The 56486-nt window shown below is 72.4% G+C and carries 52 protein-coding genes and 1 riboswitch; of the genes, 10 read left to right on the top strand and 42 right to left on the bottom strand.

The window, feature by feature from the left end; translation table 11 throughout:
* Positions 1–62: 62 nt before the first annotated feature.
* Entirely contained in the window at positions 63–1517 is a 1455-nt protein-coding gene (locus SSP29_RS26535; protein ID WP_245883224.1) for an amino acid permease, read from the bottom strand.
* Between the two features lie 79 nt (positions 1518–1596).
* Positions 1597–2547, bottom strand: coding sequence for a hypothetical protein (locus SSP29_RS26530; RefSeq protein ID WP_089103302.1), 951 nt, complete (start codon positions 2545–2547; stop codon positions 1597–1599).
* A gap of 245 nt (positions 2548–2792) precedes the next feature.
* Between SSP29_RS26530 and SSP29_RS26525 the strand changes: the two genes are divergently transcribed.
* Entirely contained in the window at positions 2793–3413 is a 621-nt protein-coding gene (locus SSP29_RS26525) for a uridine kinase family protein (RefSeq protein WP_089103301.1), read from the top strand.
* 430 nt (positions 3414–3843) lie between these two features.
* Complete coding sequence (locus SSP29_RS26520) at positions 3844–5706, top strand: AAA family ATPase (RefSeq protein WP_089103381.1); 1863 nt, start codon at positions 3844–3846, stop codon at positions 5704–5706.
* 178 nt (positions 5707–5884) lie between these two features.
* Here the strand turns inward: SSP29_RS26520 and SSP29_RS26515 are convergent, their stop codons facing one another.
* The 10 genes from SSP29_RS26515 to SSP29_RS26470 form a co-directional block, all read right to left on the bottom strand.
* Positions 5885–6976 (bottom strand): hemolysin family protein, encoded by a 1092-nt coding sequence (locus SSP29_RS26515; protein ID WP_089103300.1) that lies wholly within the window; start codon positions 6974–6976, stop codon positions 5885–5887.
* Positions 6973–8301, bottom strand: coding sequence for a hemolysin family protein (locus SSP29_RS26510; RefSeq protein ID WP_089103299.1), 1329 nt, complete (start codon positions 8299–8301; stop codon positions 6973–6975). The genes SSP29_RS26515 and SSP29_RS26510 overlap by 4 nt, the downstream gene beginning before the upstream one ends.
* Positions 8302–8557: 256 nt before the next feature.
* Positions 8558–9013, bottom strand: coding sequence for a PH domain-containing protein (locus SSP29_RS26505; RefSeq protein WP_089103298.1), 456 nt, complete (start codon positions 9011–9013; stop codon positions 8558–8560).
* Positions 9014–9026: 13 nt separating this feature from the next.
* Positions 9027–9884 carry an ATP phosphoribosyltransferase gene (hisG, locus tag SSP29_RS26500; protein WP_089103297.1) on the bottom strand — a complete coding sequence of 286 codons (858 nt, stop codon included), beginning with the start codon at positions 9882–9884 and terminating at the stop codon, positions 9027–9029.
* A gap of 46 nt (positions 9885–9930) precedes the next feature.
* A complete protein-coding gene (locus SSP29_RS26495; protein ID WP_030946750.1) occupies positions 9931–10203 on the bottom strand; it encodes a phosphoribosyl-ATP diphosphatase in 273 nt (90 codons plus the stop codon).
* A 34-nt stretch (positions 10204–10237) separates the two neighbouring features.
* A complete protein-coding gene (gene ribH / locus SSP29_RS26490; protein ID WP_089103296.1) occupies positions 10238–10723 on the bottom strand; it encodes a 6,7-dimethyl-8-ribityllumazine synthase in 486 nt (161 codons plus the stop codon).
* A 48-nt stretch (positions 10724–10771) separates the two neighbouring features.
* The gene (locus tag SSP29_RS26485; protein ID WP_089103295.1) at positions 10772–12064 is read right to left on the bottom strand and encodes a bifunctional 3,4-dihydroxy-2-butanone-4-phosphate synthase/GTP cyclohydrolase II; all 1293 of its coding nucleotides are present in this window, start codon (positions 12062–12064) and stop codon (positions 10772–10774) included.
* Positions 12061–12711 carry a nicotinamide riboside transporter PnuC gene (pnuC, locus tag SSP29_RS26480; protein WP_089103294.1) on the bottom strand — a complete coding sequence of 217 codons (651 nt, stop codon included), beginning with the start codon at positions 12709–12711 and terminating at the stop codon, positions 12061–12063. The genes SSP29_RS26485 and pnuC overlap by 4 nt, the downstream gene beginning before the upstream one ends.
* Positions 12708–13313 (bottom strand): riboflavin synthase, encoded by a 606-nt coding sequence (locus SSP29_RS26475; protein WP_089103293.1) that lies wholly within the window; start codon positions 13311–13313, stop codon positions 12708–12710. Before SSP29_RS26475 ends, pnuC begins: the two co-directional genes overlap by 4 nt.
* A gap of 156 nt (positions 13314–13469) precedes the next feature.
* Positions 13470–13600: riboswitch (FMN riboswitch) on the bottom strand.
* 249 nt (positions 13601–13849) lie between these two features.
* Positions 13850–15133, bottom strand: coding sequence for an ROK family transcriptional regulator (locus SSP29_RS26470; RefSeq protein ID WP_089103380.1), 1284 nt, complete (start codon positions 15131–15133; stop codon positions 13850–13852).
* Between the two features lie 122 nt (positions 15134–15255).
* Between SSP29_RS26470 and SSP29_RS26465 the strand changes: the two genes are divergently transcribed.
* A complete protein-coding gene (locus tag SSP29_RS26465) occupies positions 15256–16470 on the top strand; it encodes an MFS transporter (RefSeq protein ID WP_089103292.1) in 1215 nt (404 codons plus the stop codon).
* Here SSP29_RS26465 and SSP29_RS26460 read toward each other — a convergent pair.
* Together SSP29_RS26460 and SSP29_RS26455 are read right to left on the bottom strand one after the other, a co-directional pair.
* Positions 16430–16888 carry an acyl-CoA thioesterase gene (locus tag SSP29_RS26460; RefSeq protein ID WP_089103291.1) on the bottom strand — a complete coding sequence of 153 codons (459 nt, stop codon included), beginning with the start codon at positions 16886–16888 and terminating at the stop codon, positions 16430–16432. The genes SSP29_RS26465 and SSP29_RS26460 overlap by 41 nt on opposite strands.
* 85 nt (positions 16889–16973) lie before the next feature.
* Complete coding sequence (locus SSP29_RS26455) at positions 16974–18233, bottom strand: alginate lyase family protein (RefSeq protein WP_089103290.1); 1260 nt, start codon at positions 18231–18233, stop codon at positions 16974–16976.
* A 129-nt stretch (positions 18234–18362) separates the two neighbouring features.
* Here SSP29_RS26455 and SSP29_RS26450 point away from each other — a divergent pair, with 129 nt between their 5' ends.
* From SSP29_RS26450 to SSP29_RS26440, 3 genes are all read left to right on the top strand, one after another.
* On the top strand, positions 18363–19742 hold the full coding sequence (locus SSP29_RS26450; protein ID WP_089103289.1) for a uracil-xanthine permease family protein: 1380 nt from the start codon (positions 18363–18365) through the stop codon (positions 19740–19742).
* 123 nt (positions 19743–19865) lie between these two features.
* On the top strand, positions 19866–20552 hold the full coding sequence (locus SSP29_RS26445) for a DUF5995 family protein (RefSeq protein WP_089103288.1): 687 nt from the start codon (positions 19866–19868) through the stop codon (positions 20550–20552).
* 96 nt (positions 20553–20648) lie between these two features.
* A complete protein-coding gene (locus SSP29_RS26440; RefSeq protein ID WP_089103287.1) occupies positions 20649–21578 on the top strand; it encodes an LLM class F420-dependent oxidoreductase in 930 nt (309 codons plus the stop codon).
* Positions 21579–21587: 9 nt separating this feature from the next.
* Here SSP29_RS26440 and SSP29_RS26435 read toward each other — a convergent pair whose 3' ends face one another.
* The 10 genes from SSP29_RS26435 to SSP29_RS26390 form a co-directional block, all read right to left on the bottom strand.
* Positions 21588–23300, bottom strand: a complete 1713-nt coding sequence (locus SSP29_RS26435; protein WP_089103286.1) for a flavin monoamine oxidase family protein — start codon at positions 23298–23300, stop codon at positions 21588–21590.
* 52 nt (positions 23301–23352) lie between these two features.
* Complete coding sequence (locus tag SSP29_RS26430; RefSeq protein ID WP_089103285.1) at positions 23353–24141, bottom strand: carbon-nitrogen hydrolase family protein; 789 nt, start codon at positions 24139–24141, stop codon at positions 23353–23355.
* Positions 24142–24293: 152 nt separating this feature from the next.
* Entirely contained in the window at positions 24294–24680 is a 387-nt protein-coding gene (locus tag SSP29_RS26425; protein ID WP_089103284.1) for a DUF742 domain-containing protein, read from the bottom strand.
* Positions 24681–24688: 8 nt separating this feature from the next.
* Complete coding sequence (locus SSP29_RS26420) at positions 24689–25177, bottom strand: roadblock/LC7 domain-containing protein (protein WP_089103379.1); 489 nt, start codon at positions 25175–25177, stop codon at positions 24689–24691.
* A gap of 214 nt (positions 25178–25391) precedes the next feature.
* Complete coding sequence (locus SSP29_RS26415) at positions 25392–27860, bottom strand: sensor histidine kinase (protein ID WP_089103283.1); 2469 nt, start codon at positions 27858–27860, stop codon at positions 25392–25394.
* Positions 27861–27957: 97 nt separating this feature from the next.
* Positions 27958–29409: an HAD-IA family hydrolase gene (locus SSP29_RS26410; RefSeq protein WP_089103282.1), complete on the bottom strand. Its 1452-nt coding sequence runs from the start codon at positions 29407–29409 to the stop codon at positions 27958–27960.
* A gap of 55 nt (positions 29410–29464) precedes the next feature.
* Entirely contained in the window at positions 29465–30529 is a 1065-nt protein-coding gene (locus tag SSP29_RS26405; RefSeq protein WP_089103281.1) for an ABC transporter ATP-binding protein, read from the bottom strand.
* Between the two features lie 6 nt (positions 30530–30535).
* A complete protein-coding gene (locus SSP29_RS26400; protein ID WP_089103280.1) occupies positions 30536–31354 on the bottom strand; it encodes an ABC transporter permease in 819 nt (272 codons plus the stop codon).
* Complete coding sequence (locus SSP29_RS26395) at positions 31339–32238, bottom strand: ABC transporter permease (protein ID WP_089103279.1); 900 nt, start codon at positions 32236–32238, stop codon at positions 31339–31341. The genes SSP29_RS26400 and SSP29_RS26395 overlap by 16 nt, the downstream gene beginning before the upstream one ends.
* Positions 32235–33395, bottom strand: a complete 1161-nt coding sequence (locus SSP29_RS26390) for an ABC transporter substrate-binding protein (RefSeq protein WP_089103278.1) — start codon at positions 33393–33395, stop codon at positions 32235–32237. The genes SSP29_RS26395 and SSP29_RS26390 overlap by 4 nt, the downstream gene beginning before the upstream one ends.
* A 236-nt stretch (positions 33396–33631) precedes the next feature.
* On the opposite strand from SSP29_RS26390, the gene SSP29_RS26385 reads away from it, so the two are divergent.
* Positions 33632–34372, top strand: coding sequence for a GntR family transcriptional regulator (locus SSP29_RS26385; protein ID WP_089103277.1), 741 nt, complete (start codon positions 33632–33634; stop codon positions 34370–34372).
* 188 nt (positions 34373–34560) lie between these two features.
* Here the strand turns inward: SSP29_RS26385 and SSP29_RS26380 are convergent, their stop codons facing one another.
* The 12 genes from SSP29_RS26380 to SSP29_RS26330 form a co-directional block, all read right to left on the bottom strand.
* Positions 34561–35811 (bottom strand): cytochrome P450, encoded by a 1251-nt coding sequence (locus SSP29_RS26380; protein ID WP_089103378.1) that lies wholly within the window; start codon positions 35809–35811, stop codon positions 34561–34563.
* A complete protein-coding gene (locus tag SSP29_RS58625; RefSeq protein WP_089103276.1) occupies positions 35811–37157 on the bottom strand; it encodes a hypothetical protein in 1347 nt (448 codons plus the stop codon). Before SSP29_RS58625 ends, SSP29_RS26380 begins: the two co-directional genes overlap by 1 nt.
* Positions 37154–38455 carry a glutamine synthetase family protein gene (locus SSP29_RS26370; protein ID WP_089103275.1) on the bottom strand — a complete coding sequence of 434 codons (1302 nt, stop codon included), beginning with the start codon at positions 38453–38455 and terminating at the stop codon, positions 37154–37156. The genes SSP29_RS58625 and SSP29_RS26370 overlap by 4 nt, the downstream gene beginning before the upstream one ends.
* Positions 38452–39918, bottom strand: coding sequence for an APC family permease (locus SSP29_RS26365; RefSeq protein WP_089103274.1), 1467 nt, complete (start codon positions 39916–39918; stop codon positions 38452–38454). The genes SSP29_RS26370 and SSP29_RS26365 overlap by 4 nt, the downstream gene beginning before the upstream one ends.
* A gap of 215 nt (positions 39919–40133) precedes the next feature.
* Complete coding sequence (locus SSP29_RS61275) at positions 40134–40262, bottom strand: putative leader peptide (RefSeq protein WP_368669255.1); 129 nt, start codon at positions 40260–40262, stop codon at positions 40134–40136.
* A 35-nt stretch (positions 40263–40297) separates the two neighbouring features.
* Positions 40298–41311 carry an Lrp/AsnC family transcriptional regulator gene (locus tag SSP29_RS26360; RefSeq protein WP_150134943.1) on the bottom strand — a complete coding sequence of 338 codons (1014 nt, stop codon included), beginning with the start codon at positions 41309–41311 and terminating at the stop codon, positions 40298–40300.
* A gap of 70 nt (positions 41312–41381) precedes the next feature.
* Entirely contained in the window at positions 41382–41834 is a 453-nt protein-coding gene (locus SSP29_RS26355; protein ID WP_046726552.1) for an Lrp/AsnC family transcriptional regulator, read from the bottom strand.
* 107 nt (positions 41835–41941) lie between these two features.
* Positions 41942–43384: a GuaB1 family IMP dehydrogenase-related protein gene (locus SSP29_RS26350; RefSeq protein ID WP_167450006.1), complete on the bottom strand. Its 1443-nt coding sequence runs from the start codon at positions 43382–43384 to the stop codon at positions 41942–41944.
* 155 nt (positions 43385–43539) lie between these two features.
* Complete coding sequence (locus SSP29_RS26345; RefSeq protein ID WP_089103272.1) at positions 43540–43851, bottom strand: barstar family protein; 312 nt, start codon at positions 43849–43851, stop codon at positions 43540–43542.
* Position 43852: 1 nt separating this feature from the next.
* Positions 43853–44521 (bottom strand): alpha/beta hydrolase, encoded by a 669-nt coding sequence (locus SSP29_RS26340; RefSeq protein ID WP_089103271.1) that lies wholly within the window; start codon positions 44519–44521, stop codon positions 43853–43855.
* Positions 44522–44528: 7 nt separating this feature from the next.
* The gene (locus SSP29_RS26335) at positions 44529–45494 is read right to left on the bottom strand and encodes a Dyp-type peroxidase (RefSeq protein WP_245883209.1); all 966 of its coding nucleotides are present in this window, start codon (positions 45492–45494) and stop codon (positions 44529–44531) included.
* A 61-nt stretch (positions 45495–45555) separates the two neighbouring features.
* Entirely contained in the window at positions 45556–45813 is a 258-nt protein-coding gene (locus tag SSP29_RS26330) for a hypothetical protein (RefSeq protein WP_150134940.1), read from the bottom strand.
* 317 nt (positions 45814–46130) lie between these two features.
* On the opposite strand from SSP29_RS26330, the gene SSP29_RS26325 reads away from it, so the two are divergent.
* Both SSP29_RS26325 and SSP29_RS26320 read left to right on the top strand, forming a co-directional pair.
* On the top strand, positions 46131–47450 hold the full coding sequence (locus SSP29_RS26325; RefSeq protein WP_089103270.1) for an MFS transporter: 1320 nt from the start codon (positions 46131–46133) through the stop codon (positions 47448–47450).
* 63 nt (positions 47451–47513) lie between these two features.
* Positions 47514–48104 (top strand): TetR/AcrR family transcriptional regulator, encoded by a 591-nt coding sequence (locus tag SSP29_RS26320; RefSeq protein WP_089103269.1) that lies wholly within the window; start codon positions 47514–47516, stop codon positions 48102–48104.
* A 77-nt stretch (positions 48105–48181) separates the two neighbouring features.
* Here the strand turns inward: SSP29_RS26320 and SSP29_RS26315 are convergent, their stop codons facing one another.
* From SSP29_RS26315 to fmt, 4 genes are all read right to left on the bottom strand, one after another.
* Positions 48182–49225, bottom strand: coding sequence for a sugar-binding transcriptional regulator (locus tag SSP29_RS26315; protein ID WP_150134939.1), 1044 nt, complete (start codon positions 49223–49225; stop codon positions 48182–48184).
* Between the two features lie 78 nt (positions 49226–49303).
* Positions 49304–49990 carry a ribulose-phosphate 3-epimerase gene (gene rpe / locus SSP29_RS26310; RefSeq protein ID WP_089103267.1) on the bottom strand — a complete coding sequence of 229 codons (687 nt, stop codon included), beginning with the start codon at positions 49988–49990 and terminating at the stop codon, positions 49304–49306.
* A 245-nt stretch (positions 49991–50235) separates the two neighbouring features.
* Complete coding sequence (locus SSP29_RS26305) at positions 50236–51663, bottom strand: RsmB/NOP family class I SAM-dependent RNA methyltransferase (RefSeq protein WP_089103266.1); 1428 nt, start codon at positions 51661–51663, stop codon at positions 50236–50238.
* A gap of 83 nt (positions 51664–51746) precedes the next feature.
* The gene (gene fmt, locus SSP29_RS26300) at positions 51747–52679 is read right to left on the bottom strand and encodes a methionyl-tRNA formyltransferase (RefSeq protein WP_089103265.1); all 933 of its coding nucleotides are present in this window, start codon (positions 52677–52679) and stop codon (positions 51747–51749) included.
* Between the two features lie 468 nt (positions 52680–53147).
* On the opposite strand from fmt, the gene SSP29_RS26295 reads away from it, so the two are divergent.
* Positions 53148–53702, top strand: coding sequence for a hypothetical protein (locus tag SSP29_RS26295; protein ID WP_089103264.1), 555 nt, complete (start codon positions 53148–53150; stop codon positions 53700–53702).
* A gap of 110 nt (positions 53703–53812) precedes the next feature.
* Here the strand turns inward: SSP29_RS26295 and SSP29_RS56375 are convergent, their stop codons facing one another.
* The gene (locus SSP29_RS56375; protein WP_089103263.1) at positions 53813–55978 is read right to left on the bottom strand and encodes a primosomal protein N'; all 2166 of its coding nucleotides are present in this window, start codon (positions 55976–55978) and stop codon (positions 53813–53815) included.
* A gap of 145 nt (positions 55979–56123) precedes the next feature.
* Positions 56124–56486, bottom strand: a 363-nt coding sequence (locus SSP29_RS59970) for a methionine adenosyltransferase domain-containing protein (RefSeq protein ID WP_245883207.1), incomplete at its 5' end; no start/stop codon positions are given.

Genomic DNA, 56486 nt, shown 5'->3' with positions numbered 1-56486 from the left:
GGGCCCCGGCGCGGTCGCCGGGGCCTCCTTCGGACCGTTCGGACCGGATCCGTCCGGACTGCTCAGATGAGGTCCATCGCGGCGACCTCGTCGGGGCGGCCGTAGCTGACCGGGCCCTGGAAGCGGCGGCGGGCGGTGGCGAACCACCAGACCGTGGCCACGACCAGGACCGCGGCCAGCGCGATCGGCGCGTAGTTGAACGAGTCGACGGTGATCGGCGAGGCCTGCGGCAGCATGAACAGGACGCTGCTGAGCAGGATCCAGGTCACCGCCAGCCAGCCGACCGGCCTGCTCCAGCGGCCCAGGTTCCACGGCCCCGGCTGGAAGTCGTCGCCCAGGCGCAGCCGCAGGAACACCGGCACGGCATAGGCGAGGAACAGGCCGACGACGTTGACGCTGACGATCGCGGTGAACGCCGTGTGCGACCACCAGCCCGGCACCACCAGGGCGACCGAGCAGGCCACCGCGAGCCAGACGGCCTTGACGGGGGTCCGGGTGCGGGGCGAGACCGAGTGCCACAGACGGGAGCCGGGCATGGCGCCGTCCCGGGAGAAGGCGAAGATCTGCCGGGTGTTGCTGGTGAGGTTGGCGAGGCCGCAGAAGAGCATGGCGCCGATGACGACGAGCAGCATCGCCTTGGCCCAGCCCATGCCCAGTCCGTCGATGAGGATCTGGACGGGCGGCGCGGAGGAGCTCGCCACCTTGGCGTAGTCGCCGATGCTGTAGACCAGCGCGAGCATCAGGACCAGGCCGGTGATCGCCGAATAGCCGATGGACCGGATGATCCCTCTGGGGGCGTTGACGGTCGCCTGGACGGTTTCCTCGGACATGTGGAAGCTGCCGTCGAAGCCGGTGAAGGTCCAGCTGGTGACCAGGAGCCCGAGCAGGCCGCCGTAAAGGCCGTTGGTGAAGCCGGTGTTGTTCACGAAATGCGTCACGAAGGACGCGGACTGGTGGTGGCCCGGCATCACGATCAGTGTGCTCACGATCACCACGAGTCCGATCAGCAGCCACCAGACGGAAATCCGGTTCAGTACGGCGACGAGCTGCACGGTGTAGGTGTTGGCGAGGCCCTGGACGACGATGATCAGGGCCGTGATCAGGACCGTCTGGTGAGTGGTCGGCGTGTACGAGGGCCACTGGAGGGCGACGAAGGCCTGGATGAAGGTGGCGGCCGCGTAGCCGGTGGCCGCGGTGCCGCCGATCTGGCCCACGAAGTTCAGCCAGCCCGTGTACCAGGACCAGGCACCCTTGTGCCGTTTGGCGAGTTTGCCGGCGGAGAAATACAGGGCGCCGCTCGTCGGATATGCGGAGGCCACTTCCGCCATGGCGGCGCCGATGCACAGCACCATCACGCAGACGCCGATCCAGCCGAACACGAGAATGCGGGGGCCGCCCGCGTTCATACCGAATCCGAAGGACGAGAAAATTCCGGAGAGGATATTGATGATGGTGAAGGAGATGGCGAAATTGTCGAACGCCTGGAATCGGCGGGTGAGTTTCCGCGGATAACCCATCGCGTGCAGGGTCGCGTCGTCGTCGAGCGGGACGGGGTCCGCTGTGCGTTCTGACACGTGCCAGCCTTTCTCTAGGACTCTAGGAGGGGATGGGCAGGCCGCAGGCGCGGCGGGCCCGGGAGAGCTGGTCGGCCGGTTCGCCGAAGACGCTCCAGGGCATGCGTGAGGCGTACGGCCCCATGGCCGTGAAGACCGCCCGGGCCTCGAACTCGCACCGGGCCATGACCAGCGCGTGCGCGAGGTAGGCCAGGTCGAGCACCGGGGTGAAGCGGTATCCGGCCACCGTGGGCAGCCAGTTGTGGTAGATCGACAACGCGGTGCTGCGCCACTGCGGCTGTTCCCAGACCCGCTCGGCGAGCAGCTGGGTGGGGTTGTGGCTCTCCACCAGCGCGACCAGTGGCAGCAGTCGCAGCGCCGAGCCGGCGGGGGCCCGCTGGGCGAGGAAGGCGGCGACGTCCCAGGCCGCGTTGACCGAGCCGCCGTACCGGGTGAAGAAGAAGGACAGGAAGCGGTGGTGGGCCTCGCGGTGCCAGGGGTCGAGGGCGAGGGTGTGCGCGAACAGCCGCCAGGGGCCTGGCGGGGAGGTCAGCAGGCCGCCGGGGGCGGGGTCGTGCGGGCGGTGCAGCCGGGCCATGGCCAGCTTGGCGGCCCAGGGCGTGGGGTCGGCGGGGTTCATGGCACTGGCCCGGTCGCAGGCGGCGAGGGCGATCCGCTCCAGCGCCTCGGCCCGCTCGTCACGGGCGTCGGCCGCCCGGATCGCCCGCTGCACGGCCACCCGGGCCCACATCAGCGTGGACTCGGGGCCCGGTTCCTCGGCCAGCCACCGCTCCACCAGGTCGGTGCCGGCCGCCTCGGAGGCGAGGACCAGGCAGCGGTGGGCGCGCAGGGCGAAGTCGGCGCGCGTCTCGGCCAGCGCCTCACGGGCACTCAGATATCTTCCGGCGCGCACGTCCACGTATACGCTCGCGAGCAAGCGGTCGTCGGCCGCCGGATGCCATACGTACTGCCCCTCGAATAACTCCGCGGCCATCTTCCCCTGTCCGTCCCCGTTCGACGCGTGTGCGCTGAAGGCACCCTACTCAGGGGCGGGCGCGCCGGAAACACGCGAGGTCGACATATCGGTCAGCCGGTCGGAAATATTAATGGGGGCGGTGGAGAACGGCCAGAAATTAGTTCAAGCCGCGACTTCCTCTGGGCCGCGGACGCCCGCTATGCGCCGCACTACTAGAATGTTTCCGGAAAACACCCCACACCACAGCTCACCCGGGAACGGCCATTCACCACCTCGCCTCAGCACTCCGGGCCCTGCCGCCCTCCTGCGGCCCGGTCCGCCTCGTCGGCGTCGACGGGCACGCCGGGTCCGGGAAGACCACGTTCGCCGGACAGTTGGCCACCGCCCTGGGCGGAGCGCCGGTGCTGCACCTCGACGACATCGCCAGCCACGAGGAGCTCTTCGCCTGGACCGGCCGTCTGCTGACCCAGGTGATCGAACCGCTCGGCCACGGCGGGACCGCGCACTACTCCCCCTACGACTGGCGCACCCGCAGCTTCGGCCCGCCCCGCCCGCTGCCACCGGCCCCGGTGATCCTCGTCGAGGGCGTCGGTGCCGGCCGCCGGGCACTGCGCCCCTTTCTGGCGCGGCTGCTGTGGATGGAGCTGCCGCACGAGGAGTCCTGGACGCGGGGCAGGGCACGGGACGGCGAGGAACAGCGGGACTTCTGGGCCGAGTGGGTCAGGGCGGAACGCGAACACTTTTCCGAGGACCCCTCAAGGCCGTACGCCGACCTTCTGGTGACACAGTCACAGAAGGGATATGAGGTGCTGCCGGGGCTGGTGAAGACGGTTGGACCGGACCAGGTCGTCACCCACCGTGATGGACCGTCCGCTGTGTGCTGAACTTGTGAAGAAGCGCCTCCAGGAAGTTGCCCGAGTACCTCAACTCGGCTTGACCCGGGGGCCGTACAGGACTTACGTTCTGAATGTGCGGCCATTGAGGGCCGCCCTGCAGACGCGAAGCCCCCGGTTGTTCCCCCGTGATCGGGGGCTTCGTTCTGCCCTTTACCCCTTTTGTGTGCGCCGCGTGCGCCCTTCTGCTCACCCTCGGTCACCATGCCGTGTGCGCCCTGTCTGCCCCCACCTCGCCAAACGGCCTGTGCGGCACCCTTCGGCGGGCGGTGGAACCGCAGGTACGATGCCCTCGGTGCGACCTTCGAACGGCTGCTTCGCGCACCTGCAACTCCGGTCCGCGGCACAGCGGTTCGACCAACGGCGGCCATCGGGGGGAGCCCGGGGGCCAACCACGGGGGCACGGTTTGTGGGGGACGTGATGGATTTCGGCACGCAGGGCCCCGAGGCCCCGGCCGACCTCGCCTGGCTGCGAGGCGTGGACGCCTACACGATGGGCGCCTATCCGCAGGCCGAGGAGGAGTTCCGCACCGCGGTGCGGATGGATCCCGGGATGGCCGACGGCTGGCTCGGGCTGCACGCGTTGCGCGTCGACACGACGACCGCACTGCTGCGGATGTTCCGGCACCGGGACCGTTTCGGCGAACAGCGCGGCCGGCATCGCCGCACGCTCAACTCCTGGTACTGGCTGGGCTGGTGGGTGCAGCCGGTGCTCGAGAGCCCGCGCGACCTCCTGCTCGCCCACGCCTCGCACTGGCTGGACGGCCGGCACGTCCCGGAGCTCGACCGGGCCCTCGCCGGGCTCCCGCCGGTGGACGCCGACCCCCAGGTCCGCTTCCTGCACGCCTGCCGGGCCTACCTGGTCAAGGACTGGGAGCAGCTGATACGGCACACCGACCCGCTCCTCGACGACCCCATGCTCGGCATCGAGGCGGGCCTGTTCGGCGGCATGGCCCGGGTCCGCCTCGAAATGTACGGCCAGGCCGAACCGCTGCTCTCCGCGGCGCTGATGCGGTGCCGCAGCGAGCAGCCGCAGCGCAAGGAGCTGCGCTACTGGCTGGCGCGGGCGCACGAGGGCACCGGCCGCAGCGCCGCCGCGCTCCCCCTCTACCGGGCCGTGCACCGCGTCGACCCCGCCTTCATGGACACCTCCGCGCGCCTGGCCGCGATAGCCGAGGGCGACGGGTACGACGACACGGCCGACTTCGCGGCGATCACCCTCACCGGCGCCGGGCAGGACGTCGTGGACGGGCCCGACATGCTCGACCCGCTCTTCGGCACCGAGGGGCGGGATCTGCGGTTCGGGGAACCGGAGCCGCCGGCCGGGGCGATGCCGTCGGTGATCGACCCGGCGGTGCGCGAGAAGGTCGTGCCGTCGCCTCCGCTGCCGGCCGGGCCGACCGACCCCGCGTTACTTGAGGAGGCGCTCGCCGAGCTGGAGCGCATGGTCGGTCTTGAGCCCGTGAAGCGGCAGGTCAAGGCGCTGTCCGCGCAGTTGAACATGGCCCGGTTGCGGGCCGGGCAGGGGCTGCCGGTACAGCCGCCGAAACGCCACTTCGTCTTCTCCGGGCCGTCGGGCACCGGGAAGACCACCGTCGCCCGCATCCTGGGCCGGGTGTTCTACGCGCTGGGGCTGCTGGGCGGCGACCACCTGGTGGAGGCCCAGCGCGCCGACCTGGTCGGTGAGTACCTGGGCCAGACCGCCGTGAAGGCGAACGAGCTGATCGACTCCGCGATCGGCGGGGTGCTGTTCGTCGACGAGGCCTACTCACTCTCCAACTCCGGCTACGGAAAGGGGGACGCGTACGGCGACGAGGCGCTGCAGGTGCTGCTGAAGCGGGCCGAGGACAACCGCGACCACCTGGTGGTGATCCTGGCCGGCTACCCCGAGGGCATGGACCGCCTGCTGGCCGCCAACCCTGGGCTGTCCTCCCGCTTCACGACCCGCGTGGACTTTCCCTCCTACCGCCCCCTCGAACTGACCTCGATCGGCGAGGTGCTGGCCGCCGAGAACGGGGACGCGTGGGACGAGGAGGCGCTGGAGGAGCTGCGGTCGATCGCCGGGCACGTGGTGGACCAGGGCTGGATCGACGAGCTGGGCAACGGGCGGTTTCTGCGGACGCTGTACGAGAAGAGCTGTGCGTACCGGGATCTGCGGTTGTCCGCGTATCCGGGGGTGCTGTCGCGGGACGACCTGGCGACGTTGCGACTGCCGGACCTGATGCAGGCGTACGGGGAGGTGCTGTCGGGGCGGGGGCCGCAGGATCCGGCAGCCGGGATGTAGCTGGGGGCGGGGGGACGCTTACCGGCGCTGGCAGGGTGCCGCTGCGCCCACCCGTGCCGCCCTGCGGCACGCCTGCCCGCAGCTGGGTGGCTGTGAGAGGAGCGGCTGGGCAGCGCCCCGTAAGGGGCGCGGGGAACTGCGCGGCCAGCCCCCACCCGCCCGCAGCTCCCCGCAACGCTCAGCCCACCGTCACTTCCTCCGGCTCCCCGCTCGCCCTCGGCTCCGGAGTTCTCGGCGGTGTTGTCGGCTGATCCCGGTGTGCCGGGTCCGTCACCTCGCCGACCAGCAGCTCCAGGACGTCCTCCAGCGCCGCCAGGCCCAGCACCCTGCCGTTCGCGTCGGCCACCTGGGCCAGGTGGGTCGCCGCCCGGCGCATCACCGTCAGCGCGTCGTCCAGGGGCAGCTCGGCCCGCAACGTCGTCATCGGCCGCCATATCTGCTGCGGCACCGCCCGGTCCGAGTCCTCCAGGTCGAGTACGTCCTTCACGTGCACGTAGCCCATGAAGGCGCCGGACTCGGCCGCGACCGGGAAGCGGGAGTAGCCGGTGCGCGCGGTGAGCTCGACGATCTGGCCCGGGGTGACCGACGGCGGGACCGTGATCAGGGACTCGCGGCGCAGAAGCACGTCCGTCACCGGGCGGGAGCCCAGTTCCAGCGCGTCCTCCAGGCGCTCCTGCTCCTCGGGGTCGAGGAGACCCGCCTGGCCGGAGTCCTCCAGGAGCCGGTTGAGCTGCTCGCTGGTGACGACGGCCTCGACCTCGTCCTTCGGCTCCACCCGGAAGAGCTTCAGGATGCCCTGGGCGCAGGCGCCGAGGGCGACCGTGATCGGCCGGCACACACGGGCGAACGCCACCAGGCCGGGGCTCAGCCACAGCGCCGCCTTCTCCGGCGCCGCCATCGCGAGATTCTTCGGCACCATCTCGCCGATGACCAGGTGGAAGAAGACGACCGCGGCGAGCGCGATCACATAGCCCAGCGGGTGGATCATGTCGTCGGGCAGGTGGACGGCCTCGAACAGCGGCTCCAGCAGGTGGGCCACCGTGGGTTCGGCCACCGCGCCCAGCGTCAGCGAGCAGACGGTGATGCCGAACTGGGCCGCGGCCATCATCTGCGGGAGGCGTTCCAGGCCGTAGAGGACCTGGCGGGCCCGGGCCGTGCCCAGGGGCTCGATCTGGCTGCGGCGGACGGAGACGAGGGCGAACTCGGCGCCGACGAAGAAGCCGTTGGCCAGGACCAGCAGCCCGGCGAAGACCAGTTGGAGGACGCTCATCGGGTGGCCTCCGCGACGGCGGGGGCGGTGCGGACCAGGCGGACCCGTTCCGCGCGGTAGTGGCCGACCCTGCGGACCGACAGCCGCCAGCCGGGCAGCTCCGCCCGGTCGCCCGGCGCCGGGATGCGGCCGAGCAGGTCGGCGACCAGGCCGGCGACCGTCTCGTACGGGCCCTCGGGCACGTCGAGGCCTATCCGCTGGAGGATGTCGACACGGACGCTGCCGTCGACGTCCCAGGCGGGCTTGCCGTCCTGGGCGGGGGCGGCGGCGAGTTCCGGTGCGTCCGGGCTGTCGTGCTCGTCGCGGACCTCGCCGACGAGCTCCTCGACGATGTCCTCCAGGGTGACCACTCCGGCCGTGCCGCCGTACTCGTCGACGACGACCGCGATGGGCTGCTCGGAGCGCAGCCGGGCGAGGAGCGGCTGGACCGGGAGGGTCTCGGGGACCAGCAGGGCCTTGCGGGCGATGCGGCCGACCGGGGTGCGCAGCCGGTCGTGGACCGAAACGGCCAGCGCGTCCTTGAGGTGGGCCATGCCGACGATCTCGTCGATCTTCTCCCGGTAGACCGGGAAGCGGGACAGTCCGGTGGCCCGGGTGAGGTTGACGACGTCCTCGGCGGTCGCCGTGTCCTGGAGGGCGCTGACCTTCACCCGGGGGGTCATGACGTGCTGGGCGGTCAGCTCGCCCAGGGACAGGGTGCGGACGAACAGGTCGGCCGTGTCCTGTTCCAGGGCGCCGGCCTGGGCGGAGTGCCGGGCCAGGGAGACCAGTTCGCCGGGGGTGCGGGCGGAGGCCAGCTCCTCGGCGGGTTCGACGCCGAGGGCGCGGACGAGCCGGTTGGCGACCGTGTTCAGCGCGGCGATGACCGGCCGGAACAGGCGGGAGAAGCGGGCCTGCGGGCCGGCGACGACGCGCGCGACCTGGAGGGGCTTGGAGACCGCCCAGTTCTTGGGCACGAGTTCGCCGATCACCATCTGGATCGCCGAGGCGAGCAGCATGCCGACCACGACGGCGATGCCGGAGACGGCGCCGTCGGGGAGGCCGGTCGCGGTGAGCGGGCCGCGCAGCAGCTCGGCCAGCGCCGGTTCGGCGAGCATGCCGACGACCAGGGAGGTGATGGTGATGCCGAGCTGGGTGCCGGAGAGCTGGAAGGAGAGCTCCTTCAGCGACTCGACGACCGTACGGGCGCGCTTGTCGCCGTCGGCGGCGGCCTTCTCGGCCTCGGGTCGCTCCACGGTCACGAGGCCGAACTCGGCGGCGACGAAGAAGCCGTTGGCGAGGATGAGCAGGAACGCGGCTGCCAGGAGCAGCAGGGGGGTGGTCATGATGCCGCCGCCTCCGAGGCTTCGCGGACTCCGGAAAGGCGGTCCGCGGTATGTCGGGAGGGGGCGGCGCAGGTACTACAGGACGATCCGTCCATCGCCGGAGAGGGTCACTCCTCGGGTAGCAGGAACCCCTGTGCGCCGGGCGCGCGACAGGGGTGGAGGCGGGACGTGAAAAGCCTCCGCCAACAGATTAATCAAGACATGGGCCGGTGCGGCAGGGGCGGCGGCCCGGAGACGGCCCCGAAGTTGCGTGATTTCAGCCCTGATGCTGTTCGGGGTCGTGGCTCGTGTGGGCCTCGGCGAGGGCGCGCAGGGCCCTGGCGTCGGCGATGGCGCGCTGCTTGGCGATGCCCGGCTGGATGCCGAGGGCGGGCAGGCTGGTGCCGTCGCTGAGGTCGAGGAACACCCACGGGTCACCCGGGCGGAGGTTCACCTGGAGGATCTCCGCCCACTCCAGGCGCCGTTTGCCGGCGATGTTCACGACGGTGACCCCGGACTCGTCGGCGACCACCTTCACCCGGGCCAGCCGGGCCAGCACCCAGAAGATCAGCGCACCGGTGACGACGAAGCTGAGCTTCTCGCCCGGGCCCAGCTGCTCAAGGAGCAGTGCGACCCCGGATATGGTGGCGAAGATCGCGACGCCTGCGGTGAGCAGGATCACGCGGGTGAGGCCCGGCCGGAAGGTGACGGGCAGGGAAGGAAGCTCGGACATCTCGCGCGGGGCCTCAGAGGCGGCAGGCGTGGATGGCCGTGGTCAGGATGGCGCGGGCGCCGATGTCGTACAGGTCGTCCATGATCCGCTGGGCGTCCTTGGTGGGGACCATGGCGCGGACGGCGACCCAGCCCTCGTTGTGCAGCGGGGAGACGGTCGGCGACTCCAGGCCGGGGGTGAGGGCGACGGCCTTCTCCAGCTGCTCGACACGGCAGTCGTAGTCCATCATCACGTACGTCCGGGCGACCAGGACGCCCTGGAGACGGCGCAGGAACTGCTGAACCTTCGTCTCAGCAGCCTCCTCGGCGTCGGCGCCGGTGCGCCGGATGACGATCGCCTCGGACTTCATGATCGGCTCGCCGAAGACCTCCAGGCCGGCGTTGCGCAGGCTGGTGCCGGTCTCGACGACGTCGGCGATGACCTCGGCGACGCCCAGCTCGATGGCGGTCTCGACGGCGCCGTCGAGGTGGACGACGGAGGCGTCGACGCCGTTGTCGGCGAGGTGCTTGGCGACGATCCCCTCGTAGGAGGTGGCGACCGTCTTGCCCTTCAGGTCCGCCAGGCCGGTCGCCTCGCCGGGCTTGGAGGCGAAGCGGAAGGTGGAGCGGGCGAAGCCGAGCGGCAGGATCTCCTCGGCGTTGGCACCGGAGTCGACGAGCAGGTCACGGCCGGTGATGCCGATGTCGAGGCGGCCGGAGGAGACGTAGATGGCGATGTCGCGGGGGCGGAGGTAGAAGAACTCGACGTCGTTGACCGGGTCGACGATGCGGAGTTCCTTGGACTCCCGGCGCTGTCGGTAGCCGGCCTCATGCAGCATGTCCGCCGCAGGTCCTGAGAGGGAACCCTTGTTGGGGACGGCGATGCGCAGCATGAGGTCGGCTTCCTTCGCTTCGAAAGGGGGGTGTCTGAAAGGGGTTTTACAGGTGGGCGTAGACGTCGTCCAGCGAGATACCGCGGGCGACCATCATCACCTGGACGTGGTAGAGCAGCTGCGAGATCTCCTCGGCGGCCGCTTCCTTGCCCTCGTACTCGGCGGCCATCCAGACCTCGGCGGCCTCCTCGACGACCTTCTTGCCGATGGCATGGACCCCCTTGCCGACCAGCTCGGCGGTGCGGGAGGTGGCGGGGTCGCCGTGGGCGGCCTTGTGCTGGAGCTCGGTGAAGAGCTCCTCGAAAGTCTTGTTGGACATGGTGAGCGCCAGACTACGCCAATTGCCGCGTCGCTCAGTGCCAGGGTTCAGATACTGAGCGGAGGGTGGCCGCCGTGGCCACCGCCGCCGTCACCGCCTCGTGGCCCTTGTCCTCGTTGGAGCCCGCGAGACCGGCGCGGTCCAGGGCCGACTCCTCGTCGTCGCAGGTGAGCACGCCGAAGCCGACCGGGACGCCGGTCTCGACGGAGACCTGGGTGAGGCCCTGGGTGACGCCCTGGCACACGTACTCGAAGTGCGGGGTGCCGCCGCGGATGACGACACCGAGGGCGACGATCGCGTCGTAGCCGCGCCCGGCGAGGACCTTGGCGGCGACCGGGAGCTCCCAGCTGCCGGGGACCCGGAGCAGGGTCGGCTCGTCGATCCCCAGGTCGCGCAGGGCGCGCAGGGCGCCGTCCACCAGTCCGTCCATCACCTTCTCGTGCCACTGGGACGCGATGACGGCGACCCGCAGGTCGCTGACATTGCGTACGGACAGTTCAGGTGCACCCTTGCCGCTCACGTCTCTCCTCAGTGCTGTTTCTCTCATGGTGGCCGCAGGTGGCCACGGTTACTGGTTGCCGCACGCCGCCACGGCCGGGGTGTCCAGCCAGGGCAGGTCGTGGCCCATCCGGTCCCGCTTGGTGCGCAGGTAGCGGAGGTTGTGCTCGCCCGCCTGTACGGGCATCGGCTCGCGCCCGCTGATCTTGAGCCCGTGGCTCAGCAGCGCTTCGCTCTTGTCGGGGTTGTTGGTCATCAGGCGGACGCTGCGCACCCCGAGATCGGCCAGGATCCGGGCGCCGGCGCCGTAGTCGCGGGCGTCGGCGGGCAGGCCGAGTTCGAGGTTGGCGTCGAGGGTGTCGCGGCCGCGCTCCTGGAGTTCGTACGCGCGCAGCTTGGACAGCAGCCCGATGCCCCGGCCCTCGTGTCCGCGCAGGTAGACGACGATGCCCCGGCCCTCGTCCTGGATACGGTCCAGGGCGGCGTCGAGCTGGGGTCCGCAGTCGCAGCGGGCGGAGCCGAAGACGTCCCCGGTGAGGCACTCGGAGTGGACCCGGACCAGGACGTCCTCGCCGTCGCCGATCTCGCCGTGGACGAGGGCGACATGCTCGACGCCGTCGGTTGTGGAGCGGTAGCCGTACGCCGTGAAGGTGCCGTGCTTGGTGGGCAGGTTGACCTCGGCCTCGCGGCGGACGGTGGGCTCGGCGGCGGCCCGGCGGTAGGTGACCAGGTCCGCGATGGAGATGATCGTCAGCCCGTGCTTGCGGGCGAACGGGATCAGCTCCGGAAGACGGAGCATCCGGCCGTCCTCGCCGGCGATCTCCACGATGGCGCCGGCCGGGCGCAGGCCCGCGAGGCGGGCGAGGTCGACGGCGGCCTCGGTGTGGCCGTTGCGGACCAGGACACCGCCGGGCCGGGCGCGCAGCGGGAAGACATGGCCGGGGCGGACGAGGTCCGCCGGCTCGGCCTGGCCGCTCGCCAGCAGCCGGAGCGTGGTGGCGCGGTCGGCGGCCGAGATGCCGGTGGTGACGCCGTGCGCGGCGGAGGCGTCCACGGAGACGGTGAACGCGGTCTTCATGGACTCGGTGTTGTCACCGACCATCTGCGGCAGGTCGAGCCGGTCCAGCTCCTCGCCCTCCATGGGAGCGCAGATCAGGCCGCGGCACTCGCTCATCATGAAGGCGACGATCTCGGGGGTGATCTTCTCGGCGGCGATGACGAGGTCGCCCTCGTTCTCGCGGTCCTCGTCGTCGACGACCACGATCGGGCGGCCGGCCGCGATGTCGGCGATGGCCTGCTCGACCGGGTCGAGGGTGAGGTCCTCGACGCCGTCGGTGCTGTACAGGATCGGTGCCGCGGTCATGCGGGTGCTCCTTCCAGAGCGGGTCGCGAGCCCTCGCGGGAGCGCAGCCACCAGTCGCGCATGCCCCACAGGACGAGCGCGCCGTAGAGGACGTAGACGAAGCCGGAGAAGGCGTAGCCGTTGGCGAAGTTGAGGGGGACGCCGACCACGTCGACCAGGAGCCAGGCGATCCAGAACTCGACCATGCCGCGGGCCTGGGCGTACATGGCGACGACGGTGCCGACGAAGATGTAGGCGTCCGGCCAGGGGTCCCAGGACAGGGACGGGTAGGCCTTGAAGAGCAGGGCGACGGCGATCGTGCCGACGGCCGCGGCGGCGACCATCGCGCCGCGCTCACGCCAGGTGGCGAAGCGCGGGACGATGTGACCGTCCCCGCCGTCCTCGGCCCGGCCCCTGCTGCGGTTCCACTGCCACCAGCCGTACAGGGCGACCGTCATGACGACGACCTGCTTGCCGGCGCTGCCGGCGAGGTGGCCGTAGAAGGCGATGAACAGGACCAGGCCGGAGAGGAACTGCACCGGCCAGGTGAGCAGCGAGCGGCGCCAGCCGAGGGCGAGGGTGATCAGGCCGAGGATGTTGCCGATCATGTCGGACCAGATGATGTGCTGGCCGAGGAGGGTGAAGGCCTCGGAGTTCAGCCAGTTCACCGGTCCGCTCCCTGCGTGTTCGCGAGCAGGCGCTCCACGTACTTGGCGACGATGTCGACCTCAAGGTTGACCGGGTCGCCGGGCTGCTTGCGGCCGAGCGTGGTCAGGTCGAGGGTGGTGGGGATGAGGCTGACGGTGAAGTAGTCGGGGCCGGCCTCGACGACGGTGAGGCTGATGCCGTCGACCGTGATCGAGCCCTTCTCGACGACGTAGCGCGCGAGGTCGGCCGGGAGCGAGACCTTGACGATCTCCCAGTTCTCGGAGGGCGTGCGCGCCAGCACCTGACCGGTGCCGTCGACGTGGCCCTGCACGATGTGGCCGCCGAGGCGGGAGCCGACCGCGGTGGGGCGCTCCAGGTTGACGGGGGAGCCGACGTCCAGGGCGCCGAGGGAGGAACGCTTGAGGGTCTCCGCCATGACGTCGGCGGTGAACTCGTCGCCCTCGTGCTCCACGACGGTCAGACAGACGCCGTTCACGGCGATGGAGTCGCCATGCTGCGCGCCCTCGGTCACGACGGGGCCACGGAGCCGGAAACGGGAGGCGTCGCCGAGATTCTCGACGGCGGTGACCTCACCCAGCTCTTCGACGATTCCGGTGAACACTTCCCGGGTCCTCCTGCCTCAATAGGGCACGGACTCCGGGGCCTGTCGACGGACGACAGAATGTACGGACAAGCACTCCGAGGGCGACGCCGACAAGGTCCCGCCCGCGAGGGACGAGACCAGATACGGCGGCGCGCACACGTACATGCTCGCCCGCCGCGCACTGCCTCCCATCCGGACTTTAACCGTCGGTCCAGGAATTTCACCTGGTCAACCGGCCGCTGGAAGCGGACGGGTCGCGGACTGTAACCGCCGGTTCGGAGTTTCACCGACCCCGGAGTGCGCTGCTTCTGGTACACGGCCAGTGTGCCACGCCCGATCGTGGTCCATGCAAGGGGACCGTGTGGGGTGCCTCACAGCTCATGCCGCTGGACTTCCCCGACGGGCCGTCATGTGCGCAACCGGCGCCCGGACCAGGACTCTTGACGCTGATTCACGCCTATTGACCCCACTGGTCTAGTCCTTTTAGGGTTCAAGCGGACCCGGTGGCGGTGACGACGGCCCTTGCCCGTCGCCGGGCCCGCCCAACGCGGGCGTCAGCGGGCCGGCGCCGCGAAGAGTTCGTCCTGGGCACGCTCTCGGGCGGTGAGCAGGGCGCCGCGCAGGACGGCCGCGCCGCCCAGGGTGCCGGCCCTTACCTCGGTGACCAGCGGGGACATGCGGCGGAGCCGCGCCTCGACCCGGGTGGCGAGCGCCGTGCCGCCGGCGGGGCCGACCTCGCCGCCGAGGACCACGCAGCCGGGGTCCAGGATGGCGACGACGGCGGCGACGCCTACGGCGATGCGGTCGGCAAGGGCACCGAGAAAGCCGGAGTGCTCCGCGAGAGAAGGCAGGTTCGGTCGAGGGTCGACTGCGGCACCGTCGTGGCTGGTCGCGCAGTTCCCCGCGCCCCTTGGGGGCGCCGCCAAGTCGGCGTCGCCCGCACGTCTTACCGCCTCAGCAACCACAGACGCGGCGGAGGACCCACCCGACCCCACCCCGAATTCCCGCGCCAGCTCCACGATCGCCGCCGCTCCCACCAGTGAGTGGTAGCCCCCGGAGCAGTCGGTCGCCGATGGCAGTCCGGTCGTGCCCGGCACCGGCAGGAAGCCGATCTCGCCCGTGCCACCGGAGGCACCGCGGCGCAGGCTGCCGTCGAGGACGACGGCGGCGCCGCAGCTGTCCCCCAGCCAGAGCAGGACGAAGGTGTCGCGGTCCCGGGCGACGCCCTCCCGCTGCTCGGCGAGGGCGGCCAGGTTGGTCTCGTTCTCGACACTGACCCGGGCCTGCGGGAAGCGTTCCTGGAGGGCGGCGACCAGCCGGCGGTGCCAGCCGGGCAGGCCGGCCGAGTCGCGGAGCTCACCCGTGGCCGGATCGATGAGCCCGGGCGCCCCGATGCCCACGGTGTGCAGTTGCCCCCCGTCCCCGGACGCCCCCGCCTCCTTGGCCGCGCGCTCCACCAGTTCCACCGCCCGCTCCACGGCCGCCGCCTCCCCCGCCTCCGGTGCCACCGGCACCGACCCGTCGGCCAGCACCCGCCCCACCAGGTCGGAGACGAGCACCGAGACGCTGTCGGTGCGCACGTCGAGGGCGGCCAGACACACCCGGTCGGCGACGATGCCGTACAGCCGGGCGTTCGGCCCCCGGCGCTGCTCGCCCGACTCGCCGACCACCGTGATCAGACCGGACGCGGTGAGCCGTTCGACCAGGTCGGCGACGGTCGGCCGGGACAGCCCGGTCAGCTGTTTCAACTGCCCTGCCGTCAGCGGGCCTTGCTCCTGGAGCAGGCTCAGTGCGAGCCGGTCGTTGATGGCCCGGGCGGTGCTCGGTGATGCGGGCATGACGGGCATCCTCCCAGATCCTCGTGGCTCAGGACGGCCACATAACTCTCTATCTATCAGGCAGGGTCCCTGATAGTTTACGGCGGGCAGCGGGGCGGTACCCGGCCGGGAGGGGCAGGACCATGAAAGACGTGGGTTGCGAGCAGCAGGGGGTGAAGAGCGCGCGGTACGCCGTCGCGGCCGTGTTCACCGTGCACGGTGCCGTCACCGGCTCGTTCGCGACCCGGGTGCCGTGGATCCAGGACCATGCCTCGCTCAGCGCCGGGCAGTTGGGCTTCGCGCTCGCCTTCACGGCGTTCGGCGCCTCGTGCTCGATGCCGCTGGCCGGCCGGATCAGCCACCGCTTCGGCAGCCGTACGGCGCTGCGCGGACTGATCGCCCTGTGGACGCTGTCGCTGGTCCTGCCGTCGCTCGCGACGAACCTGTATCTGCTGTGCCTGGCGATGTTCGTGTACGGCGCCAGCGCCGGCATGGCGGACGTGGTGATGAACGCGCTCGGCGTGGAGATCGAGCGGCTGCTCGACAGGTCGATCATGTCGGGGCTGCACGGCATGTGGAGCGCGGGCACCCTGGTCGGCTCGGCCGCGGGCACCCTCGCCGCGCATCTGGGCACGGACGCGCGCGTGCACTTCGCCCTGGCGGCGGCCGTCCTCACCGCGCTCGGCGTCCTGGCGGCCGGCTTCGTCCTGGACGTCCGGGCCGGCGAGGACGAGGAGCCGCCGCCGCGGTTCACGCTGCCGCCCCGGTCGGCGCTACTGATCGGCACGGTGGGCTTCTGCGCGGTGTTCGCGGAGGGGGCGAGCCTGGACTGGTCGGCGGTGTTCCTGCGGGACCGGATGGGCAGCTCGGCGGGGCTCGCGGCGGCCACCACCACCGGGTTCATGCTGGCCATGGCGGTGGCCCGGATCGGCGGGGACGCGGTGGTGAACCGCTTCGGGGCGGTGCGGACGGTGCGCGCCGGGGGTGTGCTGGCGGCCGTCGGCGGGCTGCTGGTGGTTCTCGCCGGGCAGCCGGCGGTGGCGATGACCGGGTTCGCGCTGATGGGCCTCGGCATCGCGGTCGTCGTACCGCTGTGCTTCGCGGCGGCCGGGCACGCCGGGCCGAACCCGAGCCAGGCGATCGCGGGCGTGGCGACGATCACCTACACCTCGGGCCTGATCGCGCCCAGCCTGATCGGCGGAATCGCCCAGGCGACCAGTCTGGTGGTGTCGTTCTGCCTGGTCACGGTGCTGGCACTGGGGCTGGTGGCGTTCGCGGGCGTGCTGCGCGCCGGGACACGGGGCGGCCGCCCGGAGGTCAGCCCGCAGGCCGCAGCAGTTCCTGACCCACGGCCCTGAACGTCTCGCTCCACGGCGTGGGGCGCAGGGTGGCCGCGTCCAGCCGGACGAGCACCCGGGTGCCCTGCGCGTAGGTGGTCGCGCCGTCCGGCGAGCAGAAGCGGAAGCCGTAGGTCAGGCCGGTGCTGCCGAGCCGTTCCAGCCAGAGGTGGACGGCGTAGGTGCCCGACCTGGTGACCGGCGCCTCGTAGCCGATACGCAGTTCCCTGACCACGTTGCAGGCGTCCCCGGCGGTGGCCCAGTCGCCGTCGAAGCGGACGCCGTGCTCCTGCCAGAACTCGGTCCAGGCGCGTTCCACCAGCAGCGGGTAGCGGGCGTTGTGCAGCATCCCGAGCGCGTCGAGGTCGTCGAAGTGGACGCTGACCGGCAGCAGCCGGCCGTAGGAGAGGGCCGGGGCGGGCAGGGCTTCGGCGGTCACGGCAGGGCTCCTGAGCAGTAGACGAAGCGGCGGGGACACTCCATCCTAAGCGGACGCTCAGGAGCCCCGGCCGGGGAGGGGCCGGTCAGCCCGCGATCGAGTCCAGCTGCTCGGCGGCCGGCCGCAGCGCCCAGAGGTCACCGCCGGGCGGTGTCTCCAGCCTCCGTACCGCCTTCTGGGCCGCCTTGTCGCCGGCGTCGGCCGCCGCGTGCACGACGTCGCTCGCCGCGTAGCGGTGGAACTCCAGCTCCGGATACGGCCAGGCGGCCGCGCCGGTCGCGGCCGGCAGGAGGTAGTCCACGGCCTTGAACAGGCTCTGCCCGTCGGGCCCCCGGTAGCTCCACAGGTTCACGCCGACGTGCCGGCCGATGGCGGCGAGCCGGGTGTAGGCGACCAGGTCGAAGGTCGAGTAGTGCCAGCTCCTGGTGCGGGCCAGCTCCTGCGGCTGGCTGCCGTCCCCCGCGACCTGCGGGTCGATCCGCTTCGGCCGCGCGTCCAGCACGGTCTGCCTGGCCAGCGCCTTGTCGCCGGTCGCGTAGGCGAGGGCGGCGAGCTGCATGTCGTAGAAGGTGCCGTGGTTGTTGGCGGCGGCCCCCTCCTCCTTGCCGAAGGCGCTGTTCTTCAGCCAGCCGAGGAAGTCCGTGTTCCAGCTCCGCATCCCGGCCCGGTCGTCGGCGCTCCAGCCGGGGGCTCCGGTGCCGAGGACCGCCAGCGCGTCGACCACGCTCGTGTACGACTGGGAGAAGTCGATGATCCCGATGGCCCGGCCGTCGTACTTGCACGGGATGAACTGGGCGTGGTTCAGGTTCGGGGTCATCCGGGTCGCCGGGTCGAGGAACCAGGTGCGCAGGATCTGCCCGGCCTTCTCGGCGTACGCCCGCCTGCCGGTGTAGTACCAGGCCAGGGAGAGGTCGTACGTCGAGTCGAAGACCTTCTCGACGTCCTGGCGGTCGGTGCCGCTGTCGACCTCGGGATTGCGCCGGCCGTCGCGCTGGACGTAGGGGCAGCCCCAGGGGTTGTCGGCGGTGGGTGCGGTGGTGGGCCACCAGTAGGGGGCCTGGCTGAGGTAGTCGTGGACGTCACCGCCCGGGGCGGGCTTGGGCTTGTCGACGACCGTCCAGGGGCCCTGGTCCAGCCAGGTGTCGGCGCGGGTCGTCAAGTCGCCGAGCGCGCGCCGCAGTTGCGGGTCGCCGTCGCGCAGTCCGGCCTTGGTGCGCTGGAGCCGGGCGCCGTCGAGGACGGCGGTGTCCGGGGCCTTGGCCGCGGCTTGGGCGGAGGGGACGAGGACCGCTCCGAACGCCACCAGAGTCGTCAGCAGAACGGCCGCACGGGATCTTCCACTCACCGAGCACTCCGATCATTTATTCAGAGTTATGAACGCAGTTCATGAGTAGGACCGTGTGAGCGTAGAACTGCCAGGTAGCCGTGACAATGGTTCGGACTGTCTTCACGTACAAAGAAAGCGAAGCCCACCATGGACCTCGGCGTGCGCTGGAAACTGCACGGCGACGGGCGCACGCCCGCGCCGGGAGCGGTGGTACGCCCCGACGAACGGCTCTCCTGGCCGCGCACGGTCGGGCTCGGCGCCCAGCACGTGGTGGCCATGTTCGGCGCCTCCTTCGTGGCGCCCGTTCTGATGGGCCTGGACCCCAACCTCGCGATCATGATGTCCGGCGTCGCGACCGTGATCTTCCTGCTGGCGACGCGCGGCCGGGTGCCCAGCTATCTGGGCTGCTCGCTGTCCTTCGTCGGGGTGGCCGCCGTCATCCGCGCACAGGGCGGCACCAGCGCCACCGTGACCGGCGCGGTCTTCGTGGTCGGCGTGGTGCTGTTCCTGGTGGGTGTCGCCGTGCAGCGCTTCGGGGCGCGGATCATCCACGCCGCGATGCCGCCCATCGTCACCGGCGCGGTGGTGATGCTGATCGGCTTCAACCTCGCGCCGGTCACCGCCTCCACCTACTGGCCGCAGGACCAGTGGACCGCCCTGCTGGTGATGTCGTTCACCGGTCTGGCCGTCGTCTGTCTGCGTGGTTTCTGGTCCCGCATCGCGATCTTCCTGGGCCTGGTCTTCGGGTACGCCCTCTCCTGGGCCCTGGACCGGATCTTCGGCAGGATCCACTCCATGGGCCCGGGCGGCAAGGTCACCGACCACTGGCGCCTGGACCTCTCCGGCGTCGGCCGGGCCGACTGGATCGGGCTGCCGTCCTTCCACGGCCCGTCCTTCCAGTGGTCGGCGATCCTGGTCGCCCTGCCCGTCGTCATCGCCCTGGTCGCCGAGAACACCGGGCACATCAAGGCGGTCGGCGAGATGACCGGCGACCCGCTGGACGACAAGCTCGGCACCGCGATCTCGGCCGACGGCGTCGCCTCGATGCTCTCCACCGCCGTGGGCGGCCCGCCCAACACCACCTACTCCGAGAACATCGGCGTGATGGCCGCGACCCGCGTCTACTCCACCGCCGCCTACTGGGCCGCCGCCGGCTTCGCGCTGCTCTTCGGCGTCTGCCCCAAGTTCGGCGCGATCGTGGCCGCGATCCCGGGCGGGGTCCTCGGCGGCATCACGGTCATCCTCTACGGCATGATCGGCCTGCTCGGCGCCCAGATCTGGCTGCACGCCCGGGTCGACCTGCGCAACCCGCTGAACCTGGTCCCGGCGGCCGCCGGCATCATCATCGGCGTCGGCAACGTGAGCCTGAAGTTCACCGACACCTTCTCCCTCAGCGGCATCGCCCTCGGCACCCTGGTGGTCATCATCGGCTACCACGGCCTGCGTGCCCTGGCCCCGGCCCACCTCAAGCGACTGGAACCGCTCCTTGACGAGGGCGCCAGTTCCTACGACGACAACCGGCCGTAGGCAGGCGGCACCTCCTCCCGCACGGCGCGCTCCCCTGCCCGTGCGGTGGGTCCGTTCCCCCGTTCCGGGGAAGCGCCGGGCCCGTCGGCGCGCGCGTCGGCCCGGGGCTGGGACCCTTCCCCCATGGCGCAGTCGGAACACCTCACCGCTCCGGTCGGCACCGTCGTCGCCCGGATGCGCGCCCTGGACGCGGACCTGCCCGAGCGCGACGGCATCGCGGTCTTCAACCGGGTGTACCTCACCGTCACGGAGGAGGTCGAACGGCGCCTGGACGCGGGCCGGTTCACGGATCCCGGGGCCGCGGCCACCCTCGACGTGCGGTTCGCCGAGCGCTACCTGGCCGCCGTGGACACGGAGGCGGCGGGCCGCCGACCCCCGGCCTGCTGGCGGCCGTTGTTCCAGTTCCGCCGGCATCCCGGGGTACGCCCGCTGCAGTTCGCGCTGGCCGGCATCAACGCGCACATCGGGCACGACCTGGCGCTGGCCGTGGTCGACGCCTGCCGCACGCTCGGCTGCGAACCGGCCGACCTGGAGGACGAGTTCGACCGCGTCGGCGACCTGCTCGTCTCACTGGAGGAGCGCATCCGCGAGGACCTGATGCCGGGGCCCGACGTGCTCCAGATCGCCGATCCGCTGACGCATCTGCTCGGTTCCTGGAGCCTGGAGCGGGCCCGGGACGCGACCTGGTCGGCGGCCCGGGCGCTGTGGGCGCTGCGCAGGTTCGAGGACCTGGTCGAGGAGTTCACCGAGCGGCTGGACGCGGCCGTCGGTCTGGCGGGCCGGATGCTGCTCACACCGCTGCGCGACTGACGGATCCGATCAGGCCAACCTCGGCGGAGCCGTTTCCCGCTCCACCGAGATAACGTTAACTTGATTGCGCAATCAATTACCAAGGGAGCGCATGCCATGACGACCCGGCTCGGAATCGGTCTTCCGCAGAATCGGCAGTACGACCTCGGCAAGGACGTGCCCGACGTGGCACGGGCCGCCGAGGACATCGGATACGACAGTCTCTGGGTGTACGAACGGGCCCTGTTCCCGGAACCCCAGACCCAGCCGCTGTACGGCGTCCCGGGCCTGCCCTGGCCCGACGCCTACCGGGGCGTGGCCGAGCCGCTGGTCACGCTGACCCTCGCGGCGGCGGCCACCCAGCGGGCCGAGCTGGGCACCGCGGTACTGGTGGCCCCGCTGCACATCCCCTTCCAGCTGGCCAAGTCCCTGGCCACGCTGGACGCGGCGAGCGGCGGCCGGGTGGTCGCGGGCCTCGGCAGCGGCTGGTCCCTGGACGAGTACGCGGCCCAGGGAGTCCGCCCGTTCGAGGAGCGCGGCAAGGTCATGGACGAGGTGATCGAGGTGTGCCGGGCGGTGTGGGGCCCGGACCCGGTGGTCTACGAGGGCCGGATCACGAAGATCGCCTCGGCCGTCGTCGGGCCGAAGCCGGCCCGGCCGATCCCGATCCTGCTGCCCGCCAACACCCCGCGGGCGATGCGCCGGCTCGTCGACCACGCCGACGGCTGGCTGCCGTACGCCGACGGCCCCGAGCAGGTGGCCGAGAGCCGGCGCCGGTTGCAGGACCTCGCCGCGGAGCGGGGCCGCACCCGGCCGTTGCGGACGGTCGTGCGCGTGAACCCCGACTACACCGCCAAGCGGTTCGAGGGGCCGGACCGCCGGCCCTTCCAGGGCGATGTCGAGCAGATCGTCGCCGATCTGATGGAGTACGCCGAGATCGGTCTCGACGAGTTCCTGGTCGACCTCTCGTGGGCCGCACGGGACGCGGAGGAACTGAAGGACGTGGCCGCCGAGGTGTACTCGGCGGCCCGGGCGGCCGGCTTCTGACGGGCTCGCTCAGTCCTCGGGGAGCTCGACCGGCGCGATCTCGTCGTAGACGTCACCGGGGCCGGGGTTGGCCGCGTCGGTCTCCCCGCCGAAGTGGTGCATGACGCCCCAGACCGCGTTCAACGCGGTCTGGACGGCACCCTCGGCCCAGCCCGCCGTCCAGGAGATGTCGTCCCCGGCGAGGAAGACGCCCCGCTTGTCCGCGGGCAGCCGGTCCTGCATGAAGTGCGTGAACAGGCGCCGCTGGTAGCGGTAGTGGCCGGGCAGGTTGGCCTTGAACGCGCCCATGAAGTAGGGCTCGTTCTCCCAGGACACGGTCACCGGGTTGCCGATGACGTGCTTCCTGATGTCGACCTTCGGGTAGATCTCGCCGAGCGACTTCAGCATGACCTCCATCCGCTCGTGCGCCGACAGCGGCAGCCACTTCAGGCTGTCGTCGCACCAGGTGTAGGAGAGGCAGATGACGGCGGGCTTGCCCGGGCCGTCGTCGAGGAGGTAGGTGCCGCGCGTCATCCGGTCGGTGAGCGTCATCGACATGACGTCCCGCCCGGTCGGATTTCCCCTGTCGTCGACGGCCTTGTCCAGCCAGAACGGCCGGTCGACGGGCACGAACAGCTTCGAGGACTCCATGTAGTGGGTGCGCTCGATCGCGGTCCAGTGGTCGATCGGGAAGAGCGAGTCGTCGCAGGCGATCTTGGAGAGCAGCATCCAGGACTGGGCGGTGAAGATCGCCGCCTGGTAGGTGCGGATGTCGCCGTTCGCGTCCGTCACCGTGATCCGGTTGCCGGTGGTGCGGTGCAGCCGGGTCACGGCGGGGCGGGGCTCGCCGTTCTCGTGCAGTTTCGCGAGCGACGTCCCGTACGCCCAGTGCACTATCTTCTCGGGCTCGCGTTCCCAGAGGCGCAGCGGCAGTTGCTGGGAGCCGCCGACGATGCCGCGGTGGTGGTCGTCGGCCTCGGTGTAGACGACCCGCAGGATCTCCAGGATGGAGTTGGGGAAGTCGGTGTCCCAGCCGCCGGTCCCGAAGCCGACCTGGCCGAAGATCTCGCGGTGCCGGAAGGACCTGAAGGCCTCGGAGTCGCAGAGGAAGCCGTAGAAGGTCTGGTTGTCGAGCTTCTCGACGAGCTTCGCCCAGATCTCGCGGATGCGCGGCACGTCCCGCTCGCGCATCGCGCGGTTCATGTCGGAGAAGTCGGCGCCCTCTTCCAGGCACTTGTTCCAGGCGGCGGCGACATCCCGGTAGACCTGCGGGAGGTCGTCGGCCGTCTCGGCGTAGTGCGACTCGCCCTTGAGGTCGACGACGGTCGAAGGGGTCGCCTCCGCGAGGGGGTTGGGGAAGGGCCGGGTCTCCAGGCCCACCAGGTCGATGTAGTGCTGGAGGGCGGTGGAGGAGGGCGGGAAGCGCATCGCGCCCATCTCGGCGGTCAGCGAGGGGTCGCAGCCCTCGAAGCCGACGGTCCGCAGCCGTCCGCCGATCTCGTCGGCCTCGTAGACGACCGGCTTCAGGCCCATCTTCATCAGCTCGTACGCGGCCACGATGCCGGACAGGCCGCCGCCGATGACCGCGACCTCGGTGCCGTGCCCGGTCGCCGGGATCTGGCCGAGGCCCGCCGGGTGGGCGAGGAAGTCGTCGTAGGCGTAGGGGAAGTCCGGGCCGAACATGGTGATCGGCGGCTGCTGCTCGTCGGCGTGCTCGACGGCGTTGGGCACCGTGGACGTCATGGGGTACGGGCTCCTTGCGAAACGCGAAAAGTGTGAGGAAGAGCGGGGAAGGTCAGGCCAGGGACCCGTAGAGGCCGGGGCGGCGGTCCTTCAGGTACGGGTTCGCCTCGCGGGAGGCGGCGAGGAGCGCGGGGTCGAGGTCGGCGAGGACCAGTTCCTCACCGCGTCCGGCGCGGGCGCGGGTGACCCCGTCGGGTCCGGCCAGCGCGGAGAGCCCGAAGAACTCGAACTCGCCTTCCTGGCCGACGCGGTTGGCGTAGGCCACGTACATCTGGTTCTCCCAGGCCCGCACCGGGACCAGGGACTCGGCGACGAGCTCGAACGGGTGCATGTTCGCCGTCGGGACGAGGAGCAGGTCGGTACCGGCCAGGGCGTGGGCGCGGACGAGCTCCGGGAACTCCACGTCGTAGCAGATCATGATCCCGACGGTGAGGCCGTTCAGCTCCGCCTGGACGACCGGCTGGTCGCCCGCGGTGAAGTGGTCCCGCTCGAAGCCGCCGAAGAGGTGGGACTTGCGGTAGTTCGCGAGCCGGGTGCCGTCGGCGGAGATCAGCTGGGCGGAGTTGTGGACGGCGTCGCCGTCGCGCTCCGGGTACCCGTAGGCGATCGCCAGGCCGTGGCGGTGGGCCAGCTCGGCGATCGCGTCGGCGCTGTCGCCGTCGGCGGGCTCGGCGAGGCGGGCGATGTCGTCGCCGATCGCGTAGCCCGTCAGGAACATCTCCGGGGCGACCAGCAGCGCGGCGCCCGCGGCGGCGGCCCGGCCGGCGGTCTCGTCGAGCACCTTGAGGTTCTCGACGGTCGAGCCGGGGCGGCCGGAGCTCTGGAGCAGGGCGGTGCGCATGCGGGTCCTCACCGGGTACGGAGGGGTCTGGGGGCCAGTTAGACCGTACGGTCGGCGGGCCGGGCCGGACAAGGAGGAGCCGTTGCGTGCCGGTGAGCGGTTCGTTGCGTGCGGCGGGGGCCCGGCGGCGATTCGTTGCGCGGGGCCGGAGCTCAGAGCTCCCGCAGCCGCTCCACGATCTCCTTCAGCAGCTCGGGGTCGGCGGCGGGGCCGGCCGGCTCCACCCGGCGCGGCGCGTCGATCCGCACCAGGCCGGCCTCGGCGAGATCGCCGAGCAGCACGCGTACGACGGTGAGCGGCAGGTCGGCGTCCGCGGCGAGCTCCACGACCGGCCGGGAGCCGCGCCGCACCAGGGCGAGCAGGGCGGTGCGGGCATGGTCGACGTCCGGGCGGCCCGCGTCCGTGCCCAGGTCCACGGCCGTGACCTGGGACATCAGATCGATGGAGTGCCGGCCGGAGGGTTCGGTGCGGCCCCGGGTCACGGTGTAGGGGCGGACCAGCGAGCCGGTCTCGTCCTCGTACCAGTGCTCGTCGCTCACCGCGGTCGTCAGGGGGCCGAGCGCGCGGCGGCGTCCAGGTGCCGGCCGAGGCGGCGGACGAGCAGAGCCATCTCGTGGGCCAGCTGGCCGACGTCGGTGCGGACGTCGCTGAGGACGGCGAGCCGGCTGCCGTGTCCGGCCGGGGTGACGAAGAGATAGGCGTCGTCGAGCATCACCATGGTCTGCCGCACCTCCCCGGCGCCGAACCGGTCCCCCGCCGAGCGGGCCAGGCTGTGGAAGCCGGAACAGACCGCCGCGAGGTGCTCGATGTCCCGCCGCCGCATCCCCTCGGAGTGGCTGAGCGGCAGCCCGTCGGCGGTGAGCAGCACGGCCTGCCGGACGTGGTCGGTCCGGGCGACGAGATCGTCGAGAAGCCAGCCGAGGCCACTGCCGGGCTGGGCGCCGGGCCCTGGGGCGACGGGGGATTGTGAGCCGGGGTCGGAGGCGGGGGCCGAGGCGGAGGCCGGGGCCGGGGCCGGGGCAGAGACAGAGGCCAGGCCGGAGGTCGGGACCGTGGCGGGGACATCGGCAGAGGCCGGGACCGAGGCGGAGACATCGGCAGAGGCCGGGACCGGGACGGGGGCATCGGCAGAGGCCGGGACCGGGACGGGGACGTCGGCAGAGGCCGGGACCGAGGCGGAGACATCGGCAGAGGCCGGGACGGGGGCATCGGCGGAGGCCGGGACCGGGGTGGGTGGCTGGGGGTGGTCGTTACTGGTCATCGTCTGCGTGCGTCCCTTCCTCGGTGTGGTTCGGCTCCTGGGGGCCGGTCGGCACTCCCCTGCGGCCCCGGTCCAGGCCGCGCTGGAAGGCGCCGAAGACCGCCCGCATCTCGTCGGCGTCCAGATCGCGCTCGGCCGGCCCGGCCGGGGCCTGCCGGCCGGCGCGCAGTTCGGGGGCGAGGGAGGTCTGACGGGTGCGGGTGGGCAGGGCCGGAGGCGCTGCGGGAGACGGACCCTCCGCCCGAGCCGCAGGCGCCTCGGGAGACGGGCCCTCCGCCCGGGCCGCAGGCGCCTCGGGAGGCGGGGGATCCGTCCGGGCCGGTAGCTGCTCCGCCTCGCGGACGGGTCCGGGCGCGGCGTGCGTCGTGGTCTCCCCGGCGGCCGCCGTACCGCCGGATGCCGGCAGAACGCCGACCGCCGATGCCGGTCGGCCTCCCCCGGGTGCCGGTGGGCGCCCGGGTGCCTCCGCGGACGGCCGGCGCCCTCGCTCGGCTCCCCCTCCGCCGTTCTCCGGCTCCGCCAGCACCGCCCGCGGCAGCAGCACCACCGCGGTCGTCCCGCCGTACGGCGACTCCCGCAGGGTCACCTCGATGCCGTGCCGGGCGGCCAGGCGGCCCACGACGTAGAGGCCGAGCCGGTCGTGGCGGGTCGGGTCGAAGGCGTCGGGGTCGGTGAGGGTGCGGCGGGCCGCGGTGAGCTGGTCGGCGTCGAGGCCGAGGCCCCGGTCGTCGATCTCCAGGGTGAAGCCGTGGCCGGCCAGGCCGGTGCGCAGGGTGACCTGGGTGTGCGGCGGCGAGAACACGGTGGCGTTCTCCAGCAGTTCGGCGAGCAGGTGCACGACATCAGCGACGGCGTCCGCGGCCACGCCCGCCTCCGGCATCGGCGGCACCACGACCCGCGGGTAGTCCTCGATCTCGCCGACCGCCGAAGACACCACGTCGGCGATCGGCACGGGCCGCCGCCAGCGCCGTCCGGGGGCCGCGCCGGAGAGGATGATCAGGCTCTCCGCGTGCCGGCGCATCCGGGTGGTGAGGTGGTCGATGCGGAACAGCTCGCCCAGGACGGCCGGGTCGTCGGTGCGCCGTTCCAGGGTGTCGACGAGTTTCAGCTGGCGGTGGACGAGGGCCTGGTTGCGGCGGGCGATGTTGAGGAGGACCGCGAACAGGCCCCGCCGCAGCGTGGCCTGCCGGACCGCGGCCTCGACGGCGGCCAGCCGGGCCCGGTTGAACGACCGGCCGACATCCCCGATCTCGTCGTTCCCGGCCTCCCCGGCGGCCAGCGGCGGCGCCTCGGCGACCGCGTCCACGTCCTCGCCGGCGCTCAGCCGCTCCATCAGGGCGGGCAGTTGGCGTGCGGTCAGCAGGTCGGCCGCGTCCCGCAGGGTCTCCAGGCGGCGCGAGATGCGGCGCGCCCCGCTCACCGCGAACCACAGCGAAAGGCCCACCGCCGCAAGCCCGGCCGCACCGACGACGGCCGCCTTGGCCAGCTCCCGGTAGGCGAAGGCGCGTCCGCGGGCGGCGGAGTTCTCGGCCGACCGCGTGCACAGCAGCATGTACTGCTTGACGGCCCGGTCGGTGGTGGACCGCCAGGTGCCCGCGGCGACGGCCGCACCGGCCCGGTCCGCGCCCGCCCGCAGCAGCGCGTCCTCGCCGCGCACCAGCGAGCGGTGCAGCGCGCCGCGCTGGAACGCCTCGAACAGCGCCCGTGAGTCCGACGGCAGGTCCGGGACGTAGGTCCGCTCGAAGACCCGCCGGTCCTCGACGGTCGCGGTGAGGGTGGAGTACTGCGCGTCGGTGAGCCGTCCGGCGGCCCGTGCCCCGGCGACCAGCGCGTCCTCGCGTGAGACGAACTCCCGTACCCGCACCAGCTCGATGACGACCTGTGACTCCCGGGCCAGCTGTCCGGCCTGGAGTGCGGTGAGGGTGGACTCGACGTCGAAACCGGGCTCCACCAGGGCGCTGTAGCCGGCGACGGCGCCGTCCCAGGAGATCTTCCGGGACAGCACCTGCCCGCGCAGGCTCTCCAGCCTGCCGGTGGCGGTCACCATCGCGTCGAGCGCCTGGCGCTGCCGGTCGCTGAGGCGCCCGCGGTCGCCGTCCCGGATCGCGTCCCGCATGGCGTCCACCGCCCGGTCGGTGCGCCGCTGCTGGGCGAGCAGGCCGGCGGCGGCCGCCGGGTCCGGGCGGCCGCCCAGGTAGGCCGCCGACAGCCGCCGTTCGATCTGGATCTGCCCGACGGCGGTGTCGACGGGGGTGCCGAAGTCGTCGTACACCCCCTGGAGGCGGATCAGCGCGCGTAGCTCGGCGGTGACGGACACCATGGCGAAGCTCCACAGGGCCGTCAGCGCGACGGCCGGGGCGAGCGCGAGCGCCACGATCCGCGCACGGACGGTGGTGGGTCGGCGAGCGAAGCGAGATGGGGGTACCCCCGGCCGGAGGTCGGGGGAGGGCCAGCGCATGGGTTACCTACCGGTGTTACCAGTCAGTAAGGGGGAGGCCCGCACAACTTACGGGATCGTCACCCCGACCGCAATGGTTGCCCCGGGTAACCCCTGGTTACGGCTCGACGGCGAACGTGGTGACGACGGCCGCGTGGTCGGAGGGCCAGTCGTTGCCCGCCACCTCGGGCCAGGGCGCCGGGGTGCCGGTGACCCAGGTCCGGGAGTCGAGCACGCGCAGCCCCCTGTGCAGCACGTAGTCGATCCGGTCCTGCGGTTCCGGCCGCCCGCTGCCGTCCTCGTGGACGGGGTGGATCGGCGACCAGGTGTGGCCGGGCGCGGCGGCCGGGTCCGGGTGCGCCTCCCGGTAGGAGTCACGGAACCCGGCGTCCTCGGCGGCCTTGGTCACCGGCCACCCGACCTCCGTCCAGTCCAGGTGGGACGGGCAGTTGAAGTCCCCGACCAGCACCACGGGCACGGCACCGTCCCCGATCCGCCGCAGGGCCTCCGCCATCTGCCCGAGCCGCACCTCCTCGTGGGCGACCAGCTCGTCGGCGCCGAGCCCGTCGAAGTGGAACTCGTAGGGCCCGTACGGCGTGTAGTGCAGATGCGCGGTCCAGATCTCGACCTCGCGGCCGGGGCGGACGGCGATCCGCACGCCGGCGGCTCCGTAGAAGCCGACGTCGGGGTCGCCGAGGCGGGCGGTGACCGGAAAGCGGCTGATGATCCCGAGGTTCTCGCCCGCCGCGTGGTGGTACCAGCCGAGGGCTTCGGCGAGTTCCCGGGCGCTGGTCCCGGCGGTCTCCTGGAGGCCGACGACGTCCGCGCCCGCGTCCATGATCGCCTTGACCTGCTTGGCCCGGTGGTCGTCGATCCGGCTGCCGCCGAGCCACAGGTTCCAGGACATCACCCGGAGTTCCGGTGCGGCCATCTCGCTCAGCTCCTTCGGGGTGACCCCGACCAGCGTGTCACGGACGGTCCGGCCGGGCGCGCCGCCGATCGGGGCGAGCGAGGGCACGGCCAGGACGGCACAGCCGGCGGCCTCGGCCGAGGCGACCCCGGTCTCGGTGTCCTCCACGGCGACGCAGGCCGCCGGGTCGACGCCGAGGGCGCGGCAGGCGGCCAGGTAGGGGTCGGGAGCGGGCTTGGTGCGTCCGGTGTCGTCGGCGGTGACGGAGACGGCGAACCGGCCGGCGCCGAGGGCGTCGAGGACGAGGTCGGCGACCGCGCGTGGGGACGCGGTGACCAGGGCGGTGGGAACGCCGGCCGCGGCCAGCGCGTCCAGCAGGTCGAGGGCGCCGGGGCGGGGCACGATGCCGGTGCGGACGCGGTCCGCGAACTCCCGGTGCAGCCCGGCCGCCAGAGCCGCGGCCGGGCGGCCGGTGGCCGCGGCGAGCCAGCCGGCGGTGTGCTCCACCGGCCGGCCGAGCACCTCGGGTTCGTCGGCCTCGGTGAGCGGCCGCCCGGCGACCTGTTCCACCGCCTCCCACCACAGTCGCTCGGTGTCGACGAGCGTTCCGTCCATGTCGAACAGGACGGCCTGAAGCGGGAGTCGCGGGTGGGGGGTCACGTTGTTGTCATTCCTCACTGATGGCTTGTGAATGCGCTACCGGCTTGTGGATGCGCTACTTCTGGACGCGCTCCGCCACGAGCACCGGCCGCTCGGGCAGGGACACGCTCACCGCGGATCCGGCACCCAGCTCGGCGGCCTCGTGGGCGGGCAGGTCGGCCTTGGCCTCGGTGCCGTCCGCGAGCCGTACGGTGACCCGGACGACCGCGCCCAGGAAGGCGGTGGCGACGACCGTGGCCGTACCGGCCCCGTCCGCGCGCACCTGGACCGCCTCGGGCCGCACCAGGACGTCGACCTCGCCCGCACCCGGCGCCTCGCCGTCGGCCGGCAGCCGCTGCCCGAGCACCTCGACGGTGCCGTCCTTGACCGTCCCCGGGATCCGGCTCATCGTGCCGACGAACTCGGCGACGAAGGCGGTGGCCGGACGGCCGTACAACTCGGCGGGTTCGGCGCACTGTTCGAGCCGCCCGGCACGCATCACGGCGACCCGGTCGGCGATGGACAGCGCCTCCTCCTGATCGTGCGTCACGAACAGGGTGGTGATGCCCAGTTCCTGCTGAAGCCGGCGGATCTCCTCGCGGAGCGACAGCCGGACCTTGGCGTCGAGGGCCGACAGCGGCTCGTCGAGGAGGAGCACACGGGGGCGCAGGGCGAGGGCACGGGCGAGCGCGATGCGCTGCTGCTGGCCGCCGGAGAGCTGGTGCGGGAACCGCTCCCCCTTGTCGCCGAGCCCGACCAGCTCCAGCAACTCGGCCGCGCGGGCGCGCCGTTCACTCGTGCGCACCTTGCGCATGCGCAGCCCGAAGGCCACGTTGTCGACGGCGTTCAGATGCGGGAAGAGGCTGTACGACTGGAAGACCATCCCGGCGTCGCGGCGGTGGGCCGGGACGTGGGTGACGTCCTCGCCGTCCACGAGCACGGCGCCGGAGTCGGGGTGTTCGAAGCCGGCGAGCATGCGCAACGCGGTGGTCTTGCCGCAGCCGGACGGGCCGAGCAGGGCCAGGAACTCGCCCGGCTGTACGGTCAGGTCGAGTCCGTCGAGGGCGACGGTGGCGCCGAACTCGCGCCGCAGCGACCGGAATTCGACGGTCGCGGCCTTCTCAAGGGTGGCGGTGGTCATGGTGTGTCATCCCCGGGAGGAAGCGGTTCGGTCACGTCCGCCGGCACCGGCGAGCGCGAGGAGCAGGGCCCAGGTCACCAGGAGACTGAGCACGGAGACGGCGACGGACATCTGGGCCTGCGAGCCGCCGACGTTGTAGATCCACACGGCGAACGGCTCGTAGCCGAGCAGCCGGGCGACGGTGAACTCACCGAGCACCAGCGCCAGGGTGAGGAAGGCCGCGTTGAGCAGCGCCCCGCGCAGATTGGGCAGCACGGCCCGCACCAGCGCCTGGGGCCAGTTGGCCCCGCAGCTGCGGGCGGCCTCGACGAGGGTGCGCACGTCGATCGCGCGCAGCCCGGCGTCCAGTGCCCGGTAGACGAAGGGCAGCGCCATCACGACGTACGCGAGGACGAGCACGACCGGGAAGGTCGGGTTCTGGATGGCGACGAACGTCTCGAACAGCGGGGTCCGGGAGAGGTAGTCCGGCCCCCACTTGAGCACGGTCGCGATGCCGGCGACGAACGCGATCGGCGGCACCACCAGCGGCAGCGAGCAGACGATCTCGACGACCGGGCGCAGCTTGGGCGCGCTGAGCCGCAGGGCGACCAGGGCGGGCACCATCAGCAGCAGCACGGCGGCGATGGTGGCGACGGCCAGTTCCAGCGAGAGGACGAGGCTGGAGAGGAAGCCGTCGGCGGACAGGATCTGGCTGTAGGCGTCGAAGGTGACGCCCTGGCCGGGCACGTCGACCGTGAAGACGACGGAGGCGCCCAGCGGGACCAGGAAGTAGAGGGCGGCCAGGCCGAGGACGGCCCAGCGCCAGGGGGTCAGGCGTCGAGCCATCGGGCGCTCCGTCGTTGCAGGGGCAGGTACACGGCCATCACCACGCCCGCGACCAGCACCATGTCCAGGCTCAGGGCGAGGGCCACGTTCTCCTGGCCGACCAGGACGTTGCCGGAGATGGCGTCGGCGATCTGGAGGGTGACCAGGGGGACCGCGCTGCCGACCATCGCGGCGGCGGTGGCGTAGGCGGCGAAGGCGCTGCCGAAGAGCAGCACGAGCCCGCCCAGCAGCGAGGGCGCGAGGACTGGCAGGGCCACGAACCGCCAGTACTGCACGCCGGTGGCGCCGTTGTTGAGCGCGGCCTCCCGCCACTGGGCGCGCAGGCCGTCCAGGGCCGGGGTGATGGTGAGGACCATCAGCGGGATCAGGAAGTACAGGTAGACGAGGACCAGGCCCCAGAAGCTGTAGAGGTTCCAGCCGTGGTCCGTGAGGTGCAGGTGCACGGTCAGCACACCGGCGTTGCCGAGGGTCGCGACGAACGCGAACGCCAGCGGCACGCCGCCGAAGTTGGCGAGCACACCGGAGGCGGTGAGCACGGCCTCGCGCAGCGCCCGGGAGCGCGAGCTGACGACGGCCTGCGCGAGCGGCAGCCCGAGGACGGCGGCGATGAGGGCGGAGAGCGCGGACAGCTTGACGCTGCCGACGAGGGCGGTGAGGTACGGCCCCTGGAGGGAGTCGCTGAGGTTTCGCGCGGTGTACGAACTCACCCCGCTGGCCGGGTCCTTGACGGTGAAGGCGCCGTTCAGCATGGCGATGGCCGGCAGCCCGAAGGCGACGGCCGTGAAGGCGAGGAGCGGGACGACGGCGAGCCAGCCGGGGGCGCGGCGCCGCCGCTTCTGGGAAGCGGCGGACGCCACGTCGGCCCGCGTGAGCGTGGCCGTCATCCGGAGACGGCCTTCGACCAGCCCGTCGCGAGGACCGTCTTGGCCTTGTCCTGCTGGGCCTCGGTCGGGAAGGACGGCGTGCCGGTGACCGCGGGCAGCTTGGCGGCGGCGGTCTTGTCCAGCGTGCCGGCCTTGTCCATGGAGCTCATCAGGACCGGGCGGGCGTAGCCCTTGAGCCACAGGTTCTGGCCCTCGGTGCTGTACAGGTACTCCTGCCACAGGCGGGCGGCCGCCGGGTGCGGGGCGTCCTTGTTGATGGCCTGGGAGTAGTACTGGGCGTACTGGCCGTCGCTCGGGATGGTGACCTTCCAGTCCACGCCCTTGGACTTGAACTCGTCGGCGTAGCCGGCGTTCAGGTAGTCCCAGTCGATGGAGATGGGCGTCTCGCCCTTCTCGACGGTGGCCGGGGTCGACTCGACGGGCGTGTAGTTGCCGTTCTTCTTCAGCTTGGCGAAGAAGTCGAGGCCGGGCTGGATGTCGTCGAAGGAGCCCTTGTTGGCGAGCGCCGCCGCGTAGACGCCGCCGAACGCCGAACCGGACTTGGTCGGGTTGCCGTTGAGGGCGACCTGGCCCTTGTACTCCGGCTTGAGCAGGTCGGCGAAGGTGGTCGGGCAGGTCTTGACCCGCTTCGCGTCGCAGCCGATGGAGATGTAGCCCCCGTAGTCGTTGTACCAGCGGGCCTGCGGGTCCGCCTGGCCCGTGGGGATGTCGGAGTACGAGGTCACCTTGTACGGCGCGAGCAGCCCCTGCTGGGCGGCGCTGAGCGCGAACGACGAGCCGAGGTCGAGCACGTCCGGCGCGCGGTCCTGGCCCTTGCGCGAGGTCACGGCGGTGATCTCGTCCTGGCTGGAGCCGTCGGGGCTCTCGTCCTCGATCTTGATGCCGTACTTCTTCTTGAAGCCGTCGATGATGGCGCCGTAGTTCGCCCAGTCGCGGGGCACCGCGATGATGTGCAGCGTGCCCTCCTTCTTGGCGGCGGCGACCAGCTTGTCCATGCCGCCGAGGTCGGCGGCGGAGGTGGCGGTGGCGGCGTTCTTGCCGTCGGAGGTGGTGGACGACGTGTTGTCGGGGGCGGCGCCGCAGGCGCTCAGGGCAAGCGCGGCTACGGCGGCGAGGGAGCCGCCGAGGAGGGCGGTTCTCGGCAGGGACACGGTCACGGTCTCTCCAGGGAGTACACACGAGGGTGGGTGGCGCTGTGGCCGGCGCCGGGCGAACTTGTCTGAACAAGTTGGCCCCAGTACGCCCGGCGCGGGTGTCGGGAATGTGAACACCGCATAAAGCATGGACCCCAATTCCCTGCACAGTCCTGACCGGTTGGGGGCTGACACGAATCACCCAGGAACGTCGATTAGGCTGGTCACGCTGTGCACAGCGGTCTAATCAGAGGGGAAGCATGACGGCGCGACACGAGGAGATCGCCGATGAGCTGCGGCGCGCCATCGACCGCGAGGAGTACACCGTCGGCAGCCGGCTGCCCTCGGAGACGGAGCTCGCCGCCGAGTACGCCGTCTCCCGCGGGACGGTCCGCCAGGCGGTCGCCGCACTCACCGCCGAGGGGCTGATCGGCTCCCGTCAGGGCGCCCGCCGGGTGGTGCTGGCGAGCCGCCGCAGCCAGAGCTTCGCGGAGCTGCGCAGCTTCGCGCAGTGGGCGAAGGCGATGGGCCGCGAGGCGACGGGACATGTGGTGTCCCAGGAGTACCGGCCCGCCGCCCAGGAGGACGCGGTCCGCCTCCAGCTCCCCGCCGGAACCCCGGTGTTGCATGTGCTCCGGGTGCGCGGTCTGGACGGCGAGCCGGTGTTGCTGGAGCGGACGGTGTACGCGGACTGGATCTCGCCGGCGGTGGAGGCGATAGAGCCCGAGTGCCCGTCCGTCACCCAACGGCTGTACGAGGAGACCGGGTTGGTCTTCGCGTACGGCGAGCATGTGATCGACGCGGTGGCGGCGGGGGCGCAGGACGCGGAGCTGCTCGGCATCCGCCGAACGAGCCCGTTGCTGCGGGTGCGGCGCGTGACGACGACGCGGGAAGGGCGGCCGGTGGAGTGGTCGGACGACCGCTACCGCTCGGACGCGGTGAGCTTCAGCGTGCACAACTCCATCGGGAACAACGCCCTGGCCAGGAAGACCGCGGACTAGGGCCTGTCTGACAATTCCCGTCGTCGCCCGGAGGGCGGCCTCGCGGCGTCAGGTGCGTGCTCTCGGCGTGCCGGGCGTAGGCCCTCGTACTGGACGTACTTGGGTCTGCGCCCGGTGCGGCGAGAGTGCGTGCATGGCGTCGCGAGGCAGACGGGAATTGTCAGACAGGCCCTAGGGGCGGCCCGGTCTCACGCGTGCCGCCGCACCCGTACCGGAAGCGACTTGAGGCCGTTGGTGAAGTTGGAGCGCACCCGGCGGGCGGGCCCGTCGGCGCGCAGGGTCACCCCGTGGGCGAGGAGTTCCTCGAACACCACCCGGATCTCCACCCGGGCCAGGTGCTCGCCCAGGCAGCGGTGCGGGCCGCCCCGGCCGAACGCGATGTGCGGGTTGGGGTCACGTGTGACGTCGAAGCGGTAGGGGTCGGCGAAGACCTCCTCGTCCCGGTTGGCCGAGGTGTACCAGACCACGACCTTCTCCCCCGCCCGGATCCGGCGGCCGCGCAGCTCGGTGTCACGGGTGGCGGTACGGCGGAAGTGGTGCAGCGGGGTGGTCCAGCGCAGCACCTCCTCCACCGCCGCGTCCAGGTCCGCGCCGGCCAGCAGCAGTTCCCACTGGCCGGGGTGGTCCAGGAAGGCCTGGATGCCGAGGGACAGCGCCGAGCGGGTGGTCTCGTTGCCCGCCACCAGGAGCAGCAGGAACATCGCCTGGAACTCCTGCTCGCTCAGCGGCAGTTCGTCGATCCGCGCCTGGGCGAGCCGGGTCACCACGTCGGCCGGCGGACCGGCGGTGCGCTCGGCGCGCAGCGCGTTCGCGTAGGCGTGCATCTCCAGGGCCGCGGGGCTGCGGAACGGCAGCAGCCGGTACCGCTCGGACTCGGGGCTGTCCGGCTGCACCTCGCTCAGGTCCGGGTCGGTGTTGGCGATCAGCCGGTCGCTCAACTCGACCATCAGCGGCTCGTCCGCGGCGGGCACGCCCAGCATCCGGCACAGCACCCGGATCGGCACGGCGGTGGCCAGGTGCTCGACCGCGTCGAACCGGCCCCGGTCGAGTGCCGCCCGCACCAGGGGCCGTACGACCTCCCGGATGTTCTCCTCGTGGCGCAGCGCCTGGCGGCGGGTGAAGTCGGCGACGAGGGTGCGGCGCAGCCGGGTGTGCCGGGGCGGGTCCATGTCGAGCATGGACTTGCGGGCCGCCAGGGCGTCCGGGTCCAGGTCCTCCAGAGCGGTGGCACCGGTCTCGGAGGAGAAGGCGGCGGTGTCCCGGGAGACGGCCACCACGTCGTCGTACCGGAGGACCGCCCAGAATCCGGGGCCGTCCGGCTCGGGGTGCCAGTGCACCGGGTCCTCGCGGCGCAGCCGGTCGAAGTCGGCGTAGGGGACGGCCTCGGCGTAGCGGTCGTTGTCGGTCAGGTCGATGGCGTGCACGGTCTGCTCGGGCATCAGCGGTGCCACCTGTCCAGGTGGCCGCGGACATGGGCGGGTAGGGCCTCGCCGGGGTAGTAGGCGTCGTAGAAGGCGGTGTCCAGGTGGTGCGCCTGGTACCAGGCGGTGGTCAGGAACGGGTCGATGGTGGCGGGGAACCGGCCGTAGTGGTCCCAGACGTAGCGGACCCAGGTCTTGACGGCCGCGACCGCCTCCTCGGAGGGGCGCGGGATCCGGGCGACCAGGCCCGGGTCGGTCCAGGGGGTGGGTCCGCCGCCGGTGAAGGTGCCCGTCGGGCCCCAGCGCAGGTCCACCACGAAGTCGACGGCGTCCTCGACGCTGTCGTGGTACGGCGGTACGGCGCCCTCGAACAGGCCGTCGAGGCCGACCGGGATCTCCTCGCCCGCGCCGACCGGTGCCCAGTCCGGCACCCGGTGGAAGCGGAAGCCGAGGCCGCCGGCCGGGCCCTCGCCGCCGATGGCGTGCCAGTGCCGCTCGCCGCCCATGGTGACCCGGCCCTTGCCGCCGTTGAACGGGTGGCCGCCGAGACCCAGCGCCTGGGTGGCCGTCATCAGGTTGGCGACGACCAGGCCGGACTCGACGCCGTTCGCGTCGACCATCTGCCAGCGCTCGAAGTCGGCGAGGTCGACCGGGTGGCTGTCGTCCAGCAGGCCCGACTCGACGAAGGCGCGCAGGGGTTCGTTGCCGAGCCGCTGGTCGACCAGGTAGTAGCCGTGCGGGCGGTCGAAGTAGAGCAGCAGCGCGGAGATGCACTGCCGGGTCAGGTCGGCGATCGGGATGAAGAGGGTGGTACCGGGGAGGTTGATGTTCTGCCGGTTGAAGGCGAACAGGTTGGGGCGGCGGCGCGGGATGTCCAGCCGGTCCTCGGTCAGTTGCACCGCGTTGCCAAGCCAGGCCCGGTGCTCATCGGTGGTCCGGTTCTGCAGATAGGCGTCCGGGCGGCGGTCGCGCTGGGGGATCAGATAGGTGCCCTCGTCGTTGGTCCAGAACACCTCGGTGGAGTGGTTGGCGAGCGGGCTCGGGTAGGTGCGGCCGGTGAAGCTGGCGAGCTTGTCGCCGCCGGTGGTACGGCCCTCCTCGTCCAGGAACGACCACTCCTCGCGGACCACCCCGGTGATCCCGGACGCGGCGGCGACCAGCACCGCCTCCTCGTCGGCGCTCAGCGCCAGCGGCTCACGGGCGGAGTCGAAGGCGAGCGGGCCGGTGAGGGTGCCGCCGAGCGGGAAGCGCCGGGCGCGCCGCTCGAAGACGGCCCGCAGGGCGGGGAACCGGGCGGCCTCTTCGAGCAGTTCGGGCGGGGTGGTGCGGTGCGGGCCGTGCTCGGCGTCTTCGGTGGTGCTCACAGGTTCCTCAGATAGCGGTCGGTCTCCCAGGCGGTCACCTGGGTCGTGTAGTCGTGCCACTCGGAGTCGGCGAGCACGGCGTGGTCGTGTACGACGTCCTCGCCGAGCAGCGCGGCCAGGCGCCGGTCGGCACGGGCCGCGGCCGCCGCCTCCGCGAGGGTGGCGGGCAGGGGCAGCGGGGCCTGGTCCGCGGGCGGCAGGTCCAGGCCGTCCGCCAGGCCCGCGGCGACGGCGGCGAGCGCGGCGGCCAGCGCCAGGTACGGGTTGGCGTCCGCTCCGGGGGTGCGCAGCTCGATCCGGCTGGACCGCGGGGTGTCCACCAGCGAGCGGACGGCGACGGTACGGTCGTCGCCGCCCCAGTCGGCCCGGTGCGGGGCGAAGCCGCCGGGCTCGAAGCGCTTGTACGAGTTGACGGTGGGCGCCCCGAAGAGGGTCAGCCCGGGCAGGTGCCGTACCAGGCCCGCCACCGCGGCACGTGCGGTCTTGCTCGCCGCTCCCGCCTCGGGTGCGAAGGCGGGCTCGCCGTTCTGCCACAGCGACAGATGGATGTGGGCCGAGCTGCCCGACTGCCCGTTCAGCGGTTTGGCCATGAAGGTCGCCAACAGGCCCTCGCGGCGGGCCAGTTCACGTACCGCATAGCGGAGCCGGAAGGCGTCGTCGGCCGCCGTCAGCGCGTCCTGGTGGGCGAGGTTCAGCTCCACCTGGCCGGGTCCGTACTCGGTGAGCACGCTCTCGACGGGCACGAACGCGGTCAGCTCGTCGGTGAACCGGCCGAGCAACGGGTCGAGTTCGTTCGCCAGCTCCAGCGAGTAGGCGTGCAGGCCCTGTGGGAGCGGGCTGCCGTCCGGGCGCAGCAGATAGAACTCCAGCTCCAGGGCGGCACGGACGCTGTGCCCGAGCCCCGCCAGGTGGTCCAGGACCCGGCGCAGCACCGCGCGGGGCGAGGCCGGCGAGGGCGCGCCGTCGTGGCCGTACACGTCGGACAGCACCTGCCCCGCCCCCGGCCGCCAGGGCAGCGGCCGGTAGGTGGCCGGGTCCGGTGCGGCGTAGGCGTCCGGATAGCCCCGTTCGGGGGCGCCGAGTCCGGCGGCGGTCTGCACCTCGCCGAGGGCGTTCCAGGCGAGCGAGCCGTCGCAGAAGGCGACGCCGCGGCCGGCAGCCGCCTCCGGGTAGCGGGCCGCGGGTATCCGCTTGCCCTGTACCCGGCCGTAGGGGTCGGACCAGGCGACCTCGATCTCGCGCAGGGAGCCGTCGGCGAGCGCCGCGGCCAGGGAGTCGTCGGGCTGCTGCTGTGTCATGCGGGCTGCTCCTCGGCCGTGTCGCTCGGATGGGCGCTGATGGTACGGCTGCCCAGGGCGCGGGCCCGGTCCGGGTCGCGGCGCAGCAGGGCCAGGTACCAGCCGAGGCCGGCCAGGACGATCCCGGCGAAGGCGTACGGCAGCACGTCGACCGGCCAGGCGGGCACGGGCACCAGGTTCTTGTAGGTGACGTAGCCGATCGCCAGCACGGCGAGGACGCTGACCACGGCCACCGCGGCGACCGGCTCGCGGCGTCGGCGCAGGTGCAGCGGCAGGGCGAGGGCGACCAGGAGGTAGGCGAGCAGATAGCCGAAGGTCCCGAAGGCCGCGGTCCAGGCATAGACCTCCAGTTCGCCGCTGCCGGTGGCGATCAGCACCAGCGGCAGCAGCCCGGAGGCCGCGCCGAGCAGGTAGAGGGCCAGGTGCGGGGTGCGGTGCACCGGGTGGGTCCGGCCCAGCAGGGCGGGCAGCACGCCCTCCCGGCTGAGGTTGTACAGGCTGCGTGCGGCGGCGTTGACGCCGGCCGAGCCGCAGGCCACGGCGGAGACGACGATCCCCGCGTTGAGCAGCGGGGACAGCCAGCCCACTCCGGAGGCCCGGGTGAGTTCGTTGAGCGGGGCGGCGGAGGTGGCGAGGTCGGCGGCCGAGCCGTAGCCGAGCACCTGCACGTAGGTGCTGACCAGGTAGAGCACGCCGGCGCCGAGGACGGTCCCGATGACGGCGCGCGGGATGGCGCGGAACGGGTCGCGGGACTCGGCCCCGAGCGATCCCGCCGACTCGAAGCCGACGAACACCGCCACGGCGAGCACCGCGCCCGGCATCACCGTGTTCAGGTCGACGCCCTTCGCGGTGAACTGGGCGGTGTCGAAACGGAGTCCGAAGTGGACCACGGCGGCACCCAGCGCCACCAGGATCACCAGCAGCGAGACGGCCTCGACGACGATGCCGAAGCGGGTCGACAGACGGACGCCCCGCACCGGCAGGACCGAGGCCGCGGCCAGGACCAGCAGCACGAGCTGTGCGGCGGTGCCGGTCGCCGGGAGCCCGGCGGACTCCAGCAGCGCCCCGAGGTAGACCGCCGCACCGACCAGGCAGGCGGCGGCGATACCGACGTAGCCGACGACCAGGCCCCAGCCGGTGACGAAGGCGGGCCCGCGGCCGAGGCCGAGGGACACGTAGCTGTAGAGGGAACCGGCGCTGGCGGCCCGGCGCGCGAACTGCGCGACCACCCAGGCGACCAGCAGGGCGACGACGGTCCCCACGGCCGTCGCCCACAGCGAGCCGCTGCCGGCCGTGAGATAGACGGCGGGGATGGTGCCGCCGATGGCGATGCTGGGGCCGGTGGCGGCCAGCGACTGCCCGAACACGTCGAGGGCGGAGACCGCACCGGCGGCGAGGCCCGGGTGGACCGGGTCCTCGGGACGGCGGGAGGTGGTGGATTCTGACGAGGCGTCGACGGACATGGGTGTCTTCCGTGAAGGGCGCGGCGCACAAAGGGCGCTTGAAGGGGGGTACAGGCCGGCGTCCGGGCACGCGGGAGCCTTGGGCAGGACCGGGCGGACGCGGGGTGCGCGAAGGAGCGCGTGAACGCGGGACGGGGTGGGAGCGGTGGCGCGGAGGGCGGGACCGGGGCCGGGTCAGGCCCGCGCGGGTCCGGGAAAGTGTCCGGCAGGGCGCGTCAGCGCACGTGACAACAGCAGGCGCTCGCGACGCGACACAGGTCGACCTCGCGGCGGGCGGTCAGCACGGAATTCTTCTCCACGGCACGGGATGCTAGGCGCGGCGGGAAAACACCGTCAAGAAGCATGTGAGAAATCTCGACATCCGGACGAGAGGAGTGAGTCAAAGAGACAAGCGATCCGGCTCCAGTGAGCCAAAGTGCAATGCCGAGGCGCTGTTGTGATCGGTCCCGTCGGCCCCGCCCCGGCGCAGCGACTCCACCACCAGCGTCGTCCGCACCTGGTCCACCTCCCGAGCCCACCCGGAGTCGACGAGGAACCGCTGCAGTTCCTCCCGCGACCTGTGCGCGGTGTTCACCAGCAGCGGGAAATCGCCCGCCAGCGCGGCCAGATAGCGCACCGCCGGCAGACCCAGCAGCAGCCGCGCCGTCTCCTCCGTCGCCGCGGGCCGCACCCGTACCCACAGCAGGCCCTCGACCGGAAAGCCCAGGGCGGCCGGTTCGACCACGGCCCGGATCGCGAGGCGCGCACTGCTCTGCAGCGCTTCGAGCCGCCGCCCGGCCGTCGCCTTGGACACGCCCGCCAGCGCGGCCAGCTCCTCCAGGGTCAGGCGCCCGTCCCGGGCCAGCGCCCGCAGGATCGCCCGCTCGTCCGGCGTACGGTCCACCGGTGCCGGGGTCGGCCCCTGCACCGGTACCGCCGCCGGCTCCAGGGCCGCCGCCTCCGCGGGCGTCAGCAGCCCCGGGCGCCACTCCCGCGCGGTGCGGTAGTAGTGCAGCACGGGGTCCGTGGCGATCGCCGCGACGCCGGGCAGTGCGGGCAGTTCCTCGCCGGTCAGCTCCGCCAGCCGGGCCGCGGGGCACTGCAGCTCCGCCACCACGTCGTCCGTGCCGGTCACCCGGCAGCTGAACACCGCGTCCTCACGGGTCGCGAGGGCCCGGCCCGCCTCCGCCGCCCGGCCGGGCCGGCAGCGCAGCCGCACCACGACCGTCTCGGCGAAGTTCTCCAGCCCGACCACCCGGACCAGCCCGCTCTCCAGCAGGCGCGTTCCCCGCCGGGCCACCGTCCGCTCGCCCTCGCCGAGGGCCTGCGCCACCGATCGCCACGAGGCCCTGCCGTTCACCTGGAGGGCCGCGATGACGCGCAGATCCAACGGGTCCATCTGAGGCAGGGGCATCACCCCAGTACATCAGACCCCGCGAACGCCCCGGCAGCCCCACCGAAGGCACCGGAGCGGTGCGCCCTGCTCAGCCCGGTGCGCCCGACGAGAAGCGCCGCAGCAGCGGGGACAGCACCAGCACCGACTTGGTCCGTTCCACGAACGGCTCCCCCGCGATCCGCTCCAGCACCCTCTCGAAGTGCCGCATGTCGGACGCGAAGACCTGCACGACCGCGTCGGCCTCACCGGTGACCGTCGACGCGGCCACCACCTCCTGGTAGCGCTCCAGGCCCCGCTGGATGGTCTCCGGGGACGTGTTGCGCCGGCAGTAGATCTCGACGAACCCCTCGGTCTCCCAGCCGAGGGCCGCCGGGTCGACCCGAACGGTGAATCCAGTGATCGCCCCGGTGGCGCGCAGCCGGTCCACGCGCCGTTTGACGGCAGGCGCGGACAGGCCGACCAGCTGCCCGATGTCCGCGTAGGAGCGGCGGGCGTCCTCGGCGAGGGCGTGCACGATGCGTTCGTCGAGATCGTTAAGCAAGGGGTCGTTCAGCTCTCAGGTGGTGCAGGAGGGGACCGGCGGTAGCCGTATACGAAGTAGAGCACGGGCGCGCGCTTTTGTTGCACGCCGTCTGCCACGCGCAGCGGCTAGCTCCAGCTGGCGTGCAGCGGCTTGCCCTCCGCGTACCCCGCCGCGCTCTGGATCCCCACGATCGCCTTCTCCGCGAACTCCTCCAGCGACCCGGCACCGGCATAGGTGCACGACGACCGCACCCCCGCGATGATCGAGTCGATCAGGTCCTCCACGCCCGGCCGGGCCGGGTCCAGGAACATCCGGGAGGTGGAGATGCCCTCCTCGAAGAGCGCCTTGCGGGCGCGGTCGTAGGCCGACTCGTCCGAGGTGCGGTTGCGCACCGCCCGCGCGGAGGCCATGCCGAACGACTCCTTGTACAGCCGTCCGTCGGCGTCCTGCTGAAGGTCGCCCGGGGACTCGAAGGTGCCCGCGAACCAGGAGCCGACCATCACGTTGGAGGCACCGGCGGCGAGCGCCATGGCGACGTCACGGGGGTGCCGGACACCGCCGTCGGCCCAGACGTGCTTGCCGTACTTGCGCGCCTCGGCTGCGCACTCCAGGACCGCCGAGAACTGCGGCCGGCCGACGCCGGTCATCATGCGGGTGGTGCACATGGCACCGGGTCCCACACCGACCTTGATGATGTCCGCGCCGGCGTCGACGAGGTCCTTGACGCCCTCGGCGGAGACGATGTTGCCGGCCGCGATCGGGACCTGCGGGTCCAGGCCGCGGACCAGCTTGATCGCGCTGATCATCGACTCCTGGTGACCGTGCGCGGTGTCGATGACGAGCGTGTCGACGCCCGCGTCGAGCAACTGCTTGGCCTTGTCCGCGAAGTCGCCGTTGATGCCGACGGCGGCGGCGATCCGCAGCCTGCCGTGCGCGTCGGTCGCCGGGGTGTACAGGGTGGCGCGCAGGGCGCCCTTGCGGGTGAGGATGCCGGCGAGCTTGCCGTCCCGGTCGACCGCCGGGGCGTAGCGGCGGTTGGCGCCGTCCAGCTTGTTGAAGGCCTCGCGCGGGTCGATGTCCGCGTCGAGCAGCAGCAGGTCACGGGACATGACCTCGGCGAGCTGCGTGAAGCGGTCGACTCCGGTGAGGTCCCGGTCGGTGACGACGCCCACGGGACGGCCGTCCTCGTCGACGACGACACCGGCGTTGTGCGCCCGCTTCGGCAGCAGGGCCAGCGCGTCGGCGACGGTCTGGTGCGGGGCCAGCACGATCGGGGTGTCCAGCACCAGGTGGCGGCTCTTCACCCAGGTGATGACATCGGTGACCACGTCGATCGGGATGTCCTGCGGGATCACGACGAGTCCGCCGCGCCGGGCCACCGTCTCGGCCATCCGCCGGCCCGCGATCGCGGTCATGTTGGCGACGACGAGCGGGATGGTGGTGCCCGTGCCGTCCGGCGAGTTGAGGTCCACGCCCTGACGCGAGCCGACCGCGGAGCGGCTCGGCACCATGAAGACGTCGTCGTACGTCAGGTCGTACGGGGGCTGGATGTCATTGAGGAAACGCACGTGCCGCACATCCCAGTCGATCAGAGGTGACCCCCGGACCGGCCGGCCAGAGGGAAAAGCACGTACTTCATTCTCCCATGCGGACCGGTACGTCATGCCCGGGACGAAGGTCCAGGCAGGTCAGAGCTCATTTGGAGGAACCTACGGGGACGAGGTCAGCCGAGGGCGAGAGCGATGGTCAGCGCGGGTTCGTCGGCGGACGCGTCGGTGAACACCCGCCGGGCGGTCTCCCACTCGTCCGGCCGGGTCCGTGCGTATCCCTGCCACTCGGTGACGACGACCAGGAGCCCGCGGCCGACGGTCTCCGGCGGCCACACCGAGGGGTCGCGGAGGCTGTCGGTGAGGGCGTCCCAGTTGCGCCCGAACCAGCCGGGCAGAGCCAGGGCGGAGGCGACGCGCTCCATGAGGCCGGCCTTGTCGGCGACCCCGGCGAGGTCGAGGGTGACCAGATGCGGACTCGTCGTCATCTCAGTGCCGTCCAGGAGGGGTTGCGGAGCCGGTCTGTTCGGCCAGCCAGGCCGCCGCCGAGCGGGTCCAGGTCGAGGCCTCGCCCGCGCCGTGGGCGAGGCCCAGGCTGTGCGGGCCGTGGGGATAGACGTGCACGGTGTGCGGCACGTCGTTGGCGGCCAGGGCCGTGGCCAGACGGTAGGTGTGCTCCGGCCAGACGTACGGGTCCTCCGCCGTGTGCCAGAGGAAGAACGGCGGCGCCGCCGGGGTCACCAGCGCGTCGAGCGAGGTGGCCCGGCGCAGCTCCGGCGAGGCGTCCTCGCCCAGCAGGACGATCCGCGAGGGCCGGTAGGTCTCGGTCTCCATCGAGGTGATGGCGTAGCCGAGCACGGCGAACTGCACCGACGTCCGGACGTCGTGGTCCGCGGCCAGGGCCGCCAGACCCGCGAGATGCCCGCCCGCCGAGAACCCCACGAGCCCGATCCGGTCGGCCCCTTCGGCGCGCAGGCGCCGGATCTCGGCGCGCAGCGCTTCGAGGGGCACCGGATGCCGGACGTCGAGGGGGTACCGGAAGACGCTCGCCGCCAGGCCCAGCCCCAGCCCGGTGAGCCACTCGGCGACCGGCTCGGCCTCGTGCTGGGCGTGCTGCACGTAGCCGCCGCCCGGCAGCACGATCACATGTGCGGACATGTCTGTCTCATCGTCCTCTCCGCCCGGCTTCGGGGAGCGCGGGCAGGTCGTCCAGGAAGTCGTCGGACGGCACGAAGAAGAGTGTGCCGGTGATCGCGGTGGAGAAGTCGAGGATCCGGTCGTGGGTGGCGTCGGCGGTGCCGAGGAACATGTTGCGCAGCATGTGCTCGATGACGTCCGGCGTCCGGGCGTACCCGATGAAGTAGGTGCCGAACTCGCCGCCGCCGGGGCTGCCGAACGGCATGTTGTCCCGCAGGATCTGCTGTTCCTCGCCGTCCGGTCCGGTGATCGTGTTCAGGTCCACGTGGGAGGCCGGCTCCGCCAGTTCGAGGTTGGTGGCCTTCGTACGCCCGATGATCCGCTCCTGCGTCTCGGCGGGCAGCGCGTTCCACGCGTCGAGGTCGTGGACGTACTTCTGTACGACCACGTAGCTGCCGCCGGCATGGCCGGGGTCCTCCGCGCCGATCAGGACGGCCCGGCAGGCGGCGGCGCCGACCGGGTTCTCGGTGCCGTCGACGAAGCCCAGCAGGTCGCGGGCGTCGAGGTACTTGAAGCCCGGCACCTCGTCCTCGACGGTCACCGCGTCGCGCAGCCGGCGCATGATCTCGGCGGCGAGCCCGAAGCAGAGGTCGAACCGGGTGGCCCGGATGTGCAGGAGGAGGTCGCCGGGGGTGGCGACCGCGGTGTGCCGGGGCCCCTCCAGCGGCCGGAAGGGGTGCAGGCCCGCCGGGCGGGGGTGGTCGAACAGGCGGTCCCAGGCGGCGGAGCCGATCCCCGCCACACAGCTCAACGCGGCCTCCGGGGTACCGAACCCGAAGCTGCGCTCCAGCGCGCGGAGATCGCCCAGCACCTCCCGTGCCGTCTCCTCGCCGCCGGGGCGGACGGTGAGCACCAGGAAGATCGCGGCGGTGGTCAACGGGCCGAGCACCGGCTGCGGTTCGGCTCCCGGCACGGACTGGGGTTCAGTGGTCAACGCGTCCTCCCGATGCGATCGGCACACGGTCTGTCGTACACATACTCGGGGTTGACGGCGTTCAGTCGATGAAGACGCTCCACGCGACGGCGTTGAGATGGCCGGAACGAAAGATGTCGGTCCCGCCGATCCGCTTCTCCCAGGCCGTCGGCATCAGTTCGGCCGCGCGGGCTACCACCATGTCCATCCACACCTTGAGCTGCGCCTGCTTGTTGTTGTCCGGGATCCCGGCGCCGGCCTCCCGCAGATCGACCGTGCGCAGCGCCTCGGCCGCCGCAGAACGCAGGTCGTGATCAGGGATGGGGGCGAAACCGGTCATGGTGGTCTCCTTCTGCCGTGAGTGCGGCTCGCGCACCGACCCGTTCCCGATCACAGCATGAGCCCTTGCCGCCCCGGCATCACATGAACGGGTGAGGACCACGCCCGCCGGACCGGCCCGGGCAGCCGCGCGTTCCGTGCGACCGGCGACGCCGCCTGAGCACGGTCGGGGGCACGGAGAAATTCCGAAGAATCTTTCGCCCGGCGGAATAGACAGACCTGTCTATCCGGTTGGCCAGGGAGGACAGACAGACCTGTCTACTCACCAAGGACCTCCGAACCGACGATCTTCGGCCCCGTCCCCGCGAAGGATCTCCGATGAACCACCTCGCACCGCACGAGCGAACCCAGCGTGCCGAGCGCCCCAGGGCGACGCGCAAGCCGATCCCGCCGCGCGCCGCGTTCTACCTGCTCGCCTCCGTCGTCGTCTCCTTCCTCGCCGCCTCCAGCGCGCCCACCCCGCTCTACGCGACCTACCAGGCCGAATGGGGGTTCACCCCGATCACCACCACGGTCGTCTTCGGTGTCTACGCGATCGCCGTCCTCTCCGGCCTGCTGGTCCTCGGCAAGCTGTCCGACCACGTCGGCCGCCGCCCGGTCCTGATCACCGCGATCGCCGCCCAGGCCGCCGCGATGCTGATCTTCTCCACCGCCGGGGGCGTCGGCGAACTGCTCGTCGCCCGCATCGTCCAGGGCCTGTCCACCGGCGCCGCCCTCGGCGCGGTCGGCGCCGCGATGATGGACATCAACCGCTCCCGCGGCACCCTGGCGAACGCCTTCGCCCCCGGCCTCGGCACCGCGACGGGCTCTCTGGTCAGCGGCTTCGTCGTGCAGTACCTGCCCGCCCCGACCCACGCGATCTACCTCGGCCTGCTGGCCGTGTTCGCCGCCCAGGCCGTCGCCGTCGCCCTGATCGACGAGACCGTCACCAAGCAGCCGGGCGCCCTGGCCAGCCTGGTGCCCGAGATCAGGCTGCCGCGCACGGTCCGCGGCGCGGTCCTCGCGGCGGCACCCGTCATCTTCGCCGTCTGGGCCCTCGCCGGGTTCTACGGCTCCCTCGGCCCCGCCCTGGTCCGCACCCTGGTCGGCTCCACCTCCGCCGTCTGGGGCGGTCTCGGCCTCTTCGTCCTCGCGTTCGTCGCGGCCGCCTCGGTCCTCGCGCTGCGCAAGGCGCAGTCCACGACCGTGATGTACACCGGCATCGGCGCGCTCGTCGCCGGGGTCGCCCTGACCCTGGTCGCCGTGGATCTGAGCGCCCCGGGGCTGTTCTTCGTCGGCACGGCCGTCGCCGGCCTCGGCTTCGGCAGCGGTTTCCAGGGCGGCATCCGCACCGTGCTGCCGCTGGCCGAGCCCCACGAGAGCTCGGGCGTGCTGTCGCTGCTGTTCGTCGTCGCCTATCTCGGCATGGGCGTCCCCTCGGTCGCCGCCGGCGCGCTGGTGGTGCACGGGGGCGGGCTGGTCCCGACCTCCGAGGAGTACGGCGCGGTGGTCATCGCCCTGGCGCTGCTGGCCCTGGCCGCCCTGCTGCTGCGGCACGGCAGGCCGCAGAGCGGACCCGGGGTGAAGGTGGCGTCCGGCGGCGCGCAGTCGGTGACGGTCCGGGCGGAGCAGCCCGAGAGCCTCACGCAGGCACGCTGACTGAGTAGACCGGTCTGGTCAGCCATAGAGTGGAAGTCCGGAAGTGACGGGAAGGTGAGTGGCATGACGAAGACGTCGACTGCCGCCAAGGCCCCCACCGCACGGGAGCGGCTGCTCTCGGCGGCGAACGAGCTGTTCTACGCGGAGGGCGTGCAGACGGTCGGGATCGACCGGATCATCGAGCACGCCGGCGTCGCCAAGGCCTCGCTGTACAACACCTTCGGCGGCAAGGAACAGCTCATCCGGGCCTACCTCGAATCCCGGCACGCCAGGCTGACCGAGCGGCTGCTGCGCGCTGTCGACGCCGCCGGCAACCCGCGGGACCGGCTGCTGGCCGTCTTCGACGCGCAGGCCGAACTCTTCAGCGAGCAGGACTACCACGGGTGCGCGTTCATGGCGGCCAGCGCCGAGGCCAAGCACGGCAGCGCCATCGAGGAGGCCTCCGACGTCTCCCGCGCCTGGGTCCGGGCCCTGTTCACCGACCTCGCCCGGGATGCCGGCGCCCCGGATCCCGGGGCGCTCGGCCGCCGCCTGCACCTGCTGTACGACGGGGGCGTGGTGTCCGCGCGGATGGACCGCGACCCGTCGGTGGGCGCGGTCGCCCGGGAGGCGGCCGCCGTCCTCATCGACGCGGCGCTGCCGGCCGAGTCCTGAAACCCTGTCTCCAGGGCCCGCTCGTCCGCCGCGGCAGCGTTGTCAGGCCGGCTGCCGCGGCGATGGCATGATCCGGGTCAGGGACCGTCCGGGTCCGCGCGGCTCAGCGCGGGCTTCGGAGTGGTGCCCGCCGTCATCAGGTAGTCGGCGGCCGAGGTGTCCGTGACGAGGCTGGTGACCAGCCCCGACCGCAGCACCGCGTCGATCGCGGCCGCCTTGCGCTGCCCGCCCGCGATCGCGACGACCTCGGGGATACGGCGCAGCTGGTCGGCCTTGACCGTGATGCAGCGTTCCCCCAGGTCCCGTCCGACCCGGCGGCCTTCGGCGTCGAAGAGGTGCGCGGCCATCTCGGCGGCGACGCCCAGCGTGGCGTAGTGCGCGCGCTCCTCGTCGCTGAGCATGTCGTGCACCGTGGAGATACCGCGCTCCCACGAGCCGATGGAGACACAGGCGACCGTGACCTTGTCGAAGTACTCGAAGGCGCGGGCGATCCCGGTCTGGTTGCGCAGCGCGGCCGCGGTGGCCGCGTCGGGCAGCAGCATCGGCGCGTAGATGGGGTGGGCGTCGCCGCCCGACACCTGGGCGGCCCGCCGGACGGCCTCCACCGAGCCGCGCTCGGAGGTCCCGGCGTCGTACACGCCCGTCAGCTGCACCACCGTGCAGGGCGGCAGCCGGTCGAGCGCGGCCGCCATGTGGATGGTGGACCGGCCCCAGGCGAGGCCGAGCACATCCCCCTCGTTGACGAGTTCCCCGAGCAGATCCGCGGCGACCTCGCCGAGGTTCTCGGGATCCGGGGTCTCCTCCGCCTCGGCCGGGGACTCGACCACCACGGCATGCCGCAGGCCGTAGCGGGCGCGGAGCGCGTCCGAGCGCTCGGCGTCCAGTTCGGCCGGTACGCGGATCTCGATGCGTACGAGATCCCTTTCGAGGGCAGTCTCCAGTACCCGGGCCACTTTGAAGCGGCTGACGCCGAACTCCTCAGCGATCTGGATCTTGGACTTGCCTTCGAGGTAGAAGCGGCGGGCCATGGCCGCCGCCTGCACCAGCTCTGCGGGTCCCATCCGCATGGCTGACCGGCCCGCCGACATACCCGACACGGCCATCTCCTCACTGCTGTTCACACTCTGGATACGCCGTTCATCCTTGCAGATCCGGCGCACTTGATCAGCCCTGATCGGAGCCGTTCACGTTCCCGTACCTCAGTGGTCGCACGCCCACGACGCCTGGGCGGTGGCCGTCGCCGCCTGGGTGCGTAGTGCACGTACCGCCGCTGCCGGGTCGTTTGCCCCGTACACCGCTGAACCTGCCACAAAAACGTCGGCTCCGGCGTCCGCGCACCGTTCGATCGTCGACGCGGAAACTCCACCGTCGACCTGCAGCCACAGCTCCAGTCCGTGCTTGCTGATCAACTCCCGGGTGCGGCGGATCTTCGGCAGCATGATGTCGAGGAACGCCTGGCCGCCGAAACCCGGCTCGACCGTCATGATCAGCAGCATGTCCAGCTCGGGGAGCAGGTCCTCGTACGGCTCGATGGGCGTGGCGGGCTTGAGCGCCATGGAGGCGCGGGCGCCCTTCGCCCGGATCTCCCGCGCGAGCCGCACGGGCGCGGCGGCCGCCTCCACGTGGAAGGTGACGGAGGAGGCCCCCGCTTCGACGTACTGCGGCGCCCACCGATCAGGGGCCTCGATCATCAGGTGGCAGTCCAGCGGGGTGTCCGTAGCACGGGCCAGGGACTCTACGACCGGCACGCCGAGCGTGAGGTTCGGGACGAAGTGGTTGTCCATGACGTCGATGTGGAGCCAGTCGGCGCCTTCGACCGCCTTCGCCTCGTCCGCGAGGCGGGCGAAGTCGGCGGACAGGATGCTGGGGTTGATCTGCACGGCCATGCCCCAAGCGTGCCATGCCCTGACGGGGGGAGCCGAGTGGGGTTCGGGGGCGGTTTCGGTTGTGGGTCCGGTGCGGGTGGGCGGGGGTTGCTCGCGCAGTTCCCCGCGCCCCTTACGGGGCGCTGTCCAGCCGCGTCCTGCATGTCAGCCACTCAGCTGCGGGCAGGCGTGCCGCAGGGCGGCACGGGTGGGCGCAGCGGCAGCCTGCAAGCGCCAGCGCCGGTAAGCGTCCCCACCCCCCCGCCTCAGCCAGTCCTCCGGATCAGCGCCAGGTACATCGCGTCCGTGCCGTGCACATGCGGCCACAGCTGCACATCCGGCCCTTCCCCGAGCTCCGGCACCCCCGGCAGCAACGGCCGCGCATCCACCAGCTCGGTCTCCGGACACTGCTTCAGCACGTCCTGGACCACCGCCCGCGTCTCCGCCAGATGCGGGGAACAGGTCGCGTAACCGACCACCCCGCCCACCCGCACCGAGTCGATCGCGGTACGCAACAGCGCACGCTGCAGCGGACCGAAGTTGTCGAGGTCCTCGGGACGGCGGCGCCACCGTGCCTCCGGGCGGCGGCGCAGCGCGCCCAGCCCCGTGCAGGGAACGTCCATCAGGACCCGGTCGAAGGTGCCGGGGCGCCACGGCGGCCGGGTGCCGTCGGCGGCGATGACCTGGTACGGCCCCGGGTTGCCGTGCAGCGCCTTCGCCACCAACCCGGCCCGGTGCGGCTGCTTCTCGGAGGCGAGCAGCACGGCCCCCCGCTCGGCGGCCAGCGCGGCGAGCAGCGCGGCCTTGCCGCCGGGTCCGGCACAGCCGTCCAGCCACTTCTCGTCCGGGCCCTCGACCGGCACGTCGGCGAGCGCGAGGGCGACCAGCTGGCTGCCCTCGTCCTGCACACCCGCCCGGCCCTCCTGGACGGCCGGGATGGCGCCGGGCTCCCCGCCCTCGGTGAGCCGCACGGCGTACGGCGACCAGCGCCCCCGTACGGCGGCCTCCTCCCCGAGGAGTTCCTCGGCGGTGGCCCGCCCGGGCCGGGCGACCAGCGTCACCTCGGGCCGCTCGTTGTCGGCGGCCAGCAGCTCCTCGATCCCCGCGCGTCCGCCCCCCAACGAATCCCAGAGCGCGGAGACGACCCACCGCGGATGCGAGTGCACCACGGCGAGATGGTCCTCGGGGTCCTCGTCGTAGGGCGGCGCGACCTTCGCGATCCAGCCGTCGAGATCGTCCTGCGCGACCTTGCGGAGCACGGCGTTGACGAACTTGGCCCGCCCGTCGCCCAGCACCACCCGGGCCAGTTCGACGGAGGCGGAGACGGCCGCGTGGCTGGGAATCCGCGTGCCGAGCAGCTGGTGCACACCCAGACTGAGCACGTCAAGGACCGGCGGGTCCACCTCGCGCAGCGGCCGGTCGACGCACTCGGCGATGATCGCGTCGTACGTCCCCTGCCGGCGCAGTGTCCCGTACACCAGCTCGGTCGCGAGCGCGGCGTCCCGCCCGTCGAACTTTTCGGGTCCCTCCTTCTCCCGGGCCTTGCGGAGCAGTGGCGGCAGCACGAGGTTGGCGTACGCGTCCCGCTCGTCCACGGCGCGCAGCGCCTCGAAGGCGAGGATGCGGACGGGGTCCCTCTGGGGACGACGGTATGGCTTGGCGGGCCTGCGCGGCCGCCGGGACTGCTCGCTCACGAAAAAGGTGCTCCGGGTATGAGGATGAGGCGACTCCCAGCGTACGCCGCGTACGCCGGAAAGCCGCTGCTGGGAGAGGGCGCTCAGGCTCCGAGGGACTCCCCGGTGCCGATGCGCACGCCGCGCGCCCAGTCGGCGGCCCGCATCGGCTTCTTGCCCTGGGCCTGCACCCACAGCAGTTCCACGGCGTACGACCCCGTCCCCACGTGCACGCTGTTCTTCCCCACGGCGATCCGGGCCGGGGCGAGATCGGTCCGCTCGGGCACCGGCGTGACCTGGATGAGCTTGAGCCGCTCACCGCGGAAGGTGGTCCAGGCGCCGGGGGCCGGGGTGCAGCCCCGCACCACCCGGTCGACCCTCAGCGCCGGCGCCGCCCAGTCGACCTTCGCGTCCTCGACGGTGATCTTCGGCGCGAGGGTGATGCCCTCCCCGGGCTGCGGTACGGCCTTGAGCCTGCCGTCCTCGATGCCGTCCATGGTCGCGGCGAGCAGGCCGGCCCCGGCGAAGGCGAGCCGGGTCAGCAGGTCACCGCTGGTGTCGGTGGGCCGGATCTCCTCGGTGACGGTGCCGTAGACGGGCCCGGAGTCGAGCCCCTCCTCGATGAGGAACGTAGATGCGCCCGTGATCTCGTCGCCCCCCATGATGGAGTGCTGCACCGGAGCTGCCCCGCGCCAGGCGGGAAGCAGCGAGAAGTGCAGGTTGACCCACCCGTGGACCGGCACGTCCAGCGCAACCCGCGGCAGCAGCGCGCCGTACGCGACCACCGGACAGCAGTCCGGCCCGATCTCCCTCAGCCGCTCCAGAAACTCCGGATCGCGCGGCTTGAGCGGCCTCAGCACCTCGATCCCGGCCTCCATCGCCCGCTCGGCCACAGGAGAAGCGACCAGCCTGCGCCCCCGCCCGGCCGGCGCATCGGGGCGCGTGACCACGGCGGCCACCTCGTGCCGTCCGGAGGAGATGAGAGCGTCCAGAGCAGGAACGGCGACTTCGGGGGTACCGGCGAAGACAAGCTTCATGGGCGACTGCGACCCTCTCGAACGACATCAACACGGGCAACACACAAGTCTATGCCGCAACAATCAACCACCACCCACGGCGAACGCCCAACGACCAAGCCAACCGCCCACAGCGAGCGGCCGGCCGCCGGCGCCGAGTACCCCCACAGGTCGCCCGACCTCTCTGCCGACCGGGACGAGTGGTGCGCGGGTGAGAGAAGCTCCCGGGATTCCCGCCACAGCGAACGGCCGGCCGCCGGCGCCGAGTACCCCCACAGGTCGCCCGACCTCTCTGCCCACCGGGACGAGTGGTGCGCGGGTGGGAGAGGCTCCCGGGTGGTGCAACCCCCGCCGCACGGCGTACGCATATGCCCATACGCCCCCACACCGTGACCAGCGGAGCGCCCACGCGTTGGTCAAGAGAGAGTTGACCACAACGGGCCGCATGCGCGGCCCATTCCTTTCAACGCCGGTTCGAGAGGCTTGTTCATGGCCGACCACGCAACCCACGACGCCCAGGCCCGGGCCAGCCTGCACTTGCTGGTGCGGGACATCGAGCGGGTCCGCCGACAGGTGGACGCACTACGCACGCTCACCGCCCAGTTGGGCAACGTCTACCGCCCGCGCCGCTCCGGCCCGTCCACGGGCTTCGTCGTCTACGGACGCGCCCCCGCCCCGACGGTCCGTCTCGCCCAGGAACTCCGGGACAGTGTCGAGACCCTGGTCACGGCCGCCGTGGACTTCGACCGTTCACTCGGCTTCTCGTGGGACGCGGTGGGCTCCGCGCTCGGAGTCACCAAGCAGGCGGTGCACCGCCGTTACGGCGCCCGTCGCGCCGCGGCCCAGACGACGACGGTCACCGCCGAGCCCGACCGGTCCACGGAACCGTCGGGGTCCCGCACGATCAACGTGGGCGGCGGCCTGCCCACCACCGTGCCGACGGTCCCGGCCGCCCGCTCCATGCCGACCCAGCCGACCGCCGGCAGCCCCACCCTCCGCGACGAGGCCAGGCCGACAGCCTTCCCCGGCCCGCGCAACGGCTGACGCAACGGCTGACGCACACAGCGGCCGACCGACACCACGGCTGACCTGAAGGGCCGACCCGCCCGCCTCTGCCCTCCCGGCAAGCACCCGGGAGGGCAGCCGTCTGCCGGTCACCCGATGTCCGGCGGATCGATCCGCACCCGGACCGCCTCCCCGCCCCCGGCCCCGCTCCCGCTCCCCCGCGCCATCCGCGCCGCCTGAGCCGACTTCAGCGCGGAGGCGAGCGCCGCCCCGCTCCCCGGCGGCACCCGTACCAGCGCCCGCTCCCAGTGCTCCCCCGGCGGCGGCGCCCCCGCCCGCCGAGGCGCCCCGGCCCGCACCACGGGCACCGGCACCGGCCCCAACACCTCGGCATCCGAAGGCAGTTCGGCCGTACCGAGGAACTCGGCGAGCGCCTCCGCCGTCCCCGAGACCGCCGCCATCCGCGACACCGGCGGAAACCCCAGCTCCGCCCGCTCGGCCAACTCCCGTACCGCGTGCCCGACGGGATCCCACCGCACCAGCGCCTGCACGGGCCGCAGCGTCGGCTCCGCGACGACGACCACGGTCCCGCCGTCCCCCTGCGGCCGCACCAGTGCCCCGGCCGCGATCCACCGGCGCAGCGCGTCCTCACCGGCCCGCAGATCCGGCCGCCCCAGCATGGCCCAGCCGTCCAGCAGCAGGGCCGCCGCGTAGCCGCCCTCGGCGACCGGCTCCGCGCCCGGGGTGCTCACGACCAGTGCGGGTGTCCCCGGCACGGTGTCCAGCACCTGCTCGCGCCCCGAGGTCCGTACGGGTACGGCGGGAAAGGCCCGCCCCAACTCCTCGGCGGTCCGCCGGGCCCCGACCACCTGGGCCCGCAGCCGGAAGCCGCCGCACTCGGGGCAGTGCCAGTCGCCCTCCGCACGCCCGCACCACCCGCATGCCAGCGCCCCGGCGTCCCGCGCCTCCAGCGGACCGGCGCAGTGCCGGCAACGAGCCGGTTCCCGGCACTGGGCGCAGGCCATCCGCGGCACATACCCCCGCCGGGGCACCTGCACCAGCACCGGCCCGTGCCGCAGTCCGTCCCGGACGGCCTGCCAGGCGAGCGTCGGCAGCCGCGCGGCCCGTGCGGCCTCGTCCCGTGCGAGGTCTCCGTCGCCGACCGTCCGTACCAGCGGTGCCGCCCGCCGTACCTGCTCCCGTCCCGCCACCAGGGGCCGCGCCCAGCCGTTCTCCACGAGCTGTGCGGCCTCCACCGTGCAGCTCCAACTGCCGAGCAGAAACCCGCACTTGTCCAGCGCAGCACGCAACAGCAGCACATCCCGCGCATGCGGCTGCGGAGCGTGCTGTTCACTGTGGCTGTCGTCCCCGTCGTCCCAGATCGCGACGAGCCCGAGATCCCGGACGGGCGCGAACATGGCCGCCCGCGTCCCCACCACCGCCCGCACCGAGCCGCGGCTGACGGCCAGCCACTGCGCATACCGCTTCTCGGGCCCGGCATCGGCCGTGAGCAGCGCGTGCCGCCCTTCGCCCAGCACATCGGTCAGCGCGGCATCGACCCGCGCGGCGGCCCGCCCGTCCGGTACGACGACGAGCGCGCCGCGTCCCGAGGCGAGCGTGGCGGCGACGGCCCGGGCGATCTCCTCGCTCCACCCGGGCCCCGGCAGGGCGTTCCACACCGCACGCGGCGTGCCGCCGGAGGCCAGCGCCTCGACGAAGGCGGTCCCGTGCTCGTACCGCGTCCAGGATCCGGCGCCGGGCACCGGCGGGGGCGGCAGCGGTTCGGGGGACGGCCGCTTCTCGGCCCGTGCGCTGCGCGGCGGCACGGCCAGCTGCAGCACATCCGCGAGGCTTCCCGCGTACCGGTCGGCGACCGCCCGTGCGAGCCGCAGCAGCTCCGCGCTCAGCACCGGCTCGGGCGACACCACCTGGGCCAGGGCGGCCAGCGGCCCCGCGTAGTCGGACTCGGCGAGCCGCTCCACCAGGAACCCGTCGATGAGTCCCCCGCCTTCGCGGCGCCCGTCCCGCACCCGGTGCCGGCCGGCCCCGAACCGCACCCGCACCCGCACCCCCGGCTGCGCGTCGGCGTCCAGCTCGGCGGGGACGGCGTAGTCGAAGTACCGGTCGAGATGGAGCACACCCTTGTCCACGAGCACCCGCGCGACCGGCAACCGCTCGGCCAGCTCGGCCCCCCGCCAGGTCCGGGGTTTGGCCCGGGGCACCTTGGCCCCCCGCACGCTCTCCCGAATGAGCGCGAGCTGCTCCGGCGGCGCCCCTCCGGCGCCCTCGCCCCCCTGCCCGTTCTCGCTGCTCACCCTTGCATTCTTACCAAACACCACTGACAACCGGCGCCGCCCGAGATCACTCTCGGCACCCGGCCGCTTCCCCCGGCCCCCGGGCGCGGCGAAGGCCCGGCTCCCCCGAAGGGGAAACCGGGCCTTCGTCGAGGCGGCTCCGGGGTTACAGGCCCGCGGCCTTGCGCAGGGCGTCCACGCGGTCCGTGCGCTCCCAGGTGAAGTCGGGGAGCTCGCGGCCGAAGTGGCCGTACGCGGCGGTCTGGGAGTAGATCGGGCGGAGCAGGTCGAGGTCGCGGATGATGGCGGCCGGGCGCAGGTCGAAGACCTCGTCGATCGCCTTCTCGATCTTCTCGGCGTCGACCTTGGCGGTGCCGAAGGTCTCGACGAAGAGACCGACGGGCTCGGCCTTGCCGATCGCGTACGCGACCTGGACCTCGCAGCGGGACGCCAGACCTGCGGCGACCACGTTCTTGGCGACCCAGCGCATCGCGTAGGCGGCCGAGCGGTCGACCTTGGACGGGTCCTT

Source organism: Streptomyces hyaluromycini (genome assembly GCF_002217755.1).
Taxonomy (GTDB): domain Bacteria; phylum Actinomycetota; class Actinomycetes; order Streptomycetales; family Streptomycetaceae; genus Streptomyces; species Streptomyces hyaluromycini.
This window is presented reverse-complemented; position numbering and strand designations above follow the sequence as displayed.

Bases quoted from the DNA above. Each gene is read 5' to 3' on its own strand.
- SSP29_RS26535 (WP_245883224.1), bottom strand. From the start codon at position 1,517: ATGGGTTATCCGCGGAAACTCACCCGCCGATTCCAGGCGTTCGACAAT.
- SSP29_RS26530 (WP_089103302.1), bottom strand. From the start codon at position 2,547: ATGGCCGCGGAGTTATTCGAGGGGCAGTACGTATGGCATCCGGCGGCC.
- SSP29_RS26520 (WP_089103381.1), top strand. From the start codon at position 3,844: ATGGATTTCGGCACGCAGGGCCCCGAGGCCCCGGCCGACCTCGCCTGG.
- SSP29_RS26515 (WP_089103300.1), bottom strand. From the start codon at position 6,976: ATGAGCGTCCTCCAACTGGTCTTCGCCGGGCTGCTGGTCCTGGCCAAC.
- SSP29_RS26510 (WP_089103299.1), bottom strand. From the start codon at position 8,301: ATGACCACCCCCCTGCTGCTCCTGGCAGCCGCGTTCCTGCTCATCCTC.
- SSP29_RS26505 (WP_089103298.1), bottom strand. From the start codon at position 9,013: ATGTCCGAGCTTCCTTCCCTGCCCGTCACCTTCCGGCCGGGCCTCACC.
- hisG (WP_089103297.1), bottom strand. From the start codon at position 9,884: ATGCTGCGCATCGCCGTCCCCAACAAGGGTTCCCTCTCAGGACCTGCG.
- SSP29_RS26495 (WP_030946750.1), bottom strand. From the start codon at position 10,203: ATGTCCAACAAGACTTTCGAGGAGCTCTTCACCGAGCTCCAGCACAAG.
- SSP29_RS26485 (WP_089103295.1), bottom strand. From the start codon at position 12,064: ATGACCGCGGCACCGATCCTGTACAGCACCGACGGCGTCGAGGACCTC.
- SSP29_RS26470 (WP_089103380.1), bottom strand. From the start codon at position 15,133: ATGCCCGCATCACCGAGCACCGCCCGGGCCATCAACGACCGGCTCGCA.
- SSP29_RS26465 (WP_089103292.1), top strand. From the start codon at position 15,256: ATGAAAGACGTGGGTTGCGAGCAGCAGGGGGTGAAGAGCGCGCGGTAC.
- SSP29_RS26450 (WP_089103289.1), top strand. From the start codon at position 18,363: ATGGACCTCGGCGTGCGCTGGAAACTGCACGGCGACGGGCGCACGCCC.
- SSP29_RS26445 (WP_089103288.1), top strand. From the start codon at position 19,866: ATGGCGCAGTCGGAACACCTCACCGCTCCGGTCGGCACCGTCGTCGCC.
- SSP29_RS26440 (WP_089103287.1), top strand. From the start codon at position 20,649: ATGACGACCCGGCTCGGAATCGGTCTTCCGCAGAATCGGCAGTACGAC.
- SSP29_RS26435 (WP_089103286.1), bottom strand. From the start codon at position 23,300: ATGACGTCCACGGTGCCCAACGCCGTCGAGCACGCCGACGAGCAGCAG.
- SSP29_RS26430 (WP_089103285.1), bottom strand. From the start codon at position 24,141: ATGCGCACCGCCCTGCTCCAGAGCTCCGGCCGCCCCGGCTCGACCGTC.
- SSP29_RS26415 (WP_089103283.1), bottom strand. From the start codon at position 27,860: ATGCGCTGGCCCTCCCCCGACCTCCGGCCGGGGGTACCCCCATCTCGC.
- SSP29_RS26405 (WP_089103281.1), bottom strand. From the start codon at position 30,529: ATGACCACCGCCACCCTTGAGAAGGCCGCGACCGTCGAATTCCGGTCG.
- SSP29_RS26400 (WP_089103280.1), bottom strand. From the start codon at position 31,354: ATGGCTCGACGCCTGACCCCCTGGCGCTGGGCCGTCCTCGGCCTGGCC.
- SSP29_RS26395 (WP_089103279.1), bottom strand. From the start codon at position 32,238: ATGACGGCCACGCTCACGCGGGCCGACGTGGCGTCCGCCGCTTCCCAG.
- SSP29_RS26385 (WP_089103277.1), top strand. From the start codon at position 33,632: ATGACGGCGCGACACGAGGAGATCGCCGATGAGCTGCGGCGCGCCATC.
- SSP29_RS26380 (WP_089103378.1), bottom strand. From the start codon at position 35,811: ATGCCCGAGCAGACCGTGCACGCCATCGACCTGACCGACAACGACCGC.
- SSP29_RS26370 (WP_089103275.1), bottom strand. From the start codon at position 38,455: ATGACACAGCAGCAGCCCGACGACTCCCTGGCCGCGGCGCTCGCCGAC.
- SSP29_RS26365 (WP_089103274.1), bottom strand. From the start codon at position 39,918: ATGTCCGTCGACGCCTCGTCAGAATCCACCACCTCCCGCCGTCCCGAG.
- SSP29_RS61275 (WP_368669255.1), bottom strand. From the start codon at position 40,262: ATGCTTCTTGACGGTGTTTTCCCGCCGCGCCTAGCATCCCGTGCCGTG.
- SSP29_RS26360 (WP_150134943.1), bottom strand. From the start codon at position 41,311: ATGCCCCTGCCTCAGATGGACCCGTTGGATCTGCGCGTCATCGCGGCC.
- SSP29_RS26345 (WP_089103272.1), bottom strand. From the start codon at position 43,851: ATGACGACGAGTCCGCATCTGGTCACCCTCGACCTCGCCGGGGTCGCC.
- SSP29_RS26340 (WP_089103271.1), bottom strand. From the start codon at position 44,521: ATGTCCGCACATGTGATCGTGCTGCCGGGCGGCGGCTACGTGCAGCAC.
- SSP29_RS26330 (WP_150134940.1), bottom strand. From the start codon at position 45,813: ATGACCGGTTTCGCCCCCATCCCTGATCACGACCTGCGTTCTGCGGCG.
- SSP29_RS26325 (WP_089103270.1), top strand. From the start codon at position 46,131: ATGAACCACCTCGCACCGCACGAGCGAACCCAGCGTGCCGAGCGCCCC.
- SSP29_RS26320 (WP_089103269.1), top strand. From the start codon at position 47,514: ATGACGAAGACGTCGACTGCCGCCAAGGCCCCCACCGCACGGGAGCGG.
- rpe (WP_089103267.1), bottom strand. From the start codon at position 49,990: ATGGCCGTGCAGATCAACCCCAGCATCCTGTCCGCCGACTTCGCCCGC.
- fmt (WP_089103265.1), bottom strand. From the start codon at position 52,679: ATGAAGCTTGTCTTCGCCGGTACCCCCGAAGTCGCCGTTCCTGCTCTG.
- SSP29_RS26295 (WP_089103264.1), top strand. From the start codon at position 53,148: ATGGCCGACCACGCAACCCACGACGCCCAGGCCCGGGCCAGCCTGCAC.